Genomic DNA, 56,740 nt, shown 5'->3' with positions numbered 1-56,740 from the left:
CAACTGCTCCACAGGACCTCGCTCTGTACTGCTACCCGGCCGAGACCGGGGTCGTGCCCCCAACGGGATTCGAACCCGTGCTACCGCCTTGAAAGGGCGGCGTCCTGGGCCGCTAGACGATGAGGGCGGCCCCGCCATCATTGCACATGACAACTTCAGCGGCTGTGCTCCCATCCGGCCCCGCCGGAGGCTTCGAAAGCATACGTGATGGCCAGCCGCACGACCAAACCGGTATTGCCCATCGGGCAAACTACCCCAAACTCCCTCACCGCAGCAGCGTTATGCCGTACTTTCGCTTCAGGGAGCTGATCACCTGGGGGCAGGCGCCGAGGGTGCGACTTCGATCACCGCCGCCGTCGTGCAGCAGCACGATCGAACCGGGCCGGGCCTGCTGGGCCACCCGGCGGGTGATGACCGGCGTGCTGGTGTCGTCCCAGTCCTGCGGGTCGACGTCCCAGTGCAGCGGCTTCATCCGCAGGCCACGGGCGACCTGGACGACCGGCTTGGTCCACTTGCCGCCGGGCTGGCGGTAGTACGGGATCGAGGCCCCGGGCACCGCCCGGAGGATCTCCTGGTTGGTACGCCGCAGGTCGGCCCGGATCTGCGCCGTCTTGCGGCTGCCCAGCTTGAGATCGTGCTGCCAACTGTGGTTGCACAGCGTGTGGCCCTCGCGCACGATCCGGCGTACCAGGGTCGGATATTTGCGGACCTTCACCCCGACCACGCAGAAGGTGGCCTTGACCCCGGCCTTGCGGAGCTGGTCGAGCACCTTCGGGGTCCACTGTGGGTGCGGGCCGTCGTCGAAGGTCAGCGCCACCCCACGGGTCCCGGTCATCCGCTGGGTGTTCAGCGGGCCGATGGTGCTGCGCGCCGCCGGCTTCTTGCCCGGCTTCCTGGGCGCCGTGGCCGGCGGGGTCGGTGCGGCCGAGGGTGTCGTGCTGACCTGCGGGATCGGCGGATAGGGCAGCGGCGATCTGGCGGGTACCGGCTGCTCGCTCGCGCATCCGGTGGACAGCAGCACCAGCAGGACGAGGCAGCCGGCGAGCGCCGTACGTCGGGTCATGGGGCGGCTCCCGAGGGGGTTTCGGGTTACGGCTGCCCCACGTTAGCGGAGTCCGTACAGAGGCGATGTCCCGAATGCTCCCTACCCGGGCCAGCGTCCCGAAAATTCACTTACGTCCCGCAGCTCTGCCAGCGCCTCGGCCAGCGTCGCCGGGGTGCGTACCCCGACCGGCAGCCGGTCCGGCGGCGGCCAACCGGGACCGGCGGCGACCAGCACCGGCGGCGGCCGGGAGCTGGCGCGTACGGCGGTGAGCTGCGCCGGGTCGCCGGTGGCCGGCTGCTGCGACCAGACCACCACGGCCAGCGGCGCGGTCCGGCCCACCGCGTCGACCAGGGCGGCCACCGGCACCCGGGCGCCGAGCAGCCGGCAGTGCGTGCCGGCCTCGGCGAGCGCGGCGGCGAGCGCCTCCAGCGGCAGGCTGTGCTGCTCCTCGTCGGCGCAGGAGAGCAGGATCCGGGGCGGCGCCGCACCACCGGGCGGCCGGGGTACCGCCGCCAGCGCCTCCGACACGCACCGGGACAGTAGGTGCTCCACCTCGACGAATCCGGCGCTGGCGGCGTGCCGTTCGCCGATCCCGACCAGTACCGGCCGGAGCATCCGCTCCCAGGTGGCGACCACGCCGTCGGCGGTGAGCGCGGCGGTGATGCCGGCGCGCATCGACAGCGGGTCGAGCCGCATCGCCGCCCGGGCCAGCCCCCGGGCCGCCGGCCCGGCCCGGCCCACCGGGATCGCCGTGCCACCGCCGGCCCGCGCCGGAGACCGTTCCCCGGTCCGCTGCCGGCCGGGCCGACCGGCGGCAGCGGCACCGCCCCGGTCCGGCTCCTTCCCGGGTACGGCGTCCCGCGCCCAGTACGCCGCCTCGGCCGGCGGGAGCCCCTCGGCGGTCAACCGGCGCATCACGTCCAGCCGGGCGAGATCCTCGGGGCTGTACCGCCGGTGCTGGCCGGGCACGTGCCGGCTCGGGCCCAGCCCGTACCGGCGGTGCCAGCTCCGCAGGGTGGTGACGGCGATGCCGAGCCGCCGCGCGACGGCCCCGGGGCTCAGTCCGTCATCGGCCACCCGACCGCTCCGCCGGGTTCTCCTCCTGACCCGTGACGGTCGGGATCTGGTCGAACCGGCCCCGGTTGCTCGACCGGCGGCCCGCCCCGGACGGTGCGGCGGCCGGCGACGACGGTGCCGGATCGGTGAGCCGGCTGAGCACGCCGCCCAGCCACGGCGCGTACGCCTCCGGGTCGGCGTCGAGCCCGGCCCACAGCTCGTCCGGGTGCACCCAGCGCAGGTCGGCGACCTCGTCCGGGTCGGGCAGCACCGCCTGGTCGGCGTCGAAGTCGCCCCGGAGCACGTGGTCGTACTCGTACTCCACCCGGCCGGTGTCGGGGTCCTCGGCGCGGTAGAGGTATACGCCGATTTCGGTCAGCGGCACCGGGGCGATGCCGAGTTCCTCGCCCAGCCGGCGGCCGGCGGCGCTGTCGAGGGACTGGCCGGGGGCCGGATGGCCGCAGCAGGTGTTGGCCCAGCGCAGCGGGAACCGGGTCTTCACGGCGGCCCGCTGCTGGAGCAGGATCCGCCCGGCCGGATCGACCAGCAGCACCGAGAACGCCCGGTGCAGCATCCCGGGCAGCCGGTGCGCCTCGTCGACGGTACGCGCGCCGACCGGGGCGCCGGTCTCGTCGACCAGTTCCACCAGATGCCCCTCCCGGCTCGCCTCGTCGCTCCGGCCCGACGTGTCGCGGTCGGCTGTCATCGGCCACCTCCAGTCACCCGGGCGGCGGCAAGCTTCCCGGAGATCAACACCATGGGTACGCCCACTCCCGGCTGCGTACCGGAACCCACGAAGACCACGTTCGGCAGTGTGCGGTGCAGGTTGCCCGGCCGGAACGGGCCGGTCTGCCACAGGTTGTGCGCGGCGGCGAACGGCGTACCGGCGGCCATCCCCGCGTCGGCCCAGTCGGCCGGGGTGACGACCCGGAGCACCTCGACGCTGTCGGTCAGCCCGACGTAACCCCGGTGCTCCAGGGTGGCCAGCAGCTCGTCGGCATACCGCCGGGGCAGGTCGCCGCGCCAGTCCAGCCCGGCGCCGCGCTGGAGGTTGGGTACCGGGGCGAGCACGTAGTAGCCGTGCCGGTCGGCGGGTACGACCGAGGGGTCGGTCCGGCTCGGGTTGGTGACCAGTAGCGACGGGTCCGACATCAGTTCACCGCGCCGGATCACCTGCTCGAAGGTGTGCCGCCAGGCCCGCCCGAAGTGAATGTTGTGGTGGGCGATGCCCCGGTAGCCCTGCCGCGAGCCGACGTGCAGCACCACGCAGGACGGCGAGTAGCGCAGCCGACGGGGCGGGGCCGCCTCCGGCAGCAGGTCCCGGTACGCGACCGGCAGGTCGGGGTTGAGCACCACCACGTCGGCGGGGACGAACTCGCCGTCGGCGGTGCGTACCCCGGTGGCCCGGCCGGCGGAGGTCTCCACCCGGGTGACCGTGCGGTCGTACCGGATGCGTACGCCGTGCTTCTCGGCGGCGCCGGCCATCGCCCGGGGTACGGCGGAGATGCCGCCGCGTGGATGGAAGACCCCGGCGACCGAGTCGAGATAGGAGATCACCGTGTAGATCGCCAGCGCGTCGTGCGGGGCGAGGCCGGCGTACATGGCCTGGAAGGAGAAGATCCGCCGGGTACGCGGGTCGGCGAAGAACTGGTCGACCTTGGTCTGCAACCGGCGGAACGCCCCGGCGGCGAGCAGCCGGAGCAGGTTGCCGGTGAGCAGGTCCCGGGGGCTGTCCAGGTTGCGGTCGATGAAGTCGGTGCGTTCGAGCTGCCAGAGCCGGCGGGCGTAGTCGACGAACCGCAGGTAGCCGTCGGCCTCCCGGGGACCGCAGACCCGGGCGACCTCGGCGGCCATCCTGGCCGTGTCGGTGGTGACGTCCAGGGTGGACCCGTCCGGGTAGTGCGCCCGGTAGGCGGGGTCGAGGGGTACGAGGTCGAGCCAGTCGGCCAGTTCCTCGCCGACCGCGCCGAGCGCCTCCTCGATCAGGTCCGGCATGGTCAGCACGGTCGGTCCGGTGTCGAACTCGTACCCGTCGACGGTCAGCCGGCCGGCCCGTCCACCCGGGCCGGACTCCCGTTCCAGCACGGTGACCTGGCGACCGGCGCCGGCCAGGTGCAGGGCGCAGGCGAGGCCGCCGAGCCCGGCGCCGACCACCACCACCCGGTCGGTACGTCCGCGTACGGTTCGCACTCGATCACCTCCTGGAGCCGACCATCATCCTGTGCCAGGGGCCGGGGAGGCACCCTTCTTCTCGCTTTTGTAACTGAAAGATCCCTTACCGGGGAGCGGGACAGGCCGGAAGCGGCGCCCCCGAAGCGCGGTCGAGCGTACCCTGGGCCTACGAGTTGCGTCGATTGATGCGTCGATTAGTCCCTGGAGGATCGGTGGACACCAGTCTCGGCGGTTCCTACGAACGCTGCCGTGAGCTGCACAGACGGCATGGTCGGACCTACTATCTCGCGACCCGGCTGCTGCCCGCCTGGAAACGGCGGCACGTGCACGCCCTCTACGGCTTCACCCGGTACGCCGACGAGATCGTGGACCGGACCGAGGAGTTGCCCGCCGAACTGCGGGCGGAACGGCTCGCCGACTGGTCCACCCGGTTCCTCGCCGGGCTGCGTGGCGAACCGGTGACCGATCCGCTGCTGCCGGCCGTACTGCACACCATCGCGGTCTTCGACCTGGACCGGGCGGACTTCGCGGCGTTCCTGCGCAGCATGGCGCTGGACCTGACCGTCACCGACTATCCTCGCTACGCCGACCTGCTCGACTACATGGACGGGTCGGCGGCGGCGATCGGCACGATGATGCTGCCGATCCTGGGCAGCGCCGATCCGGCCGCCGCCCGCGAGCCGGCCCGGCAGCTCGGCCTCGCCTTCCAGCTCACCAACTTCATCCGGGACGTGGCCGAGGATCTGGCTCGGGGCCGGGTCTACCTGCCGGCCGAGGACCTGGCGAGGTTCGGGGTCACCCCGGCCGACCTGGTCGCCGCCGCCGAGCGGGGCCGGGCCACCGCGCCGATCCGGGCCCTGATCGAGTACGAGGTGAGCCGCGCCCGGGAGCACTACGTCGCCGCTGCGCCCGGGGTGACCCTGCTCGCGCCCGCCTCGCAGTCCTGCATCCGCACCGCCTACGTGCTGTACGGCGGAATCCTCGACGAGGTGGTCGCCGCCGGGTACGACGTCTTCACCCGTCGGGCCGTCGTGCCGCGCCGCCGCCGCGCGGCGGTGGTCGCCCGCGCCCTGCTGGCCCCGACCGGCGCCCCGGTGGTGGTACCCGGCGCCCCGGTCGCGGCCGAGCCACTGACCGTGCCCTGACGCGGCCGGTTCTCAGCCCTTGACGCTGCCGGTGGTCAGGCCGGACATGATGTTCCGCTGGAAGAGCAGGAAGATGACCACGGTCGGGATCGCGGCGATGACCGACGCGGCGATCACGACGTTCATCGGCGTACCGCCGGAGAAGGCGTAGATGCCGACGCTGACCGTACGGGTCTCCGGCGACGGCATCACCAGCTTCGGCCAGAGGAAGTCCTTCCAGACCGCCGTCACCGCGAAGATCGACACCACCCCGAGGATCGGCCGGGACATCGGCAGGATGATCGACCAGAGCGTACGCAGCGGCGTCGCCCCGTCCATCACGGCCGCCGACATCAGCTCCTCGGGGATCGAGTCGAAGAAGCGCTTCAGCAGGAAGATGTTGAACGCGTTCGCGACCAGCGGCAGCCAGATGGCGAACGGCGAGTCGAGCAGGTTGACGTGCAGGATCGGCAGGTCGATCACGGTCACGTACTGCGGGACGATCAGGACCATCGCCGGGATCATCAGCGTCGCCAGCATCAGCCCGAGGATCGCGTTGCCGAAGACCGGCCGCAGCTTCGACAGCGAGTACGCCGCCGCCGTGTCGAGGACGAGTTGGAACAGCAGCGCCCCGGCCGCGTAGTAGAACGTGTTGAACAGCAGCTTGGCCAGGTCCAGGTTGTTCCACGCGTCGATGTAGTTCTGCGGCTGCGGATCCTGCGGGAAGAGCGACGGCGGGGTCTGCGCGATTTCCTGGCCGGACTTGAGCGCGCCGGTGACCATCCAGTAGAGCGGCCCGAGGAAGACCAACGTGAACACCACCACGACCACGGTGAGCAGCGTCCAGTAGAGGACCTTGCCGCGCCCGCGTCGGAGCTGGGCGTGCGAGATGAGGGTCCGGGTACCGGAGTCCTGTGCCATGTTCCGCCCGTCCTAGTCCTGTTTCGAGGTCAGTCGGGCGTAGACGGCGGAGAAGCCGGCCAGCACCACGAGCATGATCACGCCGAGCGCGGCGGCGCCGTTGAGGTCGTTCTGGAAGAACCCGTGCTGGTAGATGAGGTACGCCACCGAGGTCGCGGAGTCCTCCGCGCCGGCACCGTTGGCCAGGATCAACGGCTCGATGAAGAGCTGCATGGTGGCGACGATCTGGAGCATCGCGAGCAGCAGCAGGATCAGCCGGGTCTGCGGCACGGTCACGTTGACGATCCGCCGCCAGATCCCGGCCCCGTCGAGTTCGGCCGCCTCGTAGAGCTCGCCGGGGATGTTCTGCAACGCCGCCAGGTAGATCAGCACCGCGCTGCCCATGTTCATCCAGGTCGACGCGATCACCATCGCCGGCATCGTCATCTCCGGCGACTGCATCCACTCCGAGGTCGGCAGGTGCAGCGCCTTGAGGACGGCGTTGAACAGGCCCGCCTCGCTGGGGTCGTACGCGTAGTACTTGAAGAGGAAGAGTGCCGAGGCCGGCGGCAGCATCACCGGCAGGTAGACCAGGATCCGCAGGTACCCCTTGGCGTGCCGGAACTCGTTGAGCACGATCGCCACGAAGAACGGCACCAGGTAGCCGAGCACGAGCGCCAGGACCGTGAAGTAGAGGGTGTTCTTCCAGGCGGTCCAGAAGCTGGGGTCGTCGACGATCCGGAGGTAGTTGTCCCAGCCCACCCAGGTCGTCTCGCCCCGGCGGGTGCGCTGGAAGCTCATCACGATGCCGCGGATCATCGGGTACCAGGAGAAGATGGCGAAGCAGAGCACCGCGCCGATCAGGAACGCGTGCCCGGTGAGGTTGTCCCGCACCTTACGGCCGAGGCTGCTGCGCCCACCCCGGGTCAGGCGCGGCGGCGCGGGGCGACCGGGTTCCCTGCTGGTACCCGGGACGGTGGTGATCGCCAAGGCGTCTCCTGGGAGGTTCGGTGACCGGACGGTGCGGCGCGGGAACGGTGCGGGAGCCGGCGGACCGGCCCCCGCACCGACGGGTCACTTCTCGGCGGCCAGGACCTGGTTGACCTTGTCCTCGGCGGTCTTGAGCAGCGCGTCGATGTTCGAGTTCGGGTTGGTCAGCACCCCGGACATCGCGCCGTCGAGTACCGCGTAGATGGCCTGCGCGTTGCGCGGCTCGCCCTTGATCGGCACCGGGGTCGCCTCGAAGATCGCGAAGTTGGCGGTGTCCACGTTGGCGTTCGCCTTGCGCAGCTCCAGCTCCTGCTTCTGCGCCTCGCTGCCGTTGGCGAAGAGCAGCGGCTGGGGCAGGCCCACCGGGTAGTTCTGCGGCTTGGCCCGTACGTAGTCGAACTGGCCCTTGCCCGGCGTCAGCTTCTGGTACGCGATCCACTTCAGACCGGCCTTGACCTGCTCCGGCGTGAGGCCCTTCTTGAAGAAGTAGCCCTCGCCGCCACCGAGCGTCCCCTTTGCCGGGCCGCCCTGGCCGGGCAGCGGGGCCATCGCCCAGTCCTGGAACTTGCCCTGGAACTGGCTGACGATCGCCTGGGTCGAGTCCGGCGCACCGACGAACATGCCGACCTTGCCGGCGCCGGCGTTGGTCAGCAGGTCGCCCCACTGGAGGAGCTGGCGGGCGCCCATGCTGTTGTCGCCGTACCGCATGTCCTTGAGGTTCTGCAGGACCTGCTTGCCCATCGGGTTGTTGAAGTCGGCCTTCTTGCCGTCCGGGGTCAGCACCTGGCCGCCCTGCGAGTAGAGCAGGGAGGTGAAGTGCCAGCCGCCGGTGTTGCCGGCGCTGTACTCCGCGTACCCGGCGATGCCGTTGCCGAGCGCGGAGATCTTCTTGGCCGCGTCCCGGACCTCGGTCCACGTCTTGGGCGGGTTGTTCACGTCGAGCCCGGCCTGCTGGAACAGCACCTTGTTGTAGACCAGACCCATCGAGTAGTTCTTCACCGGTACGGCGTAGAGCTTGCCGCCGTCGCTGAAGACCTCCTTGAGTGCCGGGTCGACGCTGTCCCAGGTCGGCACGGTGTCCTTGTTGGCGAACTCGGTGATGTCCATCGCCTGACCGGAGTCCAGCACCTGCGCCAGGTCGGTCATGTACCCGTAGAACACGTCGGTCACGGTGCCGCCGGCCAGTCGGGCGGTGAAGTCCGGCGGGTTGTTGCACTGCTCGCCGACGCTCACGCTCTTGATGACGATGTCCGGGTTCTGCTTCTGGAACTCGACGACGTCGTCGTTCCAGTTCTGCAACAGCTCCTTCTGGGAGCCGACCGGCTGGCAGTCCACCGTGATGGTGACCTTGCCGCCGGCGTTCGAGTTGTCGTCGTCGCCCTTCGTGGAGCACGCCGCGAGGCTGAGCCCCAGGCCGGCCGCGAGCGCGAACGCCGTGGCCTTCCGGTACTGCGGTACGGACATCTGTCCATCCCTTCGGGAACGGGAATCTCCATGACCTGCTGATGCGCGGGATCGTCACCGTGGCCGTGCCTGCGGGTCGGTGTCCGCCCAGTGACCGGCCCTGGAGCTGTGTGGTGTCGAGTGTGAGTGGGGTCACTGTAGCGAGGCCGACTCATCTCCGCAAGATATCGATCGTGCGATGAAAGGACACGACTTCATCACGGCAAGAAATGACGAGGCATTGAGGGCGTGTGAGAAATGAACAGCATTCGCCGGGTTTGCCGCGCCGGCTCGACCGAGGCGCAGGGCGGTTCGGCAGGGCCGGACCGGCCGGCAGAAAGTGCGGTGCTGCGCCGGGTCAGCGCCCGCCGAGGCTGCGTACCGCGCGGTGCAGGTCCCGACCGCGCAGCGGCGGCGGCACGGCGCCGAGCAGGAAACGGTCCGGGCGTACCACGAGGACGGCCGGACCGGCGCCGAGCGCGGCGGCGGTGTCCCCGACCACCTGGACGCCCGACCGGACCGACGGGTCGGTGGTGAGCGTCACCGCGTCCCGGGCGGCGAGCCAGGACAGCGCGTCGGCGTCCGCCGTGGCCGTCGGATCACAGCCGACCCCGACCACCGCCCAGCCAGATCCGAGCAGGGCGTCCAGCCGGACCGGCCCGTCGGCGGTCCGCAGCAGCGGGTTCGGCAGCATCCGTCCCGCGCCGGGCAGCACCCCCGCGGTACCCCTCGGCAGCGCCGGTCGCGGCCGGCCCTGCCGAGCCGCCCGGGCCGGCACCCCGGGCATCGCGGCCACCGCCCGGACCAGCGACCGGAGTACGGCCGACACCGCCCGGCGGCGGGTCTGCAACACCCGGCCGACCGCCAGGCTCACCCGGATCGTCTCGTCCACGTGCGGCCGGCGTTCCCGCTCGTACCCGTCGAGCAACCCGTCGTCGGCCAGCCCCCGGAGCACCTCGACCAGCCGCCAGGCGAGGGCGTGGGCGTCCCGGATGCCGCTGGCCAGGCCCTGACCGGCGAACGGCGGCATCAGGTGCGCCGCGTCGCCGGCCAGCAGGATCCGGCCCTGCCGCCAGGGCGTCGCCTGCCGGGCGTGGAAGGTGAAGATGGTCACCCGCCGGATCCGGACCGTGTCCGGGTCGACCCATCCGGCGACCAGCCGCCGGACCGACTCCGGGGCACTCAGCGCGGCCGGGTCCTCGCCCGGGTGCAGCATCCACTCCCAGCGGCGCCGGCCAGGGCTGACCATCGTCACCAGCGGGCGGCGCGGGTCGAGCACCATCGAGGTGGCCGGCTCGACCTCCGTCTCGTCCGTCTCGGCATCCACGACCAGCCACGGAGCGGCGTACGTCCGGCCCTGGAAGGGCAGCGCGGCCAACCGTCGTACCGGGCTGGACGCCCCGTCGCAGCCGACCACCCAGCGGGCCCGCACCGTCGTACCATCGTCCAGCCCGACCCGGACGTGGTCGTCGGCCGGTTCGAGGGCGACCACCGCGCGGCCGAGTCGGACCGACACACCGGGCAGCCCGTCGACACCGGCCCGCAGTGCCGCCTCCAGAGCCGGCTGGTCGATCAACGCCGCCGCCGGCAGCCCGAAGCCGCTGGCCGTCGGGGAGAGGTCGAGCAGCACCGAGTGGTCCGGCGCCAGGAACCGGGAGTGCCGGACCTCGACCGCCCACCGGCCGAGGTCGGCGACCTCCGGCAGCCCGGCCAGCACCCGCAGCACCTCGGCGTCGAGCACGGCGGCCCGGGGCAGCGGATGGGGCGCCTCGCCGGGATCGACGACCGTGGTGGCGACGCCGTGCCGGCCGAGCAGCGCGGCCAGGGTGGCACCGACCGGCCCGTACCCGGCGACCAGCACGTCCACGTCGATCATCCGGCTGCCCTCCCCGTGAGCCGGTCCGACCCCGCGCCGGGCCGGGCAGCCGCAGCGTACGCCCCGACCGGTACGCCGGGTGACCCGTCGCACCTGGCTGACCGGCGGCGGATCGGGAAAGCTGGCGGTATGGCTGAACGGGAAGTGGCGTACGGGGACCGCGACGCAGGCACGCCGACCGACGTGGACGTGGTGGTGGTCGGGTTGGGCGTCGGCGGTGAGGAGACGGCGAACCGGCTCGCCGCCGCCGGCCTCTCGGTCGTCGGGATCGAGCGGAACCTGGTCGGCGGCGAGTGCCCGTTCTGGGGCTGCGTGCCGAGCAAGATCATGATCCGGGCGGCCAACGCGCTGGCCGAGGCGCGCCGGGTCGACCACCTGGCCGGCCGGGCCCGGGTCGAGCCGGACTGGACCCCGGTGGCGAAGCGGATCCGCGAGGACGCCACCACCGGCTGGACCGACGACGCCGGAGTCGAGCGGTTCACCTCGAAGGGCGGCCGGTTCGTCCGGGGCACCGGCCGGCTGGTCGGCCCCGGTCAGGTCCGGGTCGGCGACGACGTCTACCGGGCCCGGGTCGGGGTGGTGCTGGGTACCGGCACCGTGCCGGTGATCCCGTCGGTGCCGGGGCTGGCCGGTACGCCGTACTGGACCAACCGGGAGGCGATCGAGGTGGCCGAGCTGCCCGAGTCGCTGGTGGTACTCGGCGGCGGGGCGATCGGCGCCGAACTGGCCCAGGTCTTCGCCCGGTTCGGGGTACGGGTCGGCATGGTGGAGGCCGGCGAGCGGGTACTCGCGCAGGAGGAGCCGGAGTCGTCGGAGCGGGTCGCCACGGCGCTGCGCGCGGACGGGGTGACCGTGCACACCGGGGCCCGCGCCGAGCGGGTCGAACACGACGGCGACGGCTTCACCGTGCACCTGGCCGACGGTGACCAGCTCCGGGGCGAACGGCTGCTGGTGGCCACCGGCCGGCGGGCCGTACTCGACGGGCTCGGCCTGGAGTCGGTCGGGCTGGATCCGACCCGGCGGTTCCTGGAGACGGACGAGCGGATGCGGGCGGCCGACGGGCTCTGGGCGGTCGGCGACCTGACCGGGCACGGCGCCTTCACCCACGTCGCGATGTACCAGGCCGGGATCGCGATCGACGACATCCTGCGCCGGGCCGGAGTGGTCGACGGCGCGGCCGGCGACGGGCGGCGGGCGGACTACCGGGCCCTGCCCCGGGTGACCTTCACCGATCCGGAGGTGGGCGCGGTCGGGCTGACCGAGCGGCAGGCCCGGGAGCGCGGACTGAACGTCCGGATCGGGTTCACCCCGCTCTCCGACTCCACCCGGGGCTGGATCCACCAGGTCGGCGACGAGGGCTTCGTCAAGCTGGTCGGCGACGCCGACCGGGGCGTACTGGTCGGCGCCACCTCGGTCGGTCCGGTCGGCGGCGAGGTGCTCAGCGCGCTGGCGGTGGCGGTGCACGCCGAGGTTCCGCTGACGACGCTGGCCGGAATGATCTACGCCTATCCGACCTTCCACCGCGCGATCGAGACGGCGGTACGCGATTTGTTGCAGTAGCCCGACGAACTCTGGTTCGGTTTTTGCAAGTAGCTGCCGTACGATCGCGGCCGTGACCAGAAGACTCACCGAGGTGGCCCGGAAGGCCGGGGTCAGCGAGGCCACGGTGAGCCGGGTGCTCAACGGCCGGGGCGGCGTCTCCGAGAGCACCCGGGTCGCCGTCCTCACCGCCCTGGACGTGCTCGGCTACGAGCGCCCCAGCAAACTGCGCGGCGAACGGGCCCGGCTGGTCGGGCTCGTCCTGCCGGAGTTGCAGAACCCGATCTTCCCGGCCCTGGCCGAGGTGGTCACCGGATCACTGGCCCAGCGGGGATTCACCCCGGCGCTCTGCGCCCGGACCATCGGCGGGATCTCCGAGATGGACTACGTGGAGATGCTGCTGGACCACCAGGTCTCCGGGGTGATCTTCGCCGGTGGCTCGTACGCGCTGGCCGACGCCCCGCACGACCACTACCGGCGGCTCACCGACCGGGGCCTGCCGGTCGTACTGGTCAACGCCGGTGTCGACGAGCTGAACTTCCCGGTCGTGTCGACCGACGACGCGGTCGCGGTCGAGCAGGCGTACGGGCACCTGCGGTCGCTCGGCCACGAGCGGATCGGTCTGGTGCTGGGCCCGGCCGACCACGTGCCGTCCCGGCGCAAGCTCGCCGCGATGGCGAACATCGCCGGCTGGGCCGACGACGAGGAGTGCGTCGAGCGCTCCAGCTTCTCCATGGAGGGGGCCCGGGTCGCGGCGAGCAAGCTGATCGAGCGTGGCGTGACCGGGGTGATCTGTGCCAGCGACGTGATGGCGCTCGGCACCATCCGGGCGGCCCGTCGGCTCGGGCGGGCGGTACCGGCCGACATCTCGGTGGTCGGCTTCGACGACTCGGCGCTGATGACCTGCACCGACCCGCCGTTGACCACCGTCCGGCAGCCGATCGAGATGATGGGCCAGGCGGCGGTGGACCTGCTGGTGAACCAGATCGAGGGGGTCGGGGTGCTCACCGACGAGCTGCTCTTCGAGCCCGAGCTGGTGGTACGCGGCTCGACCGCGCCGGCACCCGGCCACTGACCCACCCGTCCGACCCCGCCACCTGCCAGCCGGCCGGGCCAGGACATTTGCTCTTCCGTGTCATGCCACAGGGTCATGAACACGACTCTCTGGCATGACGCCCGTCAGGGGGATGCCCGGCCGGCGGCCCGGTGCGCGGGCCGGCGACCGGACCGCCGAGCGGCCGACCGCGACGCTGCGGCCCGCCGCCCGGGTGCCGTTCCGGGACCCTGACGCCCTGTTCAACCGACCTCGCTGCCGCCGACCGACGATCGGTAGCGCTAGTCGCCATCTTTCAGAGTTCTGTCGAATTATTGCAATCGGGTAAGCGAGTTTGTATCGTCATCGCCACGAAACGAGGCACACCAGAGGTCCCCACCACGCTACGACCGCCCGGACCCCGCGTGCAGGTGCCGGTGGACGGCTCACCGGACCGATCCAGGAAGCAGGTACTCGTGTCCACATCAGACAGCCGCCCGTGGTGGCGAGACGCGGTGATCTACCAGGTCTACCCGCGCAGCTTCGCCGACGACAACGGCGACGGCATCGGAGACCTCGCCGGCATCCGGAAGCGGCTGGGCTACCTGTCCGAACTGGGCGTCGACGCCATCTGGTTCGGTCCCTGGTATCCGTCCCCGATGGCCGACGCCGGCTACGACGTCGCCGACTTCCGCTCCGTCGAGCCAGTCTTCGGGTCGCTCGCCGAGCTGGAGGAGCTGATCGCCGAGGCGCACGGGCAGGGCCTGCGGATCATCGCCGACCTGGTGCCGAACCACTGCTCCGACCAGCATCCCTGGTTCCAGGCGGCGCTGGCCGGCGGGCCGGACGCACCGGAGCGGGACCTGTTCTGGTTCCGGCCCGGTCGAGGCCCGGACGGCGACCAGCGACCGACCGACTGGGTCGGCGAGTTCGGCGGCGAGACCTGGACCAGGACCACCAACCCGGACGGCACCCCGGGCGACTGGTATTTGCACCTGTTCGCCGCCGAGCAGCCCGACTTCAACTGGGACCACCCCCGGGTACGCGCCGAGTTCGAGGACATCCTGCGGTTCTGGTTCGACCGGGGCGTGGACGGCATCCGGATCGACTCGGCGGCGCTGCTGCTCAAGGACGCCACCCTGCCCGAGGTGGTGGACGGCGCACCGCACCCGTTCCACGACCTGGACGGGGTACACGACATCTACCGGAGCTGGCGCCGGATCGCCGACAGCTATCCCGAGCGGCGCGCGCTGATCGGCGAGGTGTGGCTGCCGGACCGGCAGCGGTTCACCAACTACCTCCGCCCGGACGAGCTGCACACCGCGTTCAACTTCGACTTCCTGAGCTGCGCCTGGGACGCGGCGAAGCTGCGGGAGAGCATCGACGGCACGCTGGCCGAGCACGCCACCATCGACGCCCCGGCCACCTGGGTGCTCTCCAATCACGACGTGACCCGGGTCGTCACCCGGTACGGCCGGGCGGACACCACGTTCAGCTTCGCCAGCAAGCGCGAGGGGACGTACACCGACCTGGAGCTGGGTACGGTGCGGGCCCGGGCCGCCGCGCTGCTCTCCCTCTCGCTGCCCGGTGCCGCGTACGTCTACCAGGGCGAGGAGCTGGGGCTCTGGGAGGTCGAGGACATCCCGCCGGCACTGCGCCAGGACCCGATGTTCCCGCGCTCCGGATTCGTCGACCCCGGCCGGGACGGCTGCCGGGTGCCGCTGCCGTGGTCGGGTGACGTGGCGCCGTTCGGGTTCAGCCCGGACGACGCGTCGACCGCGCCCTGGCTGCCGCAGCCGGCCGCCTGGAAGGACCAGACCGTACAGGCCCAGACCAGCGACCCGCACTCGATGCTGGAGCTGTACCGCGAGGCGATCCGGCTCCGCCGGGAACTGCCCGCGCTCGGCGACGGGACGCTGCGCTGGCTGCCGGCGCCGGACGGCGTACTCGCCTTCGCCCGGGACCCCGGGTTCGCCTGCGTGGTGAACCTCTCCGAGGCTCCAGTGGAGCTTCCGCCGCATCAGGGACGCCTGCTGGCCAGCCGGCCGGTGGACGGCGACCTGCTGCCCCCCGACACCGCCGTCTGGCTGCGTACCGGCGACCGGAGTTGACGGTACGCGGGCCGGCCGTGACCACCGTTCGCGCGGTGGTGCTGGCTCCGGTGAGTACGCCGACCTCACCGGTGTCGCGGTGATGCACGCCGGCGGTGGGGACGCCGACCCTGCCGCCGGCGGGCGCACCGTCCCGGTCGCCCGGCCCCTTCCCCGACGGTGAGTTTGATCGGCACGGCTACGGTGGGGTCGAGCTGACCAGGGGGGATCACCGGATGGGAAAGACGTACGACCGGATCGACGGCAGGCTGCGCGGCTTCATCGAGGCGCAGAAGGTCTTCTTCGTGGCGACCGCGCCGCTGGCCGCCGACGGGCATGTCAACCTCTCCCCGAAGGGGCTGGCCGGGTCGCTGGCGGTGCTCGACGAGCGGACCGTGGCCTATCTCGACTTCGGCGGCAGCGGCGCGGAGACCGTCGCGCACCTGCGGGAGAACGGGCGGATCACGCTCATGTGGTGTGCCTTCGACGGCCCGCCGAACATCGTCCGGGTGCACGGCTCCGGCGAGGCGGTGTTCCGGGACGACCCCCGGTGGGCGGAACTGGTCCGGCACTTCCCCGAGCAGGCCGGCTCGCCCGGACTGCGGGCGGTCGTCGTGGTCACCGCCCGCCGGATCAGCGACAGTTGCGGCTACTCCGTCCCGTTCCTCGACTACCGGGAGGAACGGACGCTGCACGCCGACTACTTCGGCCGGAAGACCGACGAGGAGTTCAACGCGTACTGCGAGCGGAAGGACCACGTCGGCAGCAGCCTCGACGGGCTGCCCGCCATCCCGCTCCCGCTGCCGCCGCTGCCCGCCTGAGATCCCGGCCGCGCCTCGGCGCCCTCAAGCGCGGCCGAACGACCCGTGCCGGCCCTCGCCCGAGGTGAACCGGGCCACCCCCTCGGTCGCGTCGGTGGCCAGCGAGTTCATCCCGTACGCCAGTTCGGTACGCATCGCCTCGTCCTCCGGGAGTCCGGCGGCGGCCAGTGTGGAGAGCCGGTCGTTGCGCAGGCAGGTCTGCGGGAAGGCGGCGATCTCGGCGGCCAGCGCCTCGGCGGCGGCCCGCGCCTCGCCCGGCTCGACCAGCCGGTTGACCAGACCCATCTGGTACGCCTCCGGCGCCGGCACCGGCCGCCCGGTGAGGATCAGGTCCATCGCCCGGCTCTGCCCGATCAGCCGGGCGAGCCGCACCGTCCCGCCGTCGATCAGCGGTACGCCCCAGCGCCGGCTGAACACCCCGAACACCGCGTCGGACTCGGCGACCCGCAGGTCGCACCAGAGCGCCAGCTCCAGCCCGCCCGCGACGGCGTACCCGGAGACAGCGGCGATCACCGGCTTGCCGAGCCGCATCCGGGTCGGCCCCATCGGCCCGTCGCCCTCCGGCTCGACCCGGTTGCCGCTGGAAGTGGTGATCGCCTTCAGGTCGGCGCCGGAGCAGAACGTGCCGCCCTCGCCCCAGAGCACCGCCACCGAGGCGCGGGCGTCGGCGTCGAAGCTCCGGAACGCCGCCGCCAATTCCCGGGCGGTGGAACCGTCCACCGCGTTCCGGGTCTCCGGCCGGGAGAGTACGACCGTCTGTACCGGACCGTTGTCCTCAACTCGTACGACCACCGGACAAGGATGCCCGGCCCGCCCCCGGCTCCGCACCCCCCACCCGGCGCCGGTGCACGGGTCAACCGGTCCGCTCGGGGCGGCCGGTGATCGCGCCCAGCGAGGCGGCGACGACGCAGCCGATGCCGAGCAGTTGCGGCCAGCCCAGCGTCTCGTGCAGCAGCGTCACCCCGACCAGCGCGGCCACCGCCGGCTCCAGGCTGAGCAGCACCGCGAAGACCCGGGCGGGCATCCGACGCAGTGCCGCCATCTCGGCCGAGTACGGCAGCACCGAGGAGAGCAGTGCGACCCCGAACCCCAGCGTCATCGTCCACGGGTCGAGCAGTGCCGAGCCGCTGCCGGCCACCCCGAACGGCAGTACGCAGATCGCGCCGACCGCCATCCCGAGGGCCAGCCCCCGGCTGCCGCCCAGCCGGACGCTCACCGCCTTGCCGAGTACGACGTAACCGGCCCAGCCCAGCGCGACGAGCCCGCAGCAGAGCAGCGCCGTACCGCCGAGCGGAGCCGTACCGCCGCCGGAGCCGGCGCCGAGGTCGACCAGGCCGGCGAGCAGCGCGACGCCGAGTCCGGCGAGCACCACCCAGCCGAGGTCCCGGACCCGGCGGCTGGCCGCGACCGAGACCAGCAGCGGACCGGTGAACGCGATGGTGACCGCGACGCCGAGCGGCACCCGTTGCAGCGCGGTGTAGAAGGCCAGGTTCATCCCGGCCATCGCCACCCCGAACGCCGCGACCAGCCCGGCGGTGCGCAGCCCGAGCCGCAGCGTCGGCCGGGCGAGCGCGAGCAGCACCAGGGCACCGAAGCCGAGCCGCAGCGCGGTCGTACCTCCGGGACTGGTGGTGCTGAACAGTTGCTTGGCGATCGCCGCACCGACCTGCGTGGAGACCATGCCGAGCAGCATCAGCAGCGGCGGCGGCACCGCGTCCGGCCCGACGGCGGCGACGAGCCGGCCCAGACCGGCCGGCGCCGGCTCCGCGCCCGACGGGCCCACGGCAGAGGTGTACGTCCCGGACATGCCGATCATCCTCCGACCCCGAGCACCCGAAACGCGAGCGGGTTACCGACCGCTGGACGTGCCGGAGCCGGCGGCGGTGCGCGGGTTATCGACCGGTGAGCGTGCCGGAACCGGCGGCGGTGCGCGGGTTATCGACCGGTGAGCGTGCCGAAGCCGTCGGTGGCGAGCGGATTACTGCCCGGTGAGCGTGCCGAAACCGTCGGCGGCGAGTTCGGCCAGTTCGTCGAGGGCGCGCCGGGCCTTGGCCGCCGTCTCCGGTTCCCGCTCGGGCAGCCCGCTGGCCAGGAACTCGTCCTCGTCGAGCCGGAGCACCCGGCTCAGGTCGGCCGACGCCCACAGGTCGAGGTCCAGGTCAGGTACCACGACCACGTCGTCGGCCACGGTCGCCGGCCGGGCCACGTCGCAGTACCAGCCCTTGAGTGCGCCGTCGGCGTCGTACACCTCCTTGACCGAGTACCAGCGGTCCCGCCAGTAGTGCTCGGTCCAGACGTCGCCCGGCTCGAACCGGACGAAGCCCATGTCCCGGATCGCGGCGTTCCCCCAGGGCGCCCGGACCACCAGGTGGGTGCCGTCGTCGGAGAGCACCGTCCCGGGGTAGCACAGATCCGGCCGGGGCGCCTTGACCAGCCGTACCGTCACCGGCTGGCCGGGCGTGAGCGTTACCGCGTCGGTCCCGTCCCCGCCGGGCGTCGCCGTCCCGCCATCCGCGCCGTCCCACCCCGTCATGCCGTACCCCCGTCCGCCGGTCCCGTCCGAGCGACGGTACCCGGCCCCCGGGGCAGACGCCTCGGGGCTCCGCCGCGACCGCCGCCGCCGAGGACGGGACATGCCGGCCACCCTGACGAGGACATGCCGGCCACCCCGGCGGGGACATGCCGGCCACCTCGACGGGTCGGTCGGTCAGGTCGGCGGCGAGTAGGGCCACTCCTCGAACGCCGTACACCGGCCGTCCCCGGTGAACGTCATGATCCAGAGGTCGCGGAACTGCTCGCCGTTGCCGTACCGGACCTCCAGCCGGGCCACCGCCACGTCGCCGTCGACCGCGACGATCTCGCTGGTCATCTGGAACTCCTCGTCCGGGCCCTCCCGCTCGGCCTCCCACATCTCGCAGATGTCCCGCAGGCCGACCACCGGCTCCCGGTACGGCGCCGGGAGATAGCTCGCGTCGGCGGTGAAGAGCGCGGCGAGCGGTTCGGTGCCCGGGGCACGCCAGGCCCGCTCGTAGTCGTCGATCCACGCCCGTACGCCAGTCCGGTCCATGGTGCTCCACTGTGCCACCTGTCCCCGCCCCGGGGGCGCCGCTTGGCACGTCGTACCCCGAAACACCCGCCGTACCCCGAAACTCCGTCGCGGGTCAGGCGGCCCGGCGGGCGGGCCGCATCGGCGGGCTGGCCGTTCCGGCGCCGACGGCGATCCCGGCGAGCAGCTCGCGCAGCGCGTCCCGGGCGTCCCGCCGGGGTCGCCAGCCCAACTCCCGTTCGGCCCGGGAGCAGTCCATCAGCGGTACCGCCGCGCCCATCTCCAGCCAGCCCTCGTCCGCCGGCACCAACCGGCCCCGCCAGGCGACCCGGTTCAGCAGCCGGAGCAGGGCCAGCGGCAGCGGCGCCGCCCAGCCGCCGAGTTCCGCCGCGACCAGCGGCCCGTCCAGTACCGGCTCGGCGGCGATGTTGAACGCGCCGGTCCGGTCGCTGCGCAGCGCCCGCAGGTACGCCTCGGCGGCGTCGTCGGCGTGCACCACCTGGATCCGGAGCCGGCGATGCCGGGGTACCAGCGGCAGCCGGCCGGAGCGGAGCAGCGACACCGGGGCGAACCGGCCCAGGAAGTACCGGGTGATCTCCGCCCCGGCGTCGTGTTGGAGCACCACCGCCGTACGCAGCCGGGTCACCCGCAACACCGGATAGTCCCGCTCGGCGCCGACCAGCATCGCCTCCACGGCCGCCTTGTCGACGCTGTAGCCGGACCGGCCGACCCCGGTGGCCGGCCAGTCCTCGTCGACCCGCCGGTCCTTCGGGCCGGGCGCGTACGTGCCGACCGAGGAGGCGTGCACCAGCTTCGGTACGTCGGCGGCGAGCATGGCGTTGAGTACGTGCCGGCTCCCGTTGAGATTGGTCTGGCGAAGCCGTGCCCGCTGGTGGCCCGGCTGTACCTGCCAGGCCAGGTGCACCACCGCGTCCACCCCGGCCAGCCGCTCGGCGAGCGGGTGCAGGCAGGACGGGTCACCGAGATCGGCGGCGTGCCACCGCACCCCGTCGTACGGCGGACCGGCATCAGGGGCCGGGCAGCGCCGGGCGATGCCGATCACCTCGACGTCCGGCTCGACCGCGAGCCGACGCAGCAGCGCCGTACCGACGTTGCCGGTGGCCCCGGTGACCGCGATCCGCATGTCGGCCGGTCTACCCGGCCGTCGTCCCGGTAACCCGTCCGGGGGTATCCGGCCGGACGGGGCCGCCGCGAAGTTTGTCCCGCACTGCGGCGGGTAGTCGCCGTCGGTGCGAACCTTGACCAGACTTGAGCAGGCGACCAGCCTGGACCGGACGGCGGAACGCGTCCAGCGGATCGTCGCCGCCGCGATCCGCCCACAGCGGCTGCGCGACTTCCTGCACGGGGTGGCGCTCGGGCATCCACTGCACCCGGCGATGGTGCAGGTGCCGATCGGCGCCTGGGCCAGTACCGCGGTCCTGGACCTGATGCCCGGCCAGCGGCGTGCCGCCACCGCCCTGGTGGCGCTCGGCACCGCCACCGCCCTGCCGACCGCGGTCGCCGGGTGGAACGACTGGGCGTCGCTCTCCCGGGAGCAGCAGCGGGTCGGTCTGGTGCACGCGCTCGCCAACGGGCTGGCCATCGGCATGTACGCCGGCTCGCTGGCCGCCCGGCTGACCGGGCGGCACGGGCTCGGCCGTACCCTCGGCTTCCTCGGCATGGCGGCGGCCGGCAGCGGCGGCTTCCTCGGCGGGCACCTCGCCTACAAGCAGGCGGCCGGGGTCAACCAGGGTGTGCCGGACCTACGCCGGATCGAGGACGGCTGGCACGCGGTGGCGGACATGTCCGCGCTGCCGCAGCAGAAACTGCTGACCCGCCGGATCGACGACATCGCGGTGATCGTCTACCGGGACGGCGACGACGTCACGGTGATGCTGGAGCGGTGCGCCCACCAGAGCGGCCCGCTCGGCGCCGGTGAGGTGACCAGGGAGGACGGGCGTACCTGCGTCAAGTGCCCCTGGCACGGCAGCACGTTCGAACTGGACGGCGGCGAGGTGGTGCACGGCCCGGCCGGCACCGACCAGCAGGTGCTACCGACCCGCGTGGTCGGCGGCGTCCTACAGACCCGCCTGCCCTGATCGTCGCCTCCCCACTTCCAAGGCCGCTCCTTTCTCCGGCCCGGTCCCGCCGATCCAGGCCCGCTCCGGCGGCTCCGGACCGGCCCGCACCCCGAACGGCGGTCAGTCGGTCGACCGGTGTCGACCGTTCGGGAAAGACGGCCGGCGGCGGGAGCGGTTCCGGAGTCCGAAGACCGCGCCGACCTGCGCGCCGACCATGCTGGCCACCGCGACGACCGCAGAGATCGCGAGCGGCCGGTTCAACTCCTCCGCCTCCCCGGCCCGGGACGCGCTGACCGTGTACCTACCCCCGTCGTCGCCGCCGGTACCCGACGACCCGTCGGTCGGCGGCTGCGAGTCGGTCGACGGCTGGGGCTCGGCGGGTGGTTGCGGCGCGGGCGGCTGCTCGGCCTTCGGGGCCGGATCCACGGGTACGCGCTCCGGCCAGCCACCGGGCGGCGGCGGGGTCGCGACCAGGCCGGTGGCGTGCTCGCGTACGCCGCCGTCCTCGGCGGCCTCCGGTAGGTGCAGCAGTTGACCCGGCCGGATCCGGTCCGGATCGCGGATCTCGTTGAGCCGGGCCAGTTCCGGATAGCGGTCGAAGTCGCCGAGGTACCGCCCGGCGATGTGTCCCAGGTAGTCGCCCTTCTCCACCCGGTAGACCGGCTCCGGTCGCTCCTCCGGCTCGCCGGCCAGCCACTGCGGCGCGGGCCCTGACGCCGGCTCCGCCGCCAACCAGTGTGGCGCAGGCCCCGACGCCGGCCCGTCCCCGGTGACCGGCTGCCCCGCCACCGCCGCCTGGCCCACCCCGGCCGCCTGGCCCGGGGTGACCGGCTGGCCCGCGACGAGCGACTGTCCCACGGTGACCGGCTGACTCGGCAGGGCCGGCACGACCGGCAGGCGCGGCGAGCTGGCCGTGGCCGTCGCGATCGTGTCGGCGGCGGCGGTGGCGGCCGGAGTGACCGCCAGGACCAGCGCCACCGAGCCGACCAGGGTGGCGGCCCAGCGCTGCTGGCGACGGAGTCCGGGCAGCCGGAGCGCCGGCCGGTGGAGGATCCGGGCCGGGATTTCGACGAGTACCGAGAGGGCGAACGTCGCCCAGCCGGCCCAGCCGACGACGGCCAGCGCCCGGAGGAAGAGTTGCCCGTCGTCCCGGCTGGTCAGCGTCGTGCTGATCTCGTCCAGCCCCGGTACGTGGTCCGGCAGCGGGTTGCCGGCCAGGGCCAGCAGCGCCAGCGGCGCCCCGACCAGCAGGCCGAGCAGGACGACCAACGCCCCGAGCCCGGTGCAGAACTGGCCGGCCCGGCGGGCCGCCCGGGATGCAGGCATGGCGATGCCCCCTATTCAGCGGTTCGTCGTGGTGAGGAGTGTCGCGGTGGCCGTACCGGGCACCGTGATGTTGTCGGCGAAACCGAACAGGTCGAGGAAGACCGTGTCGTAGTCGACTTCGAGGTCGACGGTCAGCGTGGTGTTGTCCCCGACGACCGCGAAGTCCACGTCCCAGCGCTCGACGCCGTCCACGCTCGCGAGGTAGTTGCGTACCGCCGTCCGGGCCGCGGTCTGGTCCAGCACGGTGGTGCCGTCGAGCAGGAGTTGCCCCAGGTCGATCGCCTGGCCGCCGGCCCGGGCCGCCTCGGCGGCGAGACTGTCGGCACGTTGCATCGTGCGGAGCTGGCCGGCACCGTCGTACGCCAGCCCGACGATCGCCAGTACCCCGATCAGCGCGACCGCGAGGAACAGGCTCACCCGCCCCGCGTCCGGCCCGCCCCGGTCTCCCCGAGGACGGCCCCGGCCGCTCACTGGGCGCTCCGGCCACGGTAGCGGTCCAGCGGCGACGCGAACGTCGCCTCGACGGTGCTGTACGTCCGCACTCCCGGCAGCAGCGGCATCCGCAGGTCCCGCACCGAGACGTCGCAGGTGACCGTCACGACCACCGAGGCGTCGGTACCGAGTCCGGTGACGTACACCTCGTCGAAGCCGGCCGGCTGGCCGTTGACCGTACCGGTGAAGTCCAGCACGGGATCGTCGGTGCAGGCGAGCCCCTCGGCGTCGAGTCGGCTCTGCACCGCGTCGCGGGCCGCCGTGCGACCGTCCAGCGCCGTACGCGAGATCGAGGCGGCCCGGGCGGCGTCGTGCGCGGCGGCGTCGACGGCCTCGTGCGCGACGGCGGTCCGCCCGGCGACCCCGGCCAGCGCCACCAGGGCGAGGAAGGCCGGGGTGAGGATCGCCGTCTCCACCGACACCGACCCCCGGTCCCGACTTCGCGCCCGACCCAGGCCGCTCACGGCGCCTCCTCCTCGGTGAACCGCTCCACCGTGCCGAACGCCGTCTCGCTGATCGGCGGCAACGAGATCAGCGGTACGACCCGGAGCGGCTGTCCGGTCACGGTGGCGCTCACCTGCGTGTCGTCCGGCTCCGGAACCGTGACCGTGACCTCCCAGCCCTCCAGCCAGTCACCGGCCCGGTCGAGGAAGTCCTCGGCGCGTTCCTGCCCCACCCCCGGCTCCGCCTGGTACGCCCGCTGCGCGCTGACCGCCGACTGCGCGGCGTTCAGCGCGGTGGCCCGGGCGATGAACCAGGCGGCGGCCTGGATCGAGGCGAGCAGCAGGATCAGGATGGCCGGCATCAGCACCGCCAGCTCGACCGGATTCGCCCCCCGATCGCGCTCCACCCCGGGCAACGAACGCCCGCCGAGGAGCCGACGTACGGGGATCACTACTGCGGCACTCCGCCGGGATCGCCACCGGTGTCCGCGCCGCCGCCCGGCTCCGGAATGGCGTCCATCCAGTCCGTGACGCTGCGCGACACGGCGACGGTGACCGCGAGGGCCGCGGCCACCAGACCAAAGATGATCACTGCGGTGGGTACCGGGCTGTCACCCCGATCCCCCGTACGGCGCAGTTCGGCGAGCCGCACCCTGAGCGCAATGTGCAGGTAGTTGATGATCGACATTGCGGTCTCCCTTCAACGTGACGGTGGATCGGGTCAGATCCGGGCCACGAACGGATAGAGGACGAAGCCGACGAGTACGAACACCAGCAGCGCGCCCGGCACGTCGAGCCGGCTGGTCACCGCCTCGGCCCGGGCCAGGTTGTCGGTCCGGATCTGGTCGCGCAGCGAGTCGGCCCGGCCCCGCAGCGAGTCGTGCACCTGTGCACCCTCGGTACCGGAGGACTGCATGATCGCCCCGACGTCACCGAGTTCCGGGATGCCGATCTTCTCGGCGAGGTCGCGCAGCTCGTCCCAGGGCGAGTGCATCTGGAGCTGGGCCAGTCGCAGCGACTCCCGGATCCGCTCGAAGACCCAGCCGTCACAGACCTCGGCCGCCCGCTCCAACGCCTGCACCGGCCCGTGCGCGGCGGAGAGCTGCAAGGCGACCAGGTCCAGGTAGGCGCAGACGGCCTGCCGGAACTCCCGCCGGGCCCGCTCCGCCTTGACCAGCACACTGCGGTGCGCCATCAGCACACAGAGCAGCGCGAACCCGAGGGCGCCCACGGTCGGCACCACGAACGGCAGCCGGATTCCGGCGAGGAAGAGGATCGCGCTCGACACCGCCGGAGTCGCCAGCCCGATCAGCCCGGAGAGCAGCAACGACAGCGTGTACTGCTCCGGCGACTGCCCGATCAGCGCGAGTTGCCGGTGCGGCGGACGCAACCACCGGGCCGCTCCGGCGAGCCAGTCGAGATCCCGCCCCCTGGCCCGTACCGGCCGACTCACCCCGGCCGGTTGGTGCAGCCGACCCAGTGCGGGACCGAGCGCCGGAGTCACCGGCAACGCCTCCCGGACCAGCAGGAACAGCCCCAATCCGACGACGGCGCCGCCGACCACCCCGAACGTCAGGTACCAGTTGAGGATCACGACGTCCCCCCACCCGTCCGCGACCGCAGGCACACCGGAACCGATCCACGCCACACACTCACCGGAGTGCCTCCTCACGGTCCGGCGGGGCGAGGAACCGGGCCGGCCGGGGCGGCAGGCTCATCGACCGCACCCAGGCGAGCAGGGCGACGAAGGCGGCACCGAGCAGCACCATCACCAACTGCCCGTCCGGAGTCCCGTACGGCTCCATGTAGTCCGGGTTCACCAGCCCGTACGCCAGCACCAGCAGGGTCATCCCGGTCAGGAAGCGCACCGCGAACCGGGGCTGGGCCCGCTTCGCCTCGACCTCCCGCCGGGTCACCACCTCCGCCGCCGCCGCCGAGGCGATCGCCCCGAGCACGTCGCCCAGCCGCTCACCCCGGTCGGTCAGGTGCAGGATCAGCGCCGCCACCACCTGGTCGCAGACCGGGTCACCGATCTCCTCGGCGAACGCCAGCAGCGCGGCCCGGCCCTGCCAGCCGGCGGCCAGCCGGGCGGCGAGCAGGCGTACCTCCTCGTCCACCTGCTCCGGCGCGGTCGAGACCGTACCGATGATCGCCTGCTGGAGCCCTTGACCGGTGCCCGAGACGTCCTTGAGCCGCCGGGTCCACTCGCCGATCGCCTCGATCCGGTTGATCGCCCGCCGCTCGGCCCGCCCGGTGCCGAGCAGCCACGGCACACCCGGCACCGCGACCGCGACCAGCAGCCCGACCACCGGCAGCCCGGTCAGCAGGAACGCCACCGCCCCCAGCACCACCGCCCCGACCAGCAACGTCTGGTGCGCCCGCCGCTCCCGGGCACTCGTCCCGTTACCCACCCAGAATCGCCGCAGCACGGAACTGCCACCGGGCCGGGCCGGCCGGCTCGTCCCGACGAACGCGACGACCACCAACACCAACCCGGTCACGCAGGCGATCCCGGAAAGCACCGCGATCAGCTCGATGTTCGACGGCAGGTTCACCCCGCCACCCCCGAACCCGCCGGCCGGCCCGCCGGACCCGCCGGCCCGGCCCGCACGACGCGCCGCGCGCTCACCCGAACATCCCCAACCGACTGTGCCGAGCCCGCCGCCACGCCCCGGTACCCGCCTCGATGTACCGGGTCAGCAGCCGCGCGTCGTACCCGACCCGCAACAACTGCTCACGAACCCGCTCCGGCAGATGCCGGGGCACCGCCCGCCCGTCCGACCCCGGCCCGAAGACCGTCGTGGTGGTGATCCGGTTCCCCTCGCCGACCCCGATGACCTCCTCGACGTGCGAGACGAACCGGTGCTTCCGGCCGCCGATCGCGGTCTCGTCCTCGATGGTCACGTAGACGATCAGGTCCAGCGCGTTCCCGGCCATCCGCCGGGCCTGCTCGACGGTCATCTCCCGGCCGTGCGCCAGCGCCAGCTCGATGATCCGTTCGCTGACCCCGGCCGGGGTACGGGCGTGGATGGTGCACATCGAGCCCCGGCTGGTCGTCATCGCCTGGAGCATCGGCACGATCTCCCGGGAGCGCACCTCGCCGACGATGATCCGGAGTACGCCCATCCGCAGCGCCACCGGGATCAGGTCGGCGATGGTCACCTCGCCGGCCGGGCGCCCGTCCGGGCCTCGGTCGCCGTGCCCCTCCCGGGACTCGAAGCTCATCACCGCCCGGTGCTTGCGTCCCCGCCGCGCCGGCAGCAGCTCCCGGCTCTCCTCCAGCAGCACGTACGGCTCGTCGGCCGGGATCTCGTCCATCAGCGCCCGGATGATCGTGGTCTTGCCCGCCCCGGCCAGCCCGGCGACCATGATGTTCAGCCCGGCCCGCATCGCGGCGCGGAGGAAGTCCCGGATCAGCACGTCGAGCATCTCGTCCAGGTCGGCCCGGGCGCCGGAGATCTCGTCGAGGGTCACCTCGACGGTGTTGTGTTTCCGGATCACCGCGTACGGGCGGTGGCTGACCAGGAAGACCGCCGCGAGTCGGCTGCCGTCCGGCAACTGTAGATCCAGGGTCGGTTTCGAGGTGGAGAGCGACCGTTCGGTGGCACCGGCCCGGCGCGCCGCCGCCTGGAGGATCTCCACCATCTCCTCGTCGCTGTCCGCGATCGGCTCGGCCCACTCGACGCCACCGTTGCGCCGGGTGATCCGGACCGAGTCGCAGCCGAGGATGTGCACCTCTTCGATCGAGTTGTCGACCAGCAGGGTCTGCAACCGGCCGAGCCCGACGAGTTCGGCGTTGACCTGGTCGAGCAGCATCCGCTCCTCGGCCGCCGACATCGGGGTACCGGCCCGGCGGGTGGAGTCGGCGTACTCGGAGACGACCGCGACGGCGAGCCGGGCCCGCTCGACGTCCTCCTCGGCGGGACTGAACTCCCGGCCGCGCTGCCACAGGGTCAGCCGTTCACTCAGTTCCCGACGGAGTTCCCGGACGACTCCGAAGTCGACCCGGGGCCGGCTCGGTGCGGGCGGCGTCACCGGCTGCGGCACGACCGCGTACGGGGGCAGCGGGCCACTGCTCGGCAGCGGTACCGGCCGGTGCCCGTTGTGCGGGACGACCTGCCAGATCGGGGCGGTGGAGGGCGCGTCCGGGTCCTGCGGTCGCGGGTCGGAGTAGACGGGCTCAAATCGCACCCGGCACCCCCTCGATCGCGACCGGCCGGCCGAGCCGGGCCCGGCGCCGGTCGAGGACCGCCCGGACCGGCACCTCCAGGGCGCTGGCCGCGCGCATCAGCGGCCGGTTGCCACGTACGGTTCCGCCGTGGCTGAGCACCTCGGCGGTACGCGGGTCGTCCGGCAACTGGGCGATCACCGGTAGCCGGAGCGCCTTGGCCACCTCGCCCCGGCTGTGCTCTCCGCCGATCAGCAGCAGTCGCAGCGTGTCGGCGGGTACCCGGTGTTCGGCGAAGTCCCGCTCGATCGCCCGGATCATGGCCTGGGTGCTGGACAGGTGCGGCAGCCGGGCGGTGGCGACGACCAGCACGATGTCGGCGGCCCGGAGCAGTGGCCACGGCGGGCCGACCACCTGGAGCCGGCCGCAGTCGACAAGCACGTCGTACGCCGGCCGGCCGTTCGCCAGTCCGGTGAAGAAGTCGGCGAACCGCTGCCACAGCGGTACGACGCTGCCGGCCTGGGCGGGGTCGACGACGCCGGGCAGCAGCAGTCGTTCCCGCCGGGGGGCGTCGAGGTCGACGAGCTGCGACCAGAACGCCTCTTCCAGGTTGCCGTCCCGCAGTTCGCCGACGGCCAGTTCGCCGATGCCCCGAGGGCCGGGCAGTGCCCCGCCCAGATAGCCGGCCAGCACGGATCCGCCGGACGGGTCGCACTCGGCGAGTACCAGCCGGTGGTGCCAGGAGAGGGTGCAGGCCAGCGCGGTCGTGGTGACCCCCGGCGATCCCTTGGCCGAGACGAGGGCGACGATGGCCACGGTCAGGCTGCCGCGTTGAGTACGACCGCGACCCGGTCGGCGGTGGCCAGCGCCACCACGGCCGGTACGTCCTTGGCGGCGAGCGCGAGGTAGAGCACCACCGAGTTGCTGGCCGGTACGGCCATGTCGATGACCGTGGCCTGGAACCGGGTGGCCGGCGCGGCGGCGGCCCGGGTGTCGGTACCGGCGGTGCTGAACAGCAGCACCTTGTCGCCGGGCCGGAGCCGTTTCGCCGGTACCTCGCTGGGGCGCAGCCCGACCGAGATCTGCTGCTGGCCGGGGCCGAGCAGCGGCTTGTCGGTGAGCTGCGCCATGGTCAGCAGGGTGCCGGGGGTGAGCGTGACGGTGGCCCGCTTGCCGACCACCTCGGCGAGCCGGTCGGCGGCCACCGGTTCGAGGCCCTGACCGCCGGCCACCTGCACCGCCACCAGGTCGTCGGCGCTGAGTGCGGTGCCGACCGGTACGGCCCGGGCGACGGCGAGGTAGCTGCCGGTGGCGCGTACGGAGGTGATCGCGAACGCGGATCCGAGCCCGCCGAGCGCGATCAGCAGTACGGCGAGGCCGAGCAGGCCGGGTCGCATCCGACGCTGCCGGACGATCCGGGGTGGGGTGATCGGCGCGTCGAGCGGTACCCCTGTGGTCGGACTGGTCGCCACGGTCACCTCGTCACCACCTGGAGTTCGTCGATCAGGATCGTGGCGGTGGCGGTGCGCTCGGTGGAGAGCGCGTCCTCGTCACCCTCGCCGGTACTGCTGCCCCACGGCACCGTCCACTGCTTGACCGCGGTGATCTCGTACTTCCCGCCGGGTTCCGCGCCGCTGGACCGGGGATAGCCGGGGTATGCGCAGGCGCCGGGCGGTGGCTGGCGCGGGTCGTGCACGCCGGCCTTGAACGGGATGCCGGCCGAGCTGCACTCCTTCGTCTCGCCGTTGCCCATCCGCCAGAGGATCTTCGTCGGGGTGGCCTCGATCCAGACCGTGACGCCGCCCTGGGTGTCCGTCTCCCGCTCGGTCTCCCAGCTCGACGCGTCGTACAGCCACACCGGTACGCCGACCAGTCCGGGTGCGTCGCTCGGCGCGGTCCGGATCTCCGGCGGCTCCAGGACCAGGTTGGCGAAGAGGTTCATGGCGATCTGCTCGGGGTCGGGCGGGTCGAAGCCGGCGGGCGGGTCGGCCAGGAAGACGAGTTCCGAGCTGCCCGCTCCGCTACAGGTCCGCAGGTAGGCGGTCAGCCCGGGCTCGACGTCCGGCGGCTGCGGCTCGGCCCGCTTGTAGTAACAGTCGTCGGCGCTGTTGAACCAGCCGAGTACGTCGTCGTAGCAGGGCACCACCGTGCCGTCGTCCTTCTCGCAGGTCCGGTCCCCGCCGCCGGACCCGCCGCCGTCGCCGGGGTTGGTCGGGCCGCCGCCGTCGCCGCCGGGAGTGCCGGGCAGGTCTTCCCAGACGTCGCAGTTGCTCTGCCCCGGTGGGCACTCGGCGCCCGGGTCGGCGGCGGCGGGCCCGCCGGTGACCGCCAGCGCGGCGGCCAGGACGAGCGTGCTGGCCGCGCCGGTCGCCAGCGCCCGCGCGAGGGCCCGCCGGGTCAGCACGGCTGGTCCTCGTGGCTGGCGCCGACGTTGATCAGCCAGCGGCCGTCGGGGTAGCGGGTGGCGGTCGCGGTGGCGAGGTGCCGGCTGCCGGCCGATCCGGGTACCACTTTCTTGTCCTTCTTGTAGACCAGCCGGTAGCCGGTGGCGTCGATGCAGTCCTGGATCGATACGGTGGCCGGGTCGGAGTCGAGATCGACGGCGGTGACCGACGGATTGGAGACGAGCTTTCCGGTACGCATCGCGCCGTGCTCCTTCGCGTCCCGAATGGTGAGTCTGACCCGGGTCAGTAGTGGATCTGCGAGATATTTCCGCAGTTGCGGATCGAGTGGATCGCCGGACTGCTCCGCTTTCCGTACGGCGGTCAGATAGCCGGCATAGGCGGCGAGGGCGGATTTCTCCGCCTCGGCGCCCCGGGTGTCGGGGCTGGCGGCCGGTGCGGCGTCGGAATCGCGTGGCGCGGCGCTGCCGGGCCGGTTGCCGCAGCCGGTGCCGCCGAAGACGAGTGCCAGCCCGAGCAGGGCGGCCCAGAGGTACGCCGGTTGCCGGGTTCGCAACGGTGCCTCCTCCTGCTCCGCCGCTGACCGCCCACCTGAGCAGAGTTGTCCGGTTCGCTCCCGCCGATCTGATCCGCCGACGGGTCGTGGGCGCGGCCGCTCCGCCCCGGCGGCCCGCTACCGGGCCCGGCGCCGCTGCATCCACATTCGGGTGAGTCGATCTAGATTCTGGGTGTCGTATTGCCAGTCGATCTCTTTGTCGCCTAGTGGTCGACGGTTGTGCGTCGCCGTCCAGATGGCGAGCATAGGCTGACCGCCGACGATACAACAGGGGCTATTTGAGAGAATACGTACGGTTACGATCTCTGTTGTCGATCGACGGCGTGATCCTATGATGTCGATCGATGGCAGCTATTTGATCAATGGTCGGTGGACGGTGAAGATCCGCCGCCCCTTCCGTTCCGATTGTGCCGGCTCCGGGGAGCGAAATGCCATGGATGACGATGATCTGACAGCTTCCGTACCCGAGTCTGTGGGCGCGCCGGCCGGGGTCGACGGGTCGTCGTCGCGGCGCCGATCGGTCCTCCTCCGACGGGCGGAAGCGCGTTCGCCCGAGCAGGGAAGATCCGAAAATAGCGATCATGAAGTTACCCTGCGTGTCCGAAGTCGCCTGGCTTGGTGGCTCGCGTCGCTGACCGTCGCCCCGGTACTGCGCTGGCTCGTCGTCACCGACTCGGTTCCGTACGGCCAGCCGCGCCGGTCCGGCTGTGACCACTGTGGCGTCCCGATCGGCCCCACCGGGTCGCTGCGCGCCCTCGGCCCGACGGCCCGCTGCCCCGGCTGCGGCAGCCGGATCGGCGCACCGCCGCTGGCCGTCGAGCTCGTACTGCTCCTCGCGGTGGCGGCAGTGGTCGTGGCGGGCCGGTCGCCGGTCGAGTCGATCGCGTTCGGCTGGTGGGCGGCGTGCGCGGTGCCGCTGCTCTTCGTCGACCTGGCCGTACACCGGCTGCCGGACCGGCTGACCTACGCCGCCGCCGGTGGCACCCTGGCCCTGCTCGGCCTGGCCGCCCTGCTGGTCGGCGACCCCACGGCCTGGTGGCGGGCCGTACTCGCCGGGCTCGGCGCGGCACTGTTCCTCGCCGGTACCACCCTGCTGCTCGGTCGCCGGGGCTTCGGGCTCGGCGACGCCAAGTTGGCGCTGAGCGCGGTCGCCGTACTCGGCTGGCTCGGCTGGCCGGCGGTGGTACTCGGCACGCTGCTGACCTTCGGCGCCTCGGCGCTGTGCGGGCTGGCTCTGCTCGCCACCCGCCGGATCGGCTGGGGCGGCCACCTCCCGTTCGGCCCGTTCCTGGTGCTGGGCACGCTGGGCGCCCTGGCACTGAGCTGACCAGTCAGGACGGCCTGCACCGCCGGGCCGCGCCGAGCTGGGCACCGGTCGGAATGTCTCCTCCGGACGGTGGAGCGGCCGGCCGGCTGGCCGGTCGAGGTTTCCCGCCGATCACTCGACCGGCAGCCCGGCACACCGCCGTAAACGCGACACAACCCGGCACTGTGGCGGATGCCGGACGTGAGCAGGCGATCACCGGGTCGGCGGCCCCATCCGGCGGCCGGTACCGTACGTCGGTCATCCGATCTTCGACCTGGTAAAACGGGGGAACCATGAAGTTGCGTACCCAGCGCCTGCTGGCTCGGGCCGGCGCGGGCGGCCTGGCCTTGTTCGCCAGCGGTGCGATGATCGCCGTCGGCGGCGCCGCCCACGCGGACGCCGGTGCCGACCTGGAACTGACCGTGTCGTCCGGCACCGTCGCGGTCGGCGAACCGCTGACCAAGCACCAGGCGACCGCGTTGAACAAGGGCCCGGGAGACGCCACGGGCTGGCAGTTCGAGTACGACCTCAGCGGGCTCGACGACAGCCTGGTGACGCTCGGCGACCGCCTGCACCTCGGCTGCGAACTGATTGGCGAGAAGGTCCGCTGCTCCACGATGGGTCTCTCGCCGGGGCACAGCCTCGCCCAGTCCACCCCGTTCACCCTGACCCAGGTGCCGGGCAAGCACGGCAAGGCGGGCTCCTACACCGTCACCGCGGTCTCCGAGGCCGATCCCGACCAGACGAACAACTCGGCGAAGGTCGAGGTCGAGGTGCCGGCGATCGGGGTGGACCTGGCGGTCTACGCCGAGGACGTCTACCAGGTCACCGAGGAGGGCGAGTTCACCGACCGGCCCGTGCCGCCGGGCGGCCGTACCCTGACCTTCGGGGTGGTCGGCAACCTCGGTGACACGATCGCCAAGGGCATCAGGGTCCGGGTCACCCTGCCGGAGTACCTGACCTTCGACGAGGTCGAGCCGGGCTGCGAGTACTCGGCCGGCAACCGGACGGTCACCTGCGACTACGAGCAGATCACGCTGGTACCGGCCGACCAGGACACCGACGACTCCGACGACGTCTTCTCCGCCGTCGGAATCGTCTTCCCGGTCAAGGTCGCCGAGGACGCGCCCGGCCCGGTCGTCGCCCGGGGCGGCGAGCTGTTCAGCAGCGCCCTCGCCGTCCAGGACGGGGTCGACCCGGCTTCGGTGGCCCGGAGCCGGAGCACCGGACTGCCGGAGGGCGCCAAGGGGATGTCCGCGAAGCAGATCGACGACGCCGACCCGGCCGACAACACCGACACCTTCCGGGCGCACATCGCCGCGCCCTCCGGTACGGGTGGCGGGGACGGCGGCGGTCTGCCGGTGACCGGTGTCCAGGCCGGCCTGATCGGCGGCGCCGGAGCCGGTGTGGTGCTGCTCGGCGGGGTGCTGTTCCTGCTCGCCCGGCGCCGCCGGGTCGTACTGGTCACCCCGGGTGACGAGCGGACGAGTTCCTGACCTGTCGCGTGATCTCCGGGCGGGGCGGCGCGGCCGTCCCGCCCGGAACCGTTTCCGACACGGTGCTTCGCGAGGCGAAGGACGCGAAGATCCCGGTCATCCCGACCGACGGGCGATCGGACCGGACCGGTCGGCGCCCTTGAGGTCAGCCGACGGAGCGACCGGCGGACCGGCCGGCCCGGTACGCGCGCATCTTGGCCCGGCTGCCGCAGACGCTCATCGTGCACCAGCGACCGCGTCCGGCCGGGCTGTGGTCGTAGTAGACCCACTGGCACCGGTGCGCCGCGCAGGCTTTCAGCCGGGGCCAGGTGCCGACGGCGGCGGCGTTCAGGATCGCCGCCGCCACGTCCGCGATCAGTGCCGCCGACCCGCCCAGCCCGGCCACCGGCACCGCCCGGGCCGCACCGTCGGCGTCGATGGTGAGCAGCAGCGGGGACGTGGCGAGGGTGTAGCGCAGCGCGGCGGTGGAGGCGGCCGGCACCTGACTGCCGGCGTGCCCCCGGCAGGCGTCCCGTAACGCCTCCCGGAACCGCCGGGTCTCGGTCACGTCGGCGTCGGTGAAGCCGAGGCCGGTCGCGCCGTGCCTGGCGGCGAAGGCGGTGAGTTCGGCGATCGTACGGAGCCGGTCGCGGCCAGCCTCGATGTCGACCGTGTTCAACAGGTTCTGCACCAGCGCTAGCGGTCCGGGCGCGGGGGCACGGTCACCGGGCTGCCTCATGGCGCCACCGTACGCACCCGGCGCCAGATACGGAAACGTCTGTCGATGTATTCGCCCGTCCTCCCAGCCCCTCGCCGGCAGACCGGGCGGCCGTCCCGGGATGTTTCCCGGCGCGGTCGACGGGCAGCGGTCCGAGGGATCTGCCCGGTGACCTGCACACGAATCACTCCGGGAGAAGCCGGTGGGTGAGTGCGGTGTGTCGGCGACCGGTGCCGGCGGTGCGTACCGCGATCGCCAGCGCCTTGCGCGAACCGGCCAGCACCACCAGCTTGCGGGCCCGGGTCACCGCCGTGTAGAGCAGGTTCCGTTGCAGCATCGTGTAGGAACTCATCGTCACCGGTACCACCACCGCCGGGTACTCGCTGCCCTGCGACCGGTGCACCGTGATGGCGTACGCGTGTTGCAGCTCGTCGAGTTCGTCGAAGTCGTACCCGATCTCCTCGGCCTCGTCGGTGCGGACGGTGAGGTTCCGGTTCTCCACCGACAGCCCGGTGACCACCCCGACGGTGCCGTTGAAGACCCCGGCCGCGCCCTTGTCGTAGTTGTTCCTGATCTGGATCACCTTGTCGCCGACCCGGAAGACCCGGGCACCGTGCCGGCGCTCCGGCTGCCCCTCCCGGTACGGCGAGATCGCCTGTTGCAGCGCGGTGTTCAGGTTGCCGGCGCCGGCCGGTCCCCGGTGCATCGGGGTGAGCACCTGGATGTCCCGGGGGCGCAGGCTGAACTTGCGGGGCACCCGGCGGGCGACGATGTCCACCACCAGTTCGGCGGTGGCCTCCGGCTCGTCCACCGGAAAGAGGAAGAAGTCGGGATATTCGCCGAGCAGCGGCGACTGGCCGGCGTTGATCCGGTGCGCGTTCACCACCACCCCGGACTGCTGCGCCTGCCGGAAGATCTTCGTCAGCCGTACCCGGGGGATCGACTCGGCGCCGAGCACGTCCCGGAGCACCTCGCCGGCCCCGACCGACGGCAACTGGTCGACGTCACCGACCAGCAGCAGGTGTGCGCCGGGCGCGACCGCCTTGACCAGCTTGTTCGCCAGGATCAGGTCCAGCATGGACGCCTCGTCCACCACCACCAGGTCGGCGTCGATCGGGTTGTCCCGGTCGTGTGTCGGGTCGCCGCCGGGCCGCAGTTGCAGCAGCCGGTGCACGGTCGCGGCCGGATGCCCGGTCAGCTCGGTCATCCGTTTCGCGGCCCGGCCGGTCGGCGCGGCCAGCACGATCTTCGCGCCCTTGGCGGCGGCGAGGGCGATCACCGACGAGACCGTGAACGACTTGCCACAGCCGGGTCCGCCGGTCAGCACCGCGACCTTCGAGGTCAGCGCGAGCCGGACCGCGGCCTCCTGCTCGGGGGCCAGGTCGGCACCCGTCCGGGTACGCAGCCAGGCCAGCGCCTTCGTCCAGTCCACGCCCGCGAACGCCGGCATCCGGTCCTCCCGGTGCCGGAGCAGCCGGAGCAGGCTGGTGGCGAGCGCGGACTCGGCCCGGTGGAACGGCACCAGGTAGACGGCCGGGATCGTGCCGCCCTCGGTGCTCCGGTTCGGCACCGGCTCCCGCACCACGCCCTCGTCGGCGGCGAGGTCGGCCAGGCAGTCCCGGACCAGTTCGACAGGTACCCCGAGAATCTCGGCGGCGTCCGCCACCAGGTTCGGCTCCGGCAGGTAGCAGTGTCCGGCGTCGGCGGCCTCGGAGAGGGTGTACTGGATGCCGGCCCGGACCCGCTGCGGGCTGTCGTGCGGGATGCCGACACCCTGGGCGATGGTGTCGGCGGTCTTGAACCCGATTCCCCACACGTCGGCCGCCAGCCGGTACGGCTCGTTGCGGACGACCGGGACCGAGCCGTCGCCGTACTTCTTGTAGATGCGTACGGCCAGCGAGGTGGAGACGCCGACGCCCTGGAGGAAGACCATCACCTCCTTGATGGACTGTTGCTCCACCCAGGCGGCGGCGATCAGCTTCGTCCGCTTCGGACCGAGGCCGGGTACCTCGACCAGCCGCCCGACCTCCTCCTCGATGACCCGCAACGTGTCGACACCGAAGTGCCCGACGATCCGCTCCGCCATCTTCGGGCCGATCCCCTTGATCAGCCCCGAGCCGAGGTAGCGCTCGATGCCCTGCACCGTCGCCGGCAGCACAGTCGTGTACGACTCCACCTCGAACTGCCGCCCGTACTTCGGGTGCGAGCCCCAGCGCCCGACCAGCCGTACGCTCTCCCCGGGCTGTACGCCGAGCAGCGAGCCGACCACGGTGAGCAGGTCGGGGCCGGTCCGCTCGGTGGCGAACCGGGCGATGGTGTAGCCGGTCTCCTCGTTGGCGTAGGTGACCCGTTCGAGTACCGCCTCCAGCACCACCCCGCCCGGCCGTCCGCCCGGCCGCTGCCCGGCGGTCGGCGCCGGTTGCCGTCCGGCGTCCGGCACCCGCTGTCGGCCGGTCTGCGGCGCCGGCTGCGGTGCGGCGGTCGGCGCCTGCTGTCGGCTGGTCTGCGGTGCCGGCTGCGGTGCGGTGGTCGGCGCCTGCTGTCCGGTCACCGGAGCATCATGCAGCACACCTGCGTCAGCCACGCACCGTCGCCACTGACGGCACGCTGACCCCGGCGGTCTCCAACTGGCGTGATCCCGGCCCATGTCCGGACGGCCCGGCCTAGCGTGAGGCCATGAACGACGGGGAGCGGGCGCTGGTTATCGACGGGGAACTGCACGAGCTGCTGGTGATGCTCGCCAACAGCCGGGACGAGACGGTGGGCGAGACGGCCACCCGACTGATCGAGGCCGAGTTCGACCGGATCAACCCGGGGATGCTGGACGACATCCGTCGCCCCGGCGCGGCGATCAAACGCCTCTACGCGGCGACCGGGCGGCCGGTTCCGCCGGCCTTCCAGCAGATGGTCGACCGTGAGTTCGGCGGCGCCACCGGGCTGCGCGAACTCGACGAGACCGGCGAACTGCAACGGATGTAGCCCGGTGTCCGGGATCGTCCCGTCCGGCAGCCGGACGTCGCGCCCCCCGGTGCGCGCCGGTCCGGGTGAGAATGGCCGGGATGATCGAGGCCGTCGCACTCACGAAGCAGTACCGCCGGGTTCGGGCCGTGGACGGCGTCACCTTCTCCGCGGCACCGGGCCGGGTGACCGGATTTCTCGGACTGAACGGCTCGGGCAAGACGACCACGCTGCGGATGCTGCTCGGGCTGAGTCGGCCGACCTCCGGCCAGGCACTGATCAACAGGCGCCGGTTCCGTGACCTCGCGCATCCGCTGCGGCAGGTCGGCGCCGTCCTCGAACAGGGCATCAGCCATCCCGGCCAGAGCGGCCGGGCGCATCTGGTGGCCCAGGCCATCCTGGCCGGCGCGAGCCGGTCCCGGGTCGACGCCCTGATCGGGTACGTCGGGCTGGCCGATGCCGCCGACCAGCGCACCGGCGACTACTCGCTGGGGATGCGGCAGCGGCTCGCGGTGGCGACGGCGCTGCTCGGCGAGCCGCCGGTGCTGATCCTGGACGAGCCGGCGAACGGCCTCGACCCGGAGGGCATCGCCTGGCTGCGCGGACTGCTGCGCGAGCACGCCGACGCGGGCGGCACCGTACTGATCTCCAGCCATCTGCTCGCCGAGCTGGCCCAGCTCATCGACGACGTGGTCGTCATCGCCGAGGGCCAGGTCCGATGCGTGGCCCCGCTCGCACAGCTCTACGGCGGCACCACCCGTCGGCTGCGGATCCGGGGGCGCGACCCCCGGCGGCTGTGGCAGGCGTTCGAGCAGGCCGGCGGCCGGGTCAGCTCGGACGGGCAGGCCCTGGCGGTGACCGGACTCTCCCCGGAGGACGCGGGTGAGATCGCCTTCCAGGCGCGGGTACCGATCTACGAGCTGACCAGCGACGCCCCGAACCTCGAACAGATCTTCCTCGACCTGGCGACCGCCCGATGATCGCCCTGGTCCGCAGCGAGCTGTACCGGATGGCGACGGTCCGGTCGAGCTGGATCTCGATCGCCGTCTTCGGTGTGCTGGGCGCCCTGTTCGGGGCGGTGAGCGTCGACGCCTGGGCACTGCTGGCCGGGATGGGCGCGTTCGGGCTGGCCGTGCTGGGCGTGACCCAGCACTTCCAGCACCGGACGGCGGTGCTGCTCTATCTGGCCCGGCCGGCCCGGCTGTCGACCCTGCTCGGTCAGGTGCTCAGCGGTGTGCTGGTGGCGGTGGGGTTCGCCGCCGTCAGCGGCGTGGTCGTGCTCGTCAAAGGTGACCTGACGCAGTACCGGAACACCCTGACCATCGTGCCGCTGCTGGCCGTCTTCGGTGCCGCGAACGCGGCGGTGGTACGCCGACCCACCTGGCTGTTCCTCGGGTACGCCGGCTGGTTCGTCTTCGTCGAAGGACTGCTCGGCCGGCTCAGCGCGCCGCTGCCGTTCTCCGCGTTCCTCGGCGCGGGCGGCGGTGACCGGACGAGCCTGCTGATCGCCGCCGGCTGGACCCTGCTGGCCCTGCTCTGCGCCGCCCTCACCGTCCACCGCGACCTCACCGGCGACTGACGCCTCCCTGCTGCGTACGCAGTTCATGATCTCGTAGTTTCCGGCCTGCTGGGACAGGCCAGACGCTACGCGATCATGTGCGGGTGCCGTCGTTGCAGGTGTCGCGGGGCAAACGCGTCTGGAGTGAGTGGAATGGCGACACACCGTGTGGCGGCGGCCGTCGCGCTGCCCGAGGTGGCCTGGCACGTCAGCACCCGCAGCGGCAGTGGCAGCGGGAACTGCGTGGAGGCGGGTCCGGTGCTCGACGGCAGTGGTCGGGTCGCGGTCCGGGACAGCAAGGACCGTGGTGGGCACGTGCTCGTCTATCGCAATGCGGGCTGGAACGCGTTTCTCGACGCGCTCAGGGGCGGCCGGCTCGGCCCGGGGAACTGACCGGGGTACGCGCTCTCGCAGTAGTGGCCGGGCGGGGGATCCGGGGTACTGATTCATCGGTCAGGATGAATGTCTTGGCGCCCGTCCCGGTGCCGGTACCCGAGAGCGAGGGTTCGTCGTGCGCAGTCGTCCGTTCCGCCCGCCCCGGTGGTTGGCCCGTACCCTGATCCTGCCCTTCCTCGTCACCGTCCTGGCCGCCACCGGCGGCACCGCGTACGCGGCGGACGAGGACACCAGCCCGCCGAGTACGCCCGGCCCGATCACCGTCGCCGGGACCACCACCAACTCGGTGCAGCTCACCTGGGCCGCCTCGACCGACAACGTCGGGGTCGCCGAATACCAGGTCTCGTACATCTTCACCGACATCGCCATGCTGTTCCGGACCAGCACCAACAGCATCGTGATCACCGGCCTGCTGCCGTCCCGGACCTACACCTTCAGCGTCTGGGCGCTGGACGCGGCGGGTAACCGCTCGACCGCACCGCCGTCGCTGCGGTTCACCATGCCGCCGGGGGACAATCAGCCACCGACCCCGCCCACCGCGCTCACCGTCGGGTTGGTCGGGGAGACCACCGTCGGCCTCAGTTGGGGTCGGTCCACGGACAACGTGCTGCTCGCCCAGTACGAGGTGCTGTCGATCGGCCCGGACGGCAGCACCACCGTGGTGGGACGGGTCTACCTGATGCCGCCGGCCTTCCCGAGCACCAGCCTAACGGTCTCCGGGCTGACGCCGCGTACGGCGTACCGGTTCACGGTGCGGGCGGTGGACGAGGCGGGCAACCGGTCGGCGATGGCGGCCCCGGTCGCCGTGACCACCGGACCGGCGCCGACCTGCACCGCCTCGGCGCGGCTGCGTGGGGCGGAGGTCTGGCTGACGGTCCGGAACGTCGCACCGACGACGGTCGACGGCTGGACGCTGACCTGGGCCCTGCCCGACTCGCAGCGGATCTACGCGATCTGGAACGCCGCGCTGGTCAGCCACACCGGCGGCATCGTCACGGCCCGGAACCTGCACTGGAACGCGGTACTCGTGCCCGGCGCCACGATCACCGTCGGGTACGTCGCCGGCGGCAACGTCCCGCCGGGCAACATCGCGCTGAACGGGCAGGTCTGCCAGCCCGGTTAGCCGCCTGCCAGCCAGTTGGCCGCCTGCCAGCCAGTTGGCCGCCTGCCAGCCGGTTAGCCGCCTGCCAGCCCAGTTGGGCGTCCGCCGGCCCGGCAGGGCGGGAATCGGCGCGGGTCGGACGGCGACCGGCCGGCGACCGTCGGGTCCGGGGTGGAGGGCGCGCCGGAGCGTGCGCGCCCTCCACGACCACCACGCCGGTACGGCGACCGTCCGCACCCGGGCCGGCTTCTCCTCCGGACCGGATGTCGCGTGTCCTGCGGTGCCGACCGGCGTTTACCAAGGTAATCGCACCTGTGCCGGTGCTGTCGATTGACAGGTCTGCCGATATGAGAGGCAGCCGGGAGCGGCTCGCCCCGTCGTCGGCCGGCGTTGCCGAACGGACCGCGGAACTCTTCACGGTGCGGCGGCGCCGTCCCGGACCCGGGCGGCCGTATTCGCGCTCCGGCTGGGCCTGTAGTGCCACGATCACGATCATCGAGCCGGAGCAGAAGATGACGCGTTCCCCCGCACTGCCCGACCTCTTTCGGGAGGCGGCGGCGATCGTCGCGGGCCCGGTCGGAGCCGACCGGACGGCGCAGTGGCTGTCCCTGCTGCGCCGGGTGGTGCCGTACGACGCTGCCTGGCTGTCCCTCTTCGACGAGCGGCAGCAGCGCTTCGCCGAGGTGGCCAGCACCGGCTACGACGACCGGATCCGGAACTACTTCGGCACCTGGGAGGTGGTGCGGCAGGCCGAGCAGGCGGGGTTGACCGAGTCGCCGGTGCCGTACCGGGGCCGGGACCTGCCGACCCCGGCCGCCGAGTACCCGATCTGGAGCGACTACTACTTTCCGGCCGGGTACCGGGAGGGCCTGGCGGTCGGGCTCTTCGGACCGGACCGCCGCCACCTCGGCATGCTCGTGCTCAGTACCGAGGGCGCGGACCATCCCACCGACGCGGAGCGGGCCCTGATCGGCGTACTGGCTCCCCGGATCGCCGCCACTCTCGATCCGTTGCGGTCGCTGTCGGTACTGGCCAGAGTCGTGCACGACGCCGAAGCCGGGATGGTGCTGACCCGGGTGGGTGATCCGCTGCCGCTGCCCGGCCTGCCCGGACATCCGCTGCTGGCGGTGGGTTCGACCCTGCTGGCGGTACTCGACGAGCACGCGCCCCGGGGTGAGGGCTCGGTCTCGTTCCTCTGGCCCGTCCAGTCGCCCCGGCGGCGGTCGTCCCGACGGGTGGGTGGCCGGTGGGAGGGGCGGGACGGGCTGCTCCGGGTGGTGGTGCTGGGCTGCGCCGCCGCACTGGCGCCGCTGGTCGGGGTCGCGATGCTCGCCCCGCTGCCGGCCGGCCGGTGCCCGCTGAACCTGCGCGAGCTGGTGCTGCTGGGTCTGCTGCTGGCGGGCTGGACGGACGAGCGTGTCGCAGTCGGTCTCGACCTGCCGATCGAGGCGGTCGGCCAGGCGGTGGAGCGAAGCATCTCCGCCCTACAGGCCCCGGACCGGCACGTCGCCCTGCTCCGGGCCGCCCGCTGGGGCTGGTTCATCCCGCATCTCTCCGGCACGGCGCCGATGGGCTGAAGCCGCCTCGCATGATCGCCGTGTCCGGTACCGCGCCGATGGGCTGAAGCCGGCTCGCATGATCGCCGTGTCCGGGGGCGGCGCTCGCCGTTCTCTTAGGTAACCGCAGCAGTGCGGGACGTCCTCGATCGACAGGACCGCCGAGACGGCGAGGAGTGGATCAGCATGCGGGCGATGGCTCGGCGCACCGGCTCGGGGGATGGTTGACCTGCCCCCCGGTGCCGCCGAGATCATGTCCGACCTGGAGGGGGTCGCGGCGTTACCGGGAGACGTTGACGACCGCGTTCCGGAACTGCTGGCGGTGCTGTACCGGCTGGTGCCGTACGCCAGCTCGATGATGCATGTGCTCAACCCGGAGCTACGGGAGTTCCAGGCGCTGGGCGAGTCCGGTTACGACGAGGCGATTCTCGCCTATTTGCGCAGCTCGGAGCACTACCGTGAGATGGAGTTGCTCGGCATGGACCGGAACCGCCCGCCGATGTGCGTACGTGACGCTCCCGTGCCGCCGAGCGAGCTGCCCTCCTGGGCGGAACACCTGGAGCCGGCGGGCTTCCGGGAGGGGATCGGGCTCACCCTGTTCAGCTCGGACGGCCGGCACCTCGGGCTGATCACCCTGCACACCGACGACCCGGAGCATCCGAGTGACCAGGCCCGGGACTTCCTCGGGCTGCTCACCCCGGTACTGGCCGACGCCGTCGACCCGATGCGGTCGATCATCACGCTGTCCCGGATCGTCGCGGACGCGCAGTCCGGGGTGGTGCTGACCCGGGCCGGCAACGTGCTGGCACTGCCCGGCCTGCCGGGGCACCCCGTGCTCCAGCCCGGATCGCCGGTGCTGGCGGTGGCGGCGGCGAGCCTGGCCGAGGGCTATGTGCACAATTCGTTCCTGTGTCCGTACCGGGTACCGGGCGGGGCCGACGGGCACCTCCAGGTGACCGTGCTGCCCTGTCCGGCCTCGGCGCCGGCACACCTGCTCGCGGTGGTGCTGACCGCACCCGCGACAGATCTGCGCGGGTTGACGAGGCGGGAGTTGGAGATCCTCGGCCTGCTCGTCGACGGCTGGTCCAACCAGCGGATGGCGAGCCAGTTGGTGATCACCCAACGCACGGTCGCCGCGCACATGGAACACATCCTGAACAAACTGCAGGCCCCGAGCCGTACCCTGGCCGCCGTCCGCGCGCTGCGCCTGGGCCTGTACGTCCCCCAGCCCCTGGCCCGGACCCGGCGCTGACCACGCCGTGGGCCGGCCCGCGCCCAGGAAGTAGCGTGATGAGTGGTCTTCCACCGGCGACGCCGAACGTCGTCCGTGACGTGACGCAGTTCGCCCGGACAGCCCAGCAGGTCGACGCACCGGCGGAACTGCTGTCGCAACTGCGCCGGGTGGTGCCGGCGGTACAGGCCGGCTGGCTGGCGCTCCTCGACGACCGGCACGGTCGCTACGCCGAGATCGCCAGCTTCGGGTACGACACCCGGACCCGGGACTACTTCGGCACCACGCCGCTGCTGGAGCAGATCGAGTTGGTCGGGCTGGCCAGCTCGCCGGAGCCGCAGTCGGCCCGCGACTCGCCGATTCCCCTCGGCGACCTGCCGATCTGGGGCGAGTACTACTTTCCGGCGGGTTTCTCGGGCGGGGTGGCGGTCGGCCTGTTCACCCCGGACCACCGGCATGTGGGCGTACTCGTCATGTGCACCGACGACGCCGGCCGGCCGAGCGACGCCGAGCGGGACCTCGTCGGGGCGCTGGCTCCCCGGATCGCCACCGCCGTCGACCCGGTGCGGTCGCTGGCGGTGCTGGCCCAGGTGGTGCGGGATGCCCAGGCGGGGGCGGTACTGACGGAGTGCGGTGAGGTGCGCCCGCTGCCCGGCCTGTCCGGGCATCCGCTGTTGGAGCCGGACTCGGCACTGCCCGGCGTCGCCCTGCGCCAGGCCGGCGAGGGCGGCGGCTCCGCCTCGTTCCGCTGGCCGGTCTCGGGCAAGACCAACGAACCCGACGACTGCGGCGGGCTGCTCCAGGCCACCGTGTTGGCCTGTCCCACCGGCCCGCCGCACGTCGTCGGGGTACTGGTGCTGTCTCCGGTGCCCGCCGGCCGGTCGGTGCTGACCCGCCGGGAGTTGGTACTGGTGGGCCTGCTGCTGGAGGGCTGGTCCGACCAGCGGATAGCGGTCGGGCTGGATCTGCCGGTCTACAGCGTTGTCGAGACGGCCGTACGCGTCACGGCGAAGCTCGGCGCTCCGGACCGGCACAGCGCACTGGTCCGGGCGGCCCGGGGCGGGCTGTTCATTCCCTATCAGCCGGGTCGTCCTCCACCGGCCTGACCAGCCGGTTCGCCGTACGGGGCGGATGTCGGGGAGTGGCCTGGGTCACAAGCCGGAACATGGAGCACCGTTTGTTACTTGAGTCGTACAAGCTCAACTAACGATGGCAGGTGTTTGATGGCAACTCTTCCGGTTCTTCCTCTGACCGACGCTGTCCTTCTGCCCGGCATGGTCATCCCGGTGACCCTGGACGCGACCACCCAGTCCGCGGTGGACGCCGCTCGGGCCACCGGCGACAAGAAGCTTCTGGCCGTGCCCCGGGTGGACGGGGAGTACGGCTCCATCGGCGTCGTCGCCACGATCGAGAAGGTCGGCCGGCTGCCCAGCGGCGAGCCCGCCGCCGTGGTACGCGGTGAGGCCCGGGCACGGATCGGCTCCGGCGTACCCGGACCCGGTGCGGCGCTCTGGGTCGAGACCGTTCAGATCGACGAGCCCGCGCCCGCCGGCCGGGCCAAGGAACTCGCCCGGGAGTACCGGGCACTGGTGACGTCACTGCTGCAACAGCGCGGTGCCTGGCAGGTCATCGACGCCGTCGAGCGGATGACCGACCTGACCGAGCTGGCCGACTCGGCCGGCTACGCGCCGTGGCTCACCCTGGAACAGAAGATCGAACTGCTCGCCGCGCCGGACGTGACCGCCCGGCTCGAACTGCTGGTCGGCTGGGTGAAGGCGTACCTGGCCGAGCAGGAGGTCACCGAGCGGATCAACACGGACGTCCGCGAAGGGCTGGAGAAGTCCCAGCGCGAGTTCCTGCTCCGCCAGCAGCTCGCCGCGATCCGCAAGGAACTGGGCGAGGACGAGCCGGACGGCTCGGCCGACTACCGGTCCCGGGTCGAGGCCGCCGACCTGCCCGAGAAGGTACGCGAGGCGGCGATGCGCGAGGTCGGCAAGCTGGAGCGGGCCAGCGACGCGTCCCCGGAGGCGGGCTGGATCCGTACCTGGCTGGACACGGTGCTGGAGATGCCGTGGAGCACGCGTACCGAGGACAACACGGACCTGGTGCAGGCCCGTGAGGTGCTGGACGCCGACCACGCCGGCCTGGCCGACGTGAAGGATCGCATCCTGGAGTACCTGGCGGTGCGCAACCGGCGCGCGGCCCGCAACCTCCAGGTCGTCGGCGGTCGTGGCTCGGGCGCCGTGCTGGCCCTGGGCGGTCCGCCCGGAGTCGGCAAGACCAGCCTCGGCGAGTCGGTCGCCCGGGCGCTCGGCCGGAAGTTCGTCCGGGTGTCGCTCGGCGGCATCCGCGACGAGGCCGAGATCCGTGGCCACCGCCGGACGTACGTCGGCGCGCTGCCCGGTCGGATCGTCCGGGCGCTGCGCGAGGCGGGCTCGATGAACCCGGTCGTGCTGCTCGACGAGGTCGACAAGATCTCGGCGGGGTACGCCGGTGACCCGGCCGCCGCCCTGCTGGAGGTGCTGGACCCGGCGCAGAACCACACCTTCCGGGACCACTACCTGGAGGTCGACCTCGACCTGTCCGACGTGCTCTTCCTGGCCACCGCCAACGTGGTGGAGGCGATCCCCGGCCCGCTGCTGGACCGGATGGAGCTGGTCACGCTGGACGGCTACACCGAGGAGGAGAAGGTCGCGATCGCCCGGGACCACCTGCTGCCCCGGCAGATCGAGCGGGCCGGACTGACCGCCGACGAGGTCAGCGTCTCGGACGAGGCGCTGGGCCGGATCGCCGCCGAGCACACCCGCGAGGCGGGGGTACGCCAGCTCGAACGCGCGCTGGCGAAGATCCTCCGCAAGGTCGCGGTCGCACTCGCCTCGACCGACGACCCGGTACGGGTCGACACCGACAACCTGGCCAGTTACCTGGGCCGGCCGAAGTTCACGCCGGAGTCGGCGGAGCGGACGGCGGTACCCGGGGTGGCGACCGGGCTGGCGGTGACCGGTGCCGGCGGTGACGTGCTGTTCATCGAGGCGACCAGCATGGAGGGCGAGCCGGGGCTGACCCTGACCGGGCAGCTCGGCGACGTGATGAAGGAGTCGGCGCACATCGCGCTCTCCTACCTCCGGTCGAACGGCCGGGCGTTGGGGCTGGACCCGAACGCGCTGGCCGGGCGGCGGATCCACCTGCACGTACCGGCGGGCGCGGTACCCAAGGACGGCCCGAGTGCCGGCATCACCATGGTCACCGCGTTGGCCTCGCTGGCCAGCGGCCGGCCGGTACGCCCCGAGTTCGGCATGACCGGCGAGGTCACCCTCTCCGGCCGGGTACTCCCGATCGGCGGGGTGAAGCAGAAGCTGCTCGCCGCGCACCGGGCGGGGCTGACCGAGGTGATCGTCCCGGCCCGGAACGAGCCGGACCTGGACGACCTGCCGACCGAGGTCCGGGAGGCACTGACCGTGCACACCCTGGCCGACGTGGCCGACGTCCTGGCGCTGGCCCTGCGGCCGGCCGAGGACCTCGGTGAACTCGGCACCGTCGACGGCCCGGCACTCGCCGCGGCCTGACCGGGCAACAGGCCGGCTCGACCGGCGACATGTAGCGACGATGGGCGCCTGCGGTTCGCGGGCGCCCATCGCCGTCTCCGGGTGCACGTCGCGGTCAGCCGCACCGGACCTGACGAGTCAGTCCGGCGGTGCCGGGTAGAGGTGGTAGCCGCCCACGGCCTCCGGGGCGGTGCCGGGCAGCCGGCGGGCCAGTTCGGCGTCGAGCGGGGAGCCGACCGGCGCCAGTACGGCCTGCGCCGACGGGCGCCAGTAGCCGGGGTACCGGTTGAGTCCCCGGTCGAGCCGGTCGTCGACCACACCGCAGGTGATCCGCTCCGCGCTCAGGTACGTGATCCAGTTGCAGGTCCAGTAGCCGCCGTGCACGTACGTCAGGTCCCGTTCGCGCAGCGCCGCGAGTATCGCCGCCTTGTCCGCCCGGTCCGCCCGGTATTCGGGTACGGCGCCGGTCAGGCTCACCGTGGCGGCGAGCATGGTCACCGCCAGCGCGGCGATCGGCACGGCGGCGGGCAGCGCCCGGCGATCACCGTTGCGGGCGATCCGGTAGAGCGGCCACAGCGCCACCGGGAGTGAGATCGCCAGCACCGACAGGTAGCGGGCGCTCTCGACCGGCGAGTCGGCGGCGGCCGGGCTGCGTACGTAACTGAGCACGCTCAGCAGCCCGGCGGCGGCCAGCACCAGCCACATCGCCGGCCGTACCCGGTCGACGGCCTCGGATCGGTCACCCACCTCGGATCGGTCGTCCGCCTCGGACCGGTCGGCGGCACGCAGGTGGCGGATCGACAGCACCAGGGCGACGGTGAGCAGGACCAGCAGCACCGGTCCCCACCACAGCGACCAGCCGGCACAGGCGCTCGGCTCGCAGAGTCCCATCCCGAGCGGCAGGCCCAGCCAGACGCCGCCGACGACCCGGTCCCACCACCCGGCGTCGGTACCGGCCCCGTTGAGCTGGAGGAAGACCCCGATCGAGTTGCTGCCCCAGCCGGCCTGCACGTTGCCGACCACCAGCGGCAGTACCCCGACCAGCAGCCCGGCCCCGGCCAGCCCGACGGCCCGCCGGGTCAGTACCCGGGACGTGCCGAGCACCAGCGCCGCGCCGAGCAGGTACGGCGCCGGCAGCCAGTGGTTCCAGAGGATCAGCCCGAGCAGGGCACCCCAGCCGACGAAGGCGTACCAGCGGGTCTGGGCGCGGGTGGCCAGCAGGTAGGTGAGCAGCAGCAGGCCGGCGACCATCGGCGCAGTCTCCGGATAGCCGCCGCCGGCGATCAACTGGTTCTTGACGATCCGGTCGGAGCCGAGCGCCAGCAGCCCGACGGTCAGCACCGCCAGCCCGGCGGTGAACAGGCGCTTGACCAGCACGTACATCAGCACCAGGAAGAGGGCGTATAGCAGCAGCGTGGGGATCCGCAGCGCGGTCACCGACGGTCCGGCGAGCGCGACGAGCGGCGCCGACAGGTACGCCTCGATGGTGCCCATGTAGTGCTGGCCGTAGAAGAAGACCGGCAGGTCCCGCCCCTGCGCGATGTGCAGCGCGGCGAGTCCCATGGTGGCCTCGTCGCTGTTGGTGGGCGGGGTGCCGACCACGGTCAGCCAGATCCGCCAGGTCAGCCCGAGCGCGCCCAGCACGACGGCGAGCAGCCCGGAACGGTCTGGGCGCGGGAGGCGGAGCGGCACGAGTCGCGAGTCTGTCACATGTTCAGCAGCTTCGTGCTGCCCCGACGAGAGCCCCGACCGCCCCGAGGAGAGCCCCGGCGACTGATCCGGCTACTGGCCAGCCAGCCCTGCCGGAGATTGACCTCGACATTGCTTGAGGTCGTACTGTCGGTGGGCGCCGGTATGGTCCCGGTGACTTTGTGGCGACCGGGGGAGCGAACGATGGACATGGAAGTCACGGCGTGGAACTCGCTGTACCACGCGATGCACGCCCAGCAGGACAGACGTCCGTTCTCCATGGCCACGCTCCGCCGCATCGCCGGCTTCGCCCGGCCACACCGCCGGCGACTGATCCATTATCTGCTGCTCAGCGTGGTGACGGCGGTGCTCGCGGTGGCCACGCCGGTACTGGCCGGCCGGGTCGTCGACGGCATCGTCGGGGGCGGTTCCACCGACCTGGTGGTCGGGCTCGCCGTGCTGATCGGGGTCGTCGCGCTGGCCGAGGCCGGGCTGGCGCTGCTGACCCGCTACCTGTCGGCGAGCATCGGCGAGGGGCTGATCCTCGACCTGCGTACCGCCGTCTTTGACCACGTGCAGAAGATGCCGGTGGCGTTCTTCACCCGGACCCGGACCGGTGCCCTGGTCAGCCGGTTGAACAACGACGTCATCGGCGCGCAGCGGGCGTTCTCCGACACCCTCTCCGGGGTGGTCGGCAACCTCGTCACGCTGCTGCTCACCCTGGTCGTGATGATCGGGATCTCCTGGCGGATCACCCTGCTGGCGCTGGTCCTGCTGCCGGTCTTCGTGCTGCCGGCCCGCCGGATGGGCAGCCGGCTGGCCCGGCTGGAGCGCGAGGCGGCCAACCACAACGCGACGATGAGCACCCAGATGACCGAGCGCTTCTCGGCGCCCGGTGCCACCCTGGTCAAGCTCTTCGGCCGGCCGGCGGAGGAGTCGGCCGAGTTCGCCGAGCGGGCCCGCCGGGTCCGCGACATCGGGGTACGCACCGCGATGGTCCAGTCGGTCTTCATCACCGCGCTCACCCTGGTCTCGGCGCTGGCCCTGGCCCTGGTGTACGGCCTCGGCGGCTTCTACGCGCTGCGCGGCCAACTGGAGCCCGGCGCCGTGGTCGCGCTCGCCCTGCTGCTCACCCGGCTCTACGCCCCGCTGACCGCGCTGGCCAGTGCCCGGGTCGAGGTGATGAGCGCACTGGTCAGCTTCGAGCGGGTCTTCGAGATCCTCGACCTCGAACCGCTGATCAGCGAGAAGCCGGACGCGCGGCAGGTGCCGGACGGCCCGGTCTCGGTCGAGTTGGACGCGGTGACCTTCGGCTACCCCGCCGCCGACAAGGTCTCGCTGGCCTCGTTGGAGGAGGTGGCGACCCTGGACACCCGGGGCGGGGTGGACGTGCTGCGCGACGTGTCGTTCCGGGTCGAGCCGGGCCAACTCGTGGCACTGGTCGGCTCCTCGGGGGCCGGCAAGTCCACCATCGCCCAACTCGTACCCCGGCTCTACGACGCCGACTCCGGTGCCGTACGCCTGGCCGGGCAGGACGTACGCGATCTCTCCGCCGACTCGATCCGGGACACCCTCGGCCTGGTCACCCAGGACGGGCACCTGTTCCACGACACGATCCGGGCCAACCTGCTGCTGGCCCGGCCGGGCGCGACCGAGGACGAGTTGTGGGACTCGCTGCGCCGGGCGAGGCTCGCAGACCTGATCGAGAGCCTGCCCGACGGGCTCGACACGGTGGTCGGCGAGCGCGGCTACCGGCTCTCCGGCGGCGAGCGGCAGCGGCTGACCATCGCCCGACTGCTGTTGGCCCGGCCCCGGGTGGTGATCCTGGACGAGGCGACCGCACACCTCGACTCCACCTCCGAGGCGGCAGTGCAGGCGGCGCTCGGTGAGGCACTGGCCGACCGTACGGCGCTGGTGATCGCGCACCGGCTCTCCACCGTACGGGCCGCCGACCAGATCCTGGTGGTCGAGGAGGGCCGGATCGTCGAGCGCGGCACCCACGACGAACTGCTCGCCGTCGGTGGCCGCTACCAGGAGCTGTACCGGACCCAGTTCGACCAGCAGGACCAGCTCCCGACCCCGGTCGAGCGGGACGCGGCACTGGTCGCCGGCTGATCCACGGGGGACCGGTTGGCCGTCGAGGAGGCGGACGGTGCCGGGGACGCCATGGCGGAGCGGCGCGGCCCGGCCCGACAATGACCGGGTGACAACGGAGCCAACCCGAGCCGAACCAGCCCGACCCGTGTCGTCCGCCGGCTCGGTCCCCGCCCAGCCGGCACCGCCGGAGATCGCACCACCGGTCGTGCCGGAAACCTCACCGGCGCCCGAGACCTCGCCGCCGGAGGTCCCGGCCAGCCCCGCGACGCCGGAGGTCCCGATCGCGGCCGACGCCCCGACCCCGCATGCCGCGACGCCGGCGCCGGCGCCGGACGGCAGGGAACCGGCGCCGGCCGAATCGGCGGCGGCGAGGTCGTTGGGCGACAACTCGGCCAACCCGACCAAGGTCCGGATCGACACCCCCGGCGCCACCATCGAGATCGAGGCGAACGAGTCGCTGGCCGAGGTCGTCGCGACCGCGCTGCGGCTGTTCCACGAGGCCGGCGGCTGGCCGCAGGTGAACAGCCGGTCCGCCGGGTTCGCCCAGGCCGAACGCCGGGAGACCTATCCGGTGCAGCCGAGTTCGATGCCGTACGGGCCGGGGTCATATCCCGTCCAGATGCCGTAGCCGACGGGCGCGGGTGATCAACAGGCGCGGCCGGACCCAGCCCAGGAAGCGGGCGTACATCCGGGTCGGGTCCGGTGCCGTGTCCGGGTTGAGCCGGTACAGGTCCTCGGTCGCCGCCTGGAGCATCGTGGCCAGGTAGACGTGCAGGGTCAACGGGTCGGCCTCGTGCTCGACCGGCAGCAGGGTGCGCGCGGTGGGGCAGGGCCACTCCAGTACGCAGACCCGGCAGAGCCAGATCGGCCGCTGCGGCAGATGGGGTCGGGCCGACCGTGGCTCGACGCTGCTCATCGGGCGGCCCCGGGCCGACGGCTGTGGATGAGGAAATGGCCCGGGTTCGTCGGTCGGTGCGGGCTCCGCGACGGCGGACCCGGGCAATACCACCGCCGTCCGCACCGGCAGTAACGCCACAACCGGCGCCAGTCCGCGCGATGTTCTTCGAGGGTACGGCGCAGCCACTTCACGGACGGGCTCCCTCCGAATCTGAAGGTCAATTCCTGGACGCCCCCGCGCGGTTTGGTTGCTGACACTCTGCTATGGACACCACTACGATCGATAGCCGTTATCGGCGTCCGGAGCGTGCCGGAAGACCGGCTGTTTTCCCTGGTGGTGGCGCTGTGGTGTCGGTCGGCGGAAGTGGGGGAAGGCTGTGGGGAACGTGGGGACATCGGCGGCGGAGTTCCTGCTCGACGAGTTACGGCACCTGCGCCTGAGCATGAAACTCAACCAGGACGACTTCGGCAAATTGATCAACTATTCGGGTTCGCACGTGAGCGCGGTGGAGATCGGCACCCGGCCGCCGAAGGAGGACTACCTCACCGCCGTCGACAAGCGCTTCAACACCGGGGGCCTGTTCATGCGAATGCTCAAGCGGGTGATCGAATCCGATAGCGCGCCACCCTGGCTGAGAAAGGTGATCAACGTTGAGCAGCAGGCCACCTTCCTGCGTTGGTTCGAACTGGCCTGGGTGCCCGGTCTGCTCCAGACCGATGCATACGCCCGAGCGATCTTCGCAGCGGATGGACGGCTGAGCGCCGAGGAGGTGGAGACTCGTGTGGCGGCCCGGATGAAGCGCCAGGAACGCCTTTCCGGCGACACGCCGCCGCAGCTCGTCGCAGTGTTGGACGAGGCTGTGCTGCACCGCGCTGTCGGCGGATCGGCGGTGATGCGGGAGCAGCTCTTCCACCTCGTCCGGCTCAACGAGGCCCGCCGCCGCACACGGATCCACGTCGTGCCGTCGAACGTCGGCGCGTACCCTGGGCTCGGCGGGCCGTTCATCATCGCGACGCTGCCGGGACGCGATGAGGTCGTGTTTCTCGACAACCGCCTCCAGGGCCAGATGGTAGAACGCCCGGATGACGTGGCCGAGGTGCGCGACCACTGGGAAGACACCCTCGCCGAAGCTCTGACCCTCTCGCAGTCGACCGAGTTGCTATCGAAGGTGGCGAAGACATGGATCTGAATGCCGCGTGCTGGCGTAAGAGCAGCCGCAGCGGTTCCAACCAGGCCGCCTGTGTCGAGGTGGCGACGAACCTGTCCGGGGTGGTCGGGGTTCGGGACAGTAAGGATCAGGGCGGGCCGGTGCTGGTGTTCGCTCCTGAGGCGTGGCGGGCGTTCGTCAGCCGGGAAATTCCGTGTACCAGGGATAGGTGAACGCGGCGCAGCCGCCGTACCGGTCGATCCTCGTCCAGAGTTGGTCCTCGCCGGCCGAGGTGTGCCGGTCGAGGGCGTGCATGCCGTCGTCCTCGGCCCAGCACAGGTCCTGTGCGATGTAGACCGGATCCCACTCGCGGATCTGCCAGTAGAGCGTGAGTTCGTGGTTGCGCCAGCCAGGTCGGTCGTCCCGCTCGCCGGGTCCGGCCACCGACACCCACGCCCGCCAGGCGGGGCGTACAGCCGGCCAGGGTGCCACCAGCATCGTTCCGCGCCGGAGTGCGGCGATCAGCTCGGGTCGTTCCATCGCGGCTGCTCCTGGATCACGGTGCTGCCTGCCACTACACCGCAGATTCTCCCTGCTCGTGGCGGTCGGTGGTGATGACCCGCCGGGGCTCCCAAGCTTGGTCGGGGCACCCGGTCGGCCCGGACCGCGCGACAATCCGTCGCATGGGCTACACCCACTACTTCTCGTACTTCCCGCGCAGTGACGGGTTCCGCGCTGCCTGGCCACGGATGCGGGCGGACGCGGCGCTGATCCTCGACCGGGTGGAGGCGGCCGGCGTACGGCTGCGCCGAGATCCGTTCGGCGGATCTCTGCCGGCGGAGTACGAGGTCATCGCCGTCAACGGCAGCGTGGCGGACGAAGAGGACGGTGAGCCGTTGGTGATCGCGCCGCGCTGGCCCGTCCGCCGGTTCGAGGGCGACGACGGCAGGCTCGTCAACTTCTGCAAGACCGGACGCCATCCCTACGACCTCGCCGTCACCGCGATCCTGCTCCGGTGTCACCGGCTGCTGCCGGACGGGTTCGCGATCCACAGCGACGGCGGCTGGGACACCGAGTGGCGGCACGGGAGGCAGCGGCGGGCCCCGTTGCTGCCGAGCGCCTCGTTGTTGCCGAGTCCCCGGGACCTCGTCGCCGAACTGTTCGGCGACGAGGCGACCGACTCTCCCCTCGACCGCATCCGGGTGTTCGGCCCGACCGCCAACGCCTGACCGGCACAAACCCGGCCGAGACAGGCTGGCTGGGACCGTCTCCTCCGCAGACTGTCGAGCTGCCCCGCTTGTGCGCCCACCGCTGTCGAGGTGGTAGTTCGACAGCCGCCCCGTCTGTGCACCCAGCTCGACAGTGTGCGCGCGGGAGAGTGTGTCCGCCGGCGTCGGGCGTCAGAACGTGGCGATCGGGTTGACCGGGCTGCCGGACGTACCGGCGAGGCGGACCGGCGCGATCGCGAGCTGGAAGTCCCACTGGCCGAGCTCGGCGGCCGTGGTCGCGCACGCCTCCAGGTCGCAGTTGTCGAGCAGCCACAGACCCATGGCGACGAGGCCCACCGCGTGCACCGGCATCAACACGCCTTCGTACCCCGACGGCTGAACGTCCTGCGGGGTGTCGGCGCCGATCAGTGCGACCTCCCGGTCACGCAGCCACGGCAGGCAGGACGCGTGCCAGCCGGCCTGCGTGAAACCGCCGGCCGGGCCGCTCTCGTGCCGGGCGCGGCCGTAGCCGGTCCGCAGTAGTACGGCGTCACCGGAGCGCACCCGCACACCCTGGCGACGCTCGGCCTCTTCGAGGTCCTCGGGGAACACACCCTGCCCCGGTTCCAACCACGGCACGTCGCGGACCCTCGCGACGTCCAGCAGGACACCACGCGTGACGATCCCGTTCGCCGCCGCCGTGACGGCCGCCCACCCCGATCCCGTCGCGGGGTCGACCAGCGAGTGCGACCGCCCGTTGTACATCGTGCCGTCCCAGTACAGGTGGCACGGCGAGTCGACGTGGGTGATCGTGTTGCCGTGGAACGAGATGCCCAGCCGCTCGGACGAGAAGCCCCAGCGCCGGTCGGCGTGGAATTCGGCCACCGGCATGTTCTCGGCACCCGGCATCTCGGCGGCGCACGGGCACGTCGTCGTCGACCGCTCCATCTCTGCCGGTACGGTGACCTCCCACGCGCACGACACGCTCCTGCCGTGGCGCACGGCCCGCGCCGCCGCCAGCCGGACGTCGTCGGTGATGTGGTTGAGGGTCCCGAGCTCGTCGTCGTCGCCCCACCGTCCCCAGTTCGACAGCGTGTCGAAATATCCGAGCACGTCGTCCCGGGTGGGCATCTGTCGCTCCGCCGTCATCCCCGCATCGACTCCTCCGGTCACGCGCTCCCAGGCAACGCAGGCAGGGTATCCCGCCTCGGGCGGGTACCGTGGCCTGGTGGGCAACCCCTTGCAGACACTCTCCCTGGCCGACCTGCGACGCCGCACCAGCGAGAAGTGGCGGCGGTATCCGGCGGACGTCCTTCCGCTCTGGGTCGCCGAGCTGGACGTGCCGCTCGCCGAGCCGGTCGCGCAGGCGCTGACCGAGGCGGTCGCGCTGGGTGACACCGGCTACCCACTCGACGGTACGGACTACGCCTCGGCGCTCGCCGGGTTCGCCCGGGAACGCTGGGGCTGGGCTCCGAAGATCGAACACACCAGGCTGGTCCCGGACGTCATGCTCGGCGTGGTGGAGATGCTGCGGCTGGTCACCGGGTACGGCGACGCCGTCGTGATCAACCCGCCGGTCTATCCACCGTTCTACGACTTCATCCGCAGTATTGCCGACCGACGGATCGTCGAGGCGCCGCTGAACGCGGAGTACCGGCTCGACCCGGACGCCCTGGACCGGGCCTTCGCCGAGGCCGTCGCCGGTGGTCGGCAGGCCGCCTACCTGCTGTGCAGCCCGCACAACCCGACCGGCACCGTGCACACCGCCGACGAACTCGCGATGGTGATCGAGCTGGCCGACCGGCACGGCGTACGCGTCGTGGTGGACGAGATCCACGCCCCGCTGATCTATCCGGACGTGACCTTCCGGCCGTACCTCTCGATGCCCGGCGCTGAACGCGGCCTCGCGCTCTATTCCGCGTCGAAGGCGTGGAACCTGGCCGGGATCAAGGCGGCGCTGGCGGTCGCCGGGCCGGGCGCCGTCGACGACCTGGCCCGGATGCCGAAGGTGGCCGGCGACGGGGCGAGTCACCTCGGCGCGATCGCGCACACCGCCGCGCTGCGTTACGGCGGCCCGTGGCTCGACGAGCTGATGGCCGGCCTCGACCTGAACCGCCGCCTCCTCGGCGACCTGCTCGCCGAGCACCTGCCGGCCGTGCGCTACCGGGCGCCGGAGGGCACCTACCTCACCTGGTTGGACTGCCGGGAACTGGCCCTGCCGGCCGGCACCGACGGCGCCCCGGCCGACCCGGCGGAGGTGTTCCTGGAGCGGGGGCGGGTCGCGCTGGTTTCCGGGCCGTTCTTCGGTACCGGCGGGGCCGGACACGCCCGGTTCAACCTGGGAACCTCCCCGGAGCTGATCACCGAGGCCGTCCGCCGGATGGCCGCCGCGCTGCGCTGACACTGCTGAGTGGACGGTACGCCGGCCGCCGGTGGCACACTGCTCGACATGACGACGGGTGGGGGTGGCCCGGCGACCCCGGGCGTACGGGTCGGTCTCGGCGGCGGTGCGGGTCAGCCGGTACTGCTGCTGTTGCACGGGATGGGTGCGACCGGGGACGTGTGGCGGGGCTGGGCCGAACTGCTCGACGATCGCTGGCCGGGCCGGTGGCTGGCCCCGGACCTGCCCGGGCACGGCGGCTCCACCCCGCTCGACAGGTACTCCTTCGACTCGTTTGCCGCCGGTCTTGCCGGGTTGCTGCACCCCGGCGACCGGGTGGTGGTGCTCGGACACTCGCTGGGCGGTGCGGTCGGCCTGGCCCTGGCCGGTCGCGGCGCAGGCGGTGCCGTCGGGAACGGTGCCGATCTGCCCGGGTGGTCGGTCGAGCGGGTGATCGGGCTCGGCGTGAAGGTCGGCTGGACACCGGACGAGTTGGCCAAGACCGACGCGCTGGCCGCCCGCCCGGTCGTCTGGTACGACTCCCGGGCCGAGGCCGCGCAACGGTACCTCCGGGTGTCGGGCCTGACCGGCCTGCTCGAACCGGACGATCCGGCGGTGGATGCCGGAATCGTGCCCGACGGGGACGGCCGGTGGCGGTTGGCGATGGATCCCCGGGCGTTCGGCGTCGGCGCACCGGAGATGGCTCGGCTGCTGGCAGCGGTGGCCGCTCCCGTGCTGCTGGCCCGGGGCGAGCAGGATCCGATGGTCGCCGATGCCGAGTTGGCCCGGTTGGCGAGGTCGACCCACACGCTGCCCGGTTTGGGGCACAACGCCCACGTCGAGAACCCGGTGGCGGTACTCGCGCTGCTGGAG

General features: G+C 72.3%; 55 protein-coding genes and 2 tRNA genes (1 of these 57 cut by a window edge). 24 read left to right on the top strand and 33 right to left on the bottom strand.

Going from position 1 to position 56,740, the window contains the following annotated elements:
* The 6 genes from Pen02_RS18670 to crtI all read right to left on the bottom strand — a co-directional run.
* Positions 1-18, bottom strand: a tRNA-Asp gene (locus Pen02_RS18670) (it extends 59 nt beyond the left edge of the window).
* 36 nt (positions 19-54) lie between these two features.
* Positions 55-127 (bottom strand) — tRNA-Glu (locus tag Pen02_RS18665).
* Positions 128-265: 138 nt separating this feature from the next.
* Entirely contained in the window at positions 266-1,063 is a 798-nt protein-coding gene (locus Pen02_RS18660) for a polysaccharide deacetylase family protein (RefSeq protein WP_203867366.1), read from the bottom strand.
* A gap of 81 nt (positions 1,064-1,144) precedes the next feature.
* Positions 1,145-2,122: a MerR family transcriptional regulator gene (locus tag Pen02_RS18655; protein ID WP_203867365.1), complete on the bottom strand. Its 978-nt coding sequence runs from the start codon at positions 2,120-2,122 to the stop codon at positions 1,145-1,147.
* Positions 2,112-2,807, bottom strand: coding sequence for an isopentenyl-diphosphate Delta-isomerase (gene idi / locus Pen02_RS18650; protein WP_203867364.1), 696 nt, complete (start codon positions 2,805-2,807; stop codon positions 2,112-2,114). Before idi ends, Pen02_RS18655 begins: the two co-directional genes overlap by 11 nt.
* Positions 2,804-4,291: a phytoene desaturase family protein gene (gene crtI, locus Pen02_RS18645; RefSeq protein ID WP_203867363.1), complete on the bottom strand. Its 1,488-nt coding sequence runs from the start codon at positions 4,289-4,291 to the stop codon at positions 2,804-2,806. The genes idi and crtI overlap by 4 nt, the downstream gene beginning before the upstream one ends.
* Before the next feature lie 194 nt (positions 4,292-4,485).
* On the opposite strand from crtI, the gene Pen02_RS18640 reads away from it, so the two are divergent.
* Positions 4,486-5,418, top strand: a complete 933-nt coding sequence (locus tag Pen02_RS18640; RefSeq protein ID WP_203867362.1) for a phytoene/squalene synthase family protein — start codon at positions 4,486-4,488, stop codon at positions 5,416-5,418.
* A 12-nt stretch (positions 5,419-5,430) separates the two neighbouring features.
* On the opposite strand, the gene Pen02_RS18635 is transcribed toward Pen02_RS18640, so the two are convergent.
* The 4 genes from Pen02_RS18635 to Pen02_RS18620 form a co-directional block, all read right to left on the bottom strand.
* Positions 5,431-6,318: a carbohydrate ABC transporter permease gene (locus tag Pen02_RS18635; protein ID WP_203867361.1), complete on the bottom strand. Its 888-nt coding sequence runs from the start codon at positions 6,316-6,318 to the stop codon at positions 5,431-5,433.
* 12 nt (positions 6,319-6,330) lie between these two features.
* Entirely contained in the window at positions 6,331-7,287 is a 957-nt protein-coding gene (locus Pen02_RS18630) for a carbohydrate ABC transporter permease (RefSeq protein WP_203867360.1), read from the bottom strand.
* Positions 7,288-7,371: 84 nt separating this feature from the next.
* Positions 7,372-8,751, bottom strand: a complete 1,380-nt coding sequence (locus Pen02_RS18625) for an ABC transporter substrate-binding protein (RefSeq protein ID WP_203867359.1) — start codon at positions 8,749-8,751, stop codon at positions 7,372-7,374.
* Between the two features lie 337 nt (positions 8,752-9,088).
* On the bottom strand, positions 9,089-10,606 hold the full coding sequence (locus Pen02_RS18620) for a bifunctional 3-(3-hydroxy-phenyl)propionate/3-hydroxycinnamic acid hydroxylase (RefSeq protein ID WP_203867358.1): 1,518 nt from the start codon (positions 10,604-10,606) through the stop codon (positions 9,089-9,091).
* Positions 10,607-10,735: 129 nt separating this feature from the next.
* Here Pen02_RS18620 and Pen02_RS18615 point away from each other — a divergent pair, with 129 nt between their 5' ends.
* From Pen02_RS18615 to Pen02_RS18600, 4 genes are all read left to right on the top strand, one after another.
* Positions 10,736-12,166, top strand: coding sequence for a dihydrolipoyl dehydrogenase family protein (locus Pen02_RS18615; protein ID WP_203867357.1), 1,431 nt, complete (start codon positions 10,736-10,738; stop codon positions 12,164-12,166).
* Positions 12,167-12,218: 52 nt separating this feature from the next.
* Positions 12,219-13,220, top strand: a complete 1,002-nt coding sequence (locus Pen02_RS18610; RefSeq protein WP_203867356.1) for a LacI family DNA-binding transcriptional regulator — start codon at positions 12,219-12,221, stop codon at positions 13,218-13,220.
* Between the two features lie 434 nt (positions 13,221-13,654).
* A complete protein-coding gene (locus Pen02_RS18605) occupies positions 13,655-15,289 on the top strand; it encodes a glycoside hydrolase family 13 protein (RefSeq protein ID WP_203867355.1) in 1,635 nt (544 codons plus the stop codon).
* A 215-nt stretch (positions 15,290-15,504) separates the two neighbouring features.
* The gene (locus Pen02_RS18600; RefSeq protein ID WP_203867354.1) at positions 15,505-16,089 is read left to right on the top strand and encodes a pyridoxamine 5'-phosphate oxidase family protein; all 585 of its coding nucleotides are present in this window, start codon (positions 15,505-15,507) and stop codon (positions 16,087-16,089) included.
* A gap of 24 nt (positions 16,090-16,113) precedes the next feature.
* On the opposite strand, the gene Pen02_RS18595 is transcribed toward Pen02_RS18600, so the two are convergent.
* The 5 genes from Pen02_RS18595 to Pen02_RS18575 form a co-directional block, all read right to left on the bottom strand.
* A complete protein-coding gene (locus tag Pen02_RS18595; RefSeq protein WP_203867353.1) occupies positions 16,114-16,881 on the bottom strand; it encodes a crotonase/enoyl-CoA hydratase family protein in 768 nt (255 codons plus the stop codon).
* Between the two features lie 61 nt (positions 16,882-16,942).
* Positions 16,943-17,896, bottom strand: a complete 954-nt coding sequence (locus Pen02_RS18590; protein WP_203867352.1) for an EamA family transporter — start codon at positions 17,894-17,896, stop codon at positions 16,943-16,945.
* 171 nt (positions 17,897-18,067) lie between these two features.
* Entirely contained in the window at positions 18,068-18,622 is a 555-nt protein-coding gene (locus Pen02_RS18585; RefSeq protein WP_203867351.1) for a ribonuclease FAU-1 family protein, read from the bottom strand.
* Between the two features lie 174 nt (positions 18,623-18,796).
* The gene (locus Pen02_RS18580; RefSeq protein ID WP_203867350.1) at positions 18,797-19,156 is read right to left on the bottom strand and encodes a YybH family protein; all 360 of its coding nucleotides are present in this window, start codon (positions 19,154-19,156) and stop codon (positions 18,797-18,799) included.
* 94 nt (positions 19,157-19,250) lie between these two features.
* On the bottom strand, positions 19,251-20,279 hold the full coding sequence (locus Pen02_RS18575; protein ID WP_203867349.1) for an NAD-dependent epimerase/dehydratase family protein: 1,029 nt from the start codon (positions 20,277-20,279) through the stop codon (positions 19,251-19,253).
* A 115-nt stretch (positions 20,280-20,394) separates the two neighbouring features.
* Between Pen02_RS18575 and Pen02_RS18570 the strand changes: the two genes are divergently transcribed.
* The gene (locus Pen02_RS18570; RefSeq protein WP_372445624.1) at positions 20,395-21,234 is read left to right on the top strand and encodes a Rieske (2Fe-2S) protein; all 840 of its coding nucleotides are present in this window, start codon (positions 20,395-20,397) and stop codon (positions 21,232-21,234) included.
* A gap of 102 nt (positions 21,235-21,336) precedes the next feature.
* On the opposite strand, the gene Pen02_RS18565 is transcribed toward Pen02_RS18570, so the two are convergent.
* The 12 genes from Pen02_RS18565 to Pen02_RS18510 form a co-directional block, all read right to left on the bottom strand.
* Positions 21,337-22,542 carry a LysM peptidoglycan-binding domain-containing protein gene (locus Pen02_RS18565; protein ID WP_203867347.1) on the bottom strand — a complete coding sequence of 402 codons (1,206 nt, stop codon included), beginning with the start codon at positions 22,540-22,542 and terminating at the stop codon, positions 21,337-21,339.
* A gap of 15 nt (positions 22,543-22,557) precedes the next feature.
* On the bottom strand, positions 22,558-23,013 hold the full coding sequence (locus Pen02_RS18560; RefSeq protein ID WP_203867346.1) for a hypothetical protein: 456 nt from the start codon (positions 23,011-23,013) through the stop codon (positions 22,558-22,560).
* Complete coding sequence (locus Pen02_RS18555; RefSeq protein ID WP_203867496.1) at positions 23,010-23,489, bottom strand: TadE/TadG family type IV pilus assembly protein; 480 nt, start codon at positions 23,487-23,489, stop codon at positions 23,010-23,012. Before Pen02_RS18555 ends, Pen02_RS18560 begins: the two co-directional genes overlap by 4 nt.
* A 5-nt stretch (positions 23,490-23,494) precedes the next feature.
* Positions 23,495-23,929, bottom strand: coding sequence for a TadE family protein (locus Pen02_RS18550; RefSeq protein WP_372445623.1), 435 nt, complete (start codon positions 23,927-23,929; stop codon positions 23,495-23,497).
* Positions 23,929-24,165: a hypothetical protein gene (locus tag Pen02_RS18545; protein WP_203867345.1), complete on the bottom strand. Its 237-nt coding sequence runs from the start codon at positions 24,163-24,165 to the stop codon at positions 23,929-23,931. Before Pen02_RS18545 ends, Pen02_RS18550 begins: the two co-directional genes overlap by 1 nt.
* A 33-nt stretch (positions 24,166-24,198) precedes the next feature.
* Positions 24,199-25,068 carry a type II secretion system F family protein gene (locus Pen02_RS18540; protein WP_203867494.1) on the bottom strand — a complete coding sequence of 290 codons (870 nt, stop codon included), beginning with the start codon at positions 25,066-25,068 and terminating at the stop codon, positions 24,199-24,201.
* Between the two features lie 61 nt (positions 25,069-25,129).
* Positions 25,130-26,032 (bottom strand): type II secretion system F family protein, encoded by a 903-nt coding sequence (locus Pen02_RS18535; RefSeq protein WP_203867344.1) that lies wholly within the window; start codon positions 26,030-26,032, stop codon positions 25,130-25,132.
* A gap of 70 nt (positions 26,033-26,102) precedes the next feature.
* A complete protein-coding gene (locus tag Pen02_RS18530) occupies positions 26,103-27,668 on the bottom strand; it encodes a TadA family conjugal transfer-associated ATPase (RefSeq protein WP_203867343.1) in 1,566 nt (521 codons plus the stop codon).
* The gene (locus Pen02_RS18525) at positions 27,658-28,461 is read right to left on the bottom strand and encodes a CpaE/TadZ family protein (protein WP_203867342.1); all 804 of its coding nucleotides are present in this window, start codon (positions 28,459-28,461) and stop codon (positions 27,658-27,660) included. Before Pen02_RS18525 ends, Pen02_RS18530 begins: the two co-directional genes overlap by 11 nt.
* A gap of 2 nt (positions 28,462-28,463) precedes the next feature.
* A complete protein-coding gene (locus Pen02_RS18520) occupies positions 28,464-29,123 on the bottom strand; it encodes an SAF domain-containing protein (RefSeq protein ID WP_203867341.1) in 660 nt (219 codons plus the stop codon).
* Entirely contained in the window at positions 29,120-30,049 is a 930-nt protein-coding gene (locus Pen02_RS18515) for a hypothetical protein (RefSeq protein ID WP_203867340.1), read from the bottom strand. The genes Pen02_RS18520 and Pen02_RS18515 overlap by 4 nt, the downstream gene beginning before the upstream one ends.
* A complete protein-coding gene (locus tag Pen02_RS18510) occupies positions 30,043-30,603 on the bottom strand; it encodes a hypothetical protein (RefSeq protein ID WP_203867339.1) in 561 nt (186 codons plus the stop codon). The genes Pen02_RS18515 and Pen02_RS18510 overlap by 7 nt, the downstream gene beginning before the upstream one ends.
* Positions 30,604-31,195: 592 nt before the next feature.
* Here Pen02_RS18510 and Pen02_RS18505 point away from each other — a divergent pair.
* Together Pen02_RS18505 and Pen02_RS18500 are read left to right on the top strand one after the other, a co-directional pair.
* Positions 31,196-31,930, top strand: a complete 735-nt coding sequence (locus Pen02_RS18505; protein WP_239140950.1) for a prepilin peptidase — start codon at positions 31,196-31,198, stop codon at positions 31,928-31,930.
* Between the two features lie 272 nt (positions 31,931-32,202).
* A complete protein-coding gene (locus Pen02_RS18500; protein WP_203867338.1) occupies positions 32,203-33,405 on the top strand; it encodes an LPXTG cell wall anchor domain-containing protein in 1,203 nt (400 codons plus the stop codon).
* 145 nt (positions 33,406-33,550) lie between these two features.
* Here the strand turns inward: Pen02_RS18500 and Pen02_RS18495 are convergent, their stop codons facing one another.
* Together Pen02_RS18495 and recD2 are read right to left on the bottom strand one after the other, a co-directional pair.
* On the bottom strand, positions 33,551-34,123 hold the full coding sequence (locus tag Pen02_RS18495; RefSeq protein WP_203867337.1) for a CGNR zinc finger domain-containing protein: 573 nt from the start codon (positions 34,121-34,123) through the stop codon (positions 33,551-33,553).
* A gap of 163 nt (positions 34,124-34,286) precedes the next feature.
* Positions 34,287-36,476, bottom strand: a complete 2,190-nt coding sequence (gene recD2 / locus Pen02_RS18490) for an SF1B family DNA helicase RecD2 (RefSeq protein WP_203867492.1) — start codon at positions 36,474-36,476, stop codon at positions 34,287-34,289.
* A gap of 302 nt (positions 36,477-36,778) precedes the next feature.
* On the opposite strand from recD2, the gene Pen02_RS18485 reads away from it, so the two are divergent.
* The 9 genes from Pen02_RS18485 to lon all read left to right on the top strand — a co-directional run bounded on the left by Pen02_RS18485 (position 36,779) and on the right by lon (position 46,469).
* Entirely contained in the window at positions 36,779-37,081 is a 303-nt protein-coding gene (locus Pen02_RS18485; protein ID WP_203867336.1) for a hypothetical protein, read from the top strand.
* An 80-nt stretch (positions 37,082-37,161) separates the two neighbouring features.
* Complete coding sequence (locus Pen02_RS18480) at positions 37,162-38,040, top strand: ABC transporter ATP-binding protein (RefSeq protein ID WP_203867335.1); 879 nt, start codon at positions 37,162-37,164, stop codon at positions 38,038-38,040.
* Complete coding sequence (locus tag Pen02_RS18475) at positions 38,037-38,639, top strand: hypothetical protein (protein WP_203867334.1); 603 nt, start codon at positions 38,037-38,039, stop codon at positions 38,637-38,639. The genes Pen02_RS18480 and Pen02_RS18475 overlap by 4 nt, the downstream gene beginning before the upstream one ends.
* Before the next feature lie 132 nt (positions 38,640-38,771).
* On the top strand, positions 38,772-39,011 hold the full coding sequence (locus tag Pen02_RS18470; protein WP_203867333.1) for a DUF397 domain-containing protein: 240 nt from the start codon (positions 38,772-38,774) through the stop codon (positions 39,009-39,011).
* Between the two features lie 118 nt (positions 39,012-39,129).
* Complete coding sequence (locus Pen02_RS18465) at positions 39,130-40,137, top strand: fibronectin type III domain-containing protein (protein WP_203867332.1); 1,008 nt, start codon at positions 39,130-39,132, stop codon at positions 40,135-40,137.
* Between the two features lie 491 nt (positions 40,138-40,628).
* On the top strand, positions 40,629-41,693 hold the full coding sequence (locus Pen02_RS18460; RefSeq protein WP_203867331.1) for a hypothetical protein: 1,065 nt from the start codon (positions 40,629-40,631) through the stop codon (positions 41,691-41,693).
* Between the two features lie 199 nt (positions 41,694-41,892).
* Complete coding sequence (locus Pen02_RS18455) at positions 41,893-42,924, top strand: response regulator transcription factor (RefSeq protein ID WP_203867330.1); 1,032 nt, start codon at positions 41,893-41,895, stop codon at positions 42,922-42,924.
* A 38-nt stretch (positions 42,925-42,962) separates the two neighbouring features.
* Complete coding sequence (locus tag Pen02_RS18450) at positions 42,963-44,009, top strand: hypothetical protein (protein ID WP_203867329.1); 1,047 nt, start codon at positions 42,963-42,965, stop codon at positions 44,007-44,009.
* Between the two features lie 117 nt (positions 44,010-44,126).
* Positions 44,127-46,469 carry an endopeptidase La gene (gene lon, locus Pen02_RS18445; RefSeq protein ID WP_203867328.1) on the top strand — a complete coding sequence of 781 codons (2,343 nt, stop codon included), beginning with the start codon at positions 44,127-44,129 and terminating at the stop codon, positions 46,467-46,469.
* A gap of 117 nt (positions 46,470-46,586) precedes the next feature.
* Here the strand turns inward: lon and Pen02_RS18440 are convergent, their stop codons facing one another.
* On the bottom strand, positions 46,587-48,140 hold the full coding sequence (locus Pen02_RS18440) for a glycosyltransferase family protein (protein WP_203867327.1): 1,554 nt from the start codon (positions 48,138-48,140) through the stop codon (positions 46,587-46,589).
* A gap of 243 nt (positions 48,141-48,383) precedes the next feature.
* Here Pen02_RS18440 and Pen02_RS18435 point away from each other — a divergent pair, with 243 nt between their 5' ends.
* Both Pen02_RS18435 and Pen02_RS18430 read left to right on the top strand, forming a co-directional pair.
* Positions 48,384-50,252 carry an ABC transporter ATP-binding protein gene (locus Pen02_RS18435; RefSeq protein ID WP_239140949.1) on the top strand — a complete coding sequence of 623 codons (1,869 nt, stop codon included), beginning with the start codon at positions 48,384-48,386 and terminating at the stop codon, positions 50,250-50,252.
* A gap of 88 nt (positions 50,253-50,340) precedes the next feature.
* Positions 50,341-50,862, top strand: a complete 522-nt coding sequence (locus Pen02_RS18430; RefSeq protein ID WP_203867325.1) for a hypothetical protein — start codon at positions 50,341-50,343, stop codon at positions 50,860-50,862.
* Here the strand turns inward: Pen02_RS18430 and Pen02_RS18425 are convergent.
* Positions 50,839-51,150 carry a hypothetical protein gene (locus Pen02_RS18425; protein WP_203867324.1) on the bottom strand — a complete coding sequence of 104 codons (312 nt, stop codon included), beginning with the start codon at positions 51,148-51,150 and terminating at the stop codon, positions 50,839-50,841. The genes Pen02_RS18430 and Pen02_RS18425 overlap by 24 nt on opposite strands.
* A gap of 367 nt (positions 51,151-51,517) precedes the next feature.
* Here Pen02_RS18425 and Pen02_RS18420 point away from each other — a divergent pair, with 367 nt between their 5' ends.
* Both Pen02_RS18420 and Pen02_RS18415 read left to right on the top strand, forming a co-directional pair.
* Positions 51,518-52,321 carry a helix-turn-helix domain-containing protein gene (locus tag Pen02_RS18420; RefSeq protein ID WP_239140939.1) on the top strand — a complete coding sequence of 268 codons (804 nt, stop codon included), beginning with the start codon at positions 51,518-51,520 and terminating at the stop codon, positions 52,319-52,321.
* A complete protein-coding gene (locus Pen02_RS18415) occupies positions 52,312-52,512 on the top strand; it encodes a DUF397 domain-containing protein (RefSeq protein WP_203867323.1) in 201 nt (66 codons plus the stop codon). The genes Pen02_RS18420 and Pen02_RS18415 overlap by 10 nt, the downstream gene beginning before the upstream one ends.
* Here the strand turns inward: Pen02_RS18415 and Pen02_RS18410 are convergent.
* Positions 52,478-52,819: a hypothetical protein gene (locus Pen02_RS18410; protein WP_203867322.1), complete on the bottom strand. Its 342-nt coding sequence runs from the start codon at positions 52,817-52,819 to the stop codon at positions 52,478-52,480. The genes Pen02_RS18415 and Pen02_RS18410 overlap by 35 nt on opposite strands.
* 143 nt (positions 52,820-52,962) lie before the next feature.
* Between Pen02_RS18410 and Pen02_RS18405 the strand changes: the two genes are divergently transcribed.
* Positions 52,963-53,508 (top strand): hypothetical protein, encoded by a 546-nt coding sequence (locus Pen02_RS18405; RefSeq protein ID WP_203867321.1) that lies wholly within the window; start codon positions 52,963-52,965, stop codon positions 53,506-53,508.
* A 171-nt stretch (positions 53,509-53,679) separates the two neighbouring features.
* On the opposite strand, the gene Pen02_RS18400 is transcribed toward Pen02_RS18405, so the two are convergent.
* Complete coding sequence (locus Pen02_RS18400) at positions 53,680-54,636, bottom strand: cyclase family protein (protein WP_239140938.1); 957 nt, start codon at positions 54,634-54,636, stop codon at positions 53,680-53,682.
* 79 nt (positions 54,637-54,715) lie between these two features.
* Here Pen02_RS18400 and Pen02_RS18395 point away from each other — a divergent pair, with 79 nt between their 5' ends.
* Together Pen02_RS18395 and Pen02_RS18390 are read left to right on the top strand one after the other, a co-directional pair.
* Positions 54,716-55,888, top strand: coding sequence for a MalY/PatB family protein (locus Pen02_RS18395; protein ID WP_239140937.1), 1,173 nt, complete (start codon positions 54,716-54,718; stop codon positions 55,886-55,888).
* A 48-nt stretch (positions 55,889-55,936) separates the two neighbouring features.
* A partial coding sequence (locus tag Pen02_RS18390) for an alpha/beta fold hydrolase (protein WP_203867319.1) occupies positions 55,937-56,740 on the top strand: 804 nt, incomplete at its 3' end.

Origin of the sequence: Plantactinospora endophytica (genome assembly GCF_016862915.1) — a bacterium.
Lineage (GTDB): Bacteria > Actinomycetota > Actinomycetes > Mycobacteriales > Micromonosporaceae > Plantactinospora > Plantactinospora endophytica.
Note: the sequence above shows the minus strand (reverse complement) of the source record. Positions and strands in the feature narration are given on the sequence as shown.

What these genes read in the sequence shown, in the direction of transcription:
- Pen02_RS18660 (WP_203867366.1), bottom strand. Translation starts at nt 1,063, where the DNA reads ATGACCCGACGTACGGCGCTCGCCGGCTGCCTCGTCCTGCTGGTGCTG.
- idi (WP_203867364.1), bottom strand. Translation starts at nt 2,807, where the DNA reads ATGACAGCCGACCGCGACACGTCGGGCCGGAGCGACGAGGCGAGCCGG.
- Pen02_RS18635 (WP_203867361.1), bottom strand. Translation starts at nt 6,318, where the DNA reads ATGGCACAGGACTCCGGTACCCGGACCCTCATCTCGCACGCCCAGCTC.
- Pen02_RS18625 (WP_203867359.1), bottom strand. Translation starts at nt 8,751, where the DNA reads ATGTCCGTACCGCAGTACCGGAAGGCCACGGCGTTCGCGCTCGCGGCC.
- Pen02_RS18620 (WP_203867358.1), bottom strand. Translation starts at nt 10,606, where the DNA reads ATGATCGACGTGGACGTGCTGGTCGCCGGGTACGGGCCGGTCGGTGCC.
- Pen02_RS18615 (WP_203867357.1), top strand. Translation starts at nt 10,736, where the DNA reads ATGGCTGAACGGGAAGTGGCGTACGGGGACCGCGACGCAGGCACGCCG.
- Pen02_RS18600 (WP_203867354.1), top strand. Translation starts at nt 15,505, where the DNA reads ATGGGAAAGACGTACGACCGGATCGACGGCAGGCTGCGCGGCTTCATC.
- Pen02_RS18590 (WP_203867352.1), bottom strand. Translation starts at nt 17,896, where the DNA reads ATGTCCGGGACGTACACCTCTGCCGTGGGCCCGTCGGGCGCGGAGCCG.
- Pen02_RS18585 (WP_203867351.1), bottom strand. Translation starts at nt 18,622, where the DNA reads ATGACGGGGTGGGACGGCGCGGATGGCGGGACGGCGACGCCCGGCGGG.
- Pen02_RS18580 (WP_203867350.1), bottom strand. Translation starts at nt 19,156, where the DNA reads ATGGACCGGACTGGCGTACGGGCGTGGATCGACGACTACGAGCGGGCC.
- Pen02_RS18575 (WP_203867349.1), bottom strand. Translation starts at nt 20,279, where the DNA reads ATGCGGATCGCGGTCACCGGGGCCACCGGCAACGTCGGTACGGCGCTG.
- Pen02_RS18565 (WP_203867347.1), bottom strand. Translation starts at nt 22,542, where the DNA reads ATGCCTGCATCCCGGGCGGCCCGCCGGGCCGGCCAGTTCTGCACCGGG.
- Pen02_RS18545 (WP_203867345.1), bottom strand. Translation starts at nt 24,165, where the DNA reads ATGTCGATCATCAACTACCTGCACATTGCGCTCAGGGTGCGGCTCGCC.
- Pen02_RS18500 (WP_203867338.1), top strand. Translation starts at nt 32,203, where the DNA reads ATGAAGTTGCGTACCCAGCGCCTGCTGGCTCGGGCCGGCGCGGGCGGC.
- Pen02_RS18495 (WP_203867337.1), bottom strand. Translation starts at nt 34,123, where the DNA reads ATGAGGCAGCCCGGTGACCGTGCCCCCGCGCCCGGACCGCTAGCGCTG.
- Pen02_RS18485 (WP_203867336.1), top strand. Translation starts at nt 36,779, where the DNA reads ATGAACGACGGGGAGCGGGCGCTGGTTATCGACGGGGAACTGCACGAG.
- Pen02_RS18480 (WP_203867335.1), top strand. Translation starts at nt 37,162, where the DNA reads ATGATCGAGGCCGTCGCACTCACGAAGCAGTACCGCCGGGTTCGGGCC.
- Pen02_RS18475 (WP_203867334.1), top strand. Translation starts at nt 38,037, where the DNA reads ATGATCGCCCTGGTCCGCAGCGAGCTGTACCGGATGGCGACGGTCCGG.
- Pen02_RS18470 (WP_203867333.1), top strand. Translation starts at nt 38,772, where the DNA reads ATGGCGACACACCGTGTGGCGGCGGCCGTCGCGCTGCCCGAGGTGGCC.
- Pen02_RS18460 (WP_203867331.1), top strand. Translation starts at nt 40,629, where the DNA reads ATGACGCGTTCCCCCGCACTGCCCGACCTCTTTCGGGAGGCGGCGGCG.
- Pen02_RS18455 (WP_203867330.1), top strand. Translation starts at nt 41,893, where the DNA reads ATGGTTGACCTGCCCCCCGGTGCCGCCGAGATCATGTCCGACCTGGAG.
- Pen02_RS18450 (WP_203867329.1), top strand. Translation starts at nt 42,963, where the DNA reads ATGAGTGGTCTTCCACCGGCGACGCCGAACGTCGTCCGTGACGTGACG.
- lon (WP_203867328.1), top strand. Translation starts at nt 44,127, where the DNA reads ATGGCAACTCTTCCGGTTCTTCCTCTGACCGACGCTGTCCTTCTGCCC.
- Pen02_RS18435 (WP_239140949.1), top strand. Translation starts at nt 48,384, where the DNA reads ATGCACGCCCAGCAGGACAGACGTCCGTTCTCCATGGCCACGCTCCGC.
- Pen02_RS18425 (WP_203867324.1), bottom strand. Translation starts at nt 51,150, where the DNA reads ATGAGCAGCGTCGAGCCACGGTCGGCCCGACCCCATCTGCCGCAGCGG.
- Pen02_RS18415 (WP_203867323.1), top strand. Translation starts at nt 52,312, where the DNA reads ATGGATCTGAATGCCGCGTGCTGGCGTAAGAGCAGCCGCAGCGGTTCC.
- Pen02_RS18410 (WP_203867322.1), bottom strand. Translation starts at nt 52,819, where the DNA reads ATGGAACGACCCGAGCTGATCGCCGCACTCCGGCGCGGAACGATGCTG.
- Pen02_RS18405 (WP_203867321.1), top strand. Translation starts at nt 52,963, where the DNA reads ATGGGCTACACCCACTACTTCTCGTACTTCCCGCGCAGTGACGGGTTC.
- Pen02_RS18400 (WP_239140938.1), bottom strand. Translation starts at nt 54,636, where the DNA reads ATGACGGCGGAGCGACAGATGCCCACCCGGGACGACGTGCTCGGATAT.